Origin of the sequence: Labrenzia sp. PO1, assembly GCF_012273635.1 — a bacterium.
Classification (GTDB): domain Bacteria; phylum Pseudomonadota; class Alphaproteobacteria; order Rhizobiales; family Stappiaceae; genus Roseibium; species Roseibium algicola.
In genome coordinates, this window is record NZ_JAAXCR010000002.1 from 1,094,642 (window position 1) to 1,150,340 (window position 55,699).

Sequence of the window (55,699 nt, forward strand, 5' to 3'; positions counted from 1 at the left end):
ATCCGGGCCATAAACGCATGATATTCGACTGAATTGGTATGCGTATACAGCCACGCTCAAAGGTCGATAGGGGCGCAAGGCGCCCCTATCGGTCTGGCGACTAAGTCGAGCTTAGTTGCTGGTGGTCTTGGCGAAACGCTCAAGGAGCTTGTCGCCGTCGGCCTTGATGGTCGCGAAAGCGTCGTCGACGCTGGTCTCACCGGAGAAGACCTTGCCGAGTTCGCGGTTCATGACGTCGCGGATCTGGACGTAGAAGCCCATGCGGTAGCCCTTGGTCCACTCGCCGCCTTCCAGGGACAGCTGCTGGATGCCGACTTCAGCTGCCGGGGTGCGCTCGTAGTGACCGTCCTTCTTGGCCAGCTCATAGGCAGCTTCGGTGACCGGCACGTAACCGGTTTCCTTGTGCCACATGTACTGGACTTCCGGAGAGGTCAGGTATTCGAAGAACGATGCAACGCAGTTGTTTTCTTCAGCCGGCTTGCCGGACATTGCAAACAGAGCAGCGCCACCGATGAAGGAAGCCTTGTTGGCGCCTTCAACTGCTTCCCAGTAAGGCAGGTAGGTTGCGGAGAACGGGAAGTCGACCGTGTCGGCGATGCCGCCGAAGGACCCGGAAGAACCGATCCACAGAGCCACTTTGCCTTCGTTGAACGGGGTCTGGTTGTCACCCCAGCCGGTGCCGTAGTAGCCGAACAGACCTTCGTCGAGCCACTTCTTGGCAGCCTTGAAGTGGTTCTTGATCGGCTCGCCGAAGACCAGCTCGGTGCCTTCTGCGCCGTCGTAACCGTTGTTGTTGGTTGCGAACTGCAGGTTATGACGGGACTTGAAGTTCTCGACGAATTCCCACGGCAGGTGCGACTGAACGAGCGGCACGTAACCGGCTTCCTTCAGCTTCGGAGCGATTGCTTCGAACTCTTCGTAGGTCTTCGGAGCTTCGACACCGGCCTTCTTCATCGCATCGTCGTTGATGTAGAGGATCGGAGCGGAGGAGTTGAACGGCATGCCGATCATCTTACCGTTGCTGTCGGCATAGAAATAACGGACACCGGCGATGTAATCTTCGATGTTGAACTCGGCGCCGCTCTCGTTGAGCAGGTCTTCAACCGGAACGACAGCACCCTTGGCACCGATGATGGTGGCGGCGCCAGCGTCGAACACCTGCAGGATGTTCGGCTGTTCGCCAGCGCGGAACGCTGCGATGCCGGCGGTCAGGGTTTCTTCGTAGGTGCCCTTGAATACCGGCGTGATCTGGCAGGCATCCTGGGATCCGTTGTAGCCGTTGGAAATTTCGACAACCACTTCGCCGAGCTTGCCGCCCATGGCGTGCCACCAGGTGATGTCAGTGGCCGCATAAGAAGCGGAGGACGTGCCCAGGAGGGCGGCCGCAGCCACGAGGCTGGCGACGGTCTTGCGATAAGCCATGTTCATTTGCTCCCATCTAGCAGGGCGTCTTTGCCCCGGTCAGCAGTTGGTTCTCTCTCGGTGCCGAAATGGCTTCATCGGCACCCGAAACGATAACGCCTGCGTTTCGTATTGTTTTCATATGAACGTTATATGACGCTCATATGAACATTAAAAGACGCCTTGACCGCGTCCGCAAGAGGGAACGCAGGAAATTTGAAGAATCCCGACCCTTGATGGGATCCAGGGCTGCATTTCCGGCGGAAGCCAAGTTCTCGTCCGACAGCAAAAGCGTGCCCCCGGACACGGCTCCACCCTTGCCGCAATCCCGGCTAATGCTGGACTTTTTGCAGAATTTAGTTGGCTCATATGAAACTGTTCAGTCGTTCATATGAACTCTTGGTGACATTCACCGGCCTGTGGAAAGTGCAGATTTTTTCAATCGCCTGCAGGCCCGAAGCAGGAACTTCGGACCCGGCAAGGCACTTTGCGGGTGCTTGTCAGATACCTTTATGATGCTTTTGGCGCCTCAGGCGTCCTGTCCGAAGATCCGGCGTTTCGTGCTTTCGGAAGAATGCAGGATCTTGTTGTGGAGATAATGCTTGGCCCGCTTCTCCAGAAACCGGACGGCGTATTCCAGCTTGCCCTTGAGGCTCCGCCGGGGCTTCGGCCCTGGCGTCAGGTGTTTGTGGATCCGCCCCTCGTCGCAGAGCTGCTGGACCCACTGCTTTTCCGCATCCCAGTCGTGGGTGTGCTGTTTGCCCTGATGGGTGAAGCCGAAGAGGTGAATTTCGGCGTCCGGCAGAACATCCAGGAATTCGGCGATGATGGACGCGCCCGATGTCGGATTGCTGCGGTCGAACGGATCGAATCTCTTCAGGTGTTCCCGCGCCTTGTTCGTCGGGCCGAACCCGAGATAGCGCGGCTTGCATTCGCGCGCGAACAGCCAGTCGACTTCGCCGTTCTCCTTTATGTCGTTCACCCAGACTTCCGGCGCGCGTTCCAGGGCAAGCGGGTTGATCCGCTTCGACATATAGACCCGGGCCCGGTTGAGCATCAGAACGTCGACCCGCTGGCCCGCAACGCCGAGGGCCGGCGCACTGTTGAAGCGCAGCACCAGGTCCGCCTTGTCGATTTCCGGCGCATCGGCCTCGGAAATCGGTCCGTTGCCGACGATGGAAATCGTCCTGATCTTCCGGCCGTCCAGAAGGCTGCTGGTCATTGGTGCTTTCCTGCCTGTTGTGCCGGGCGTATAGCAACCCGGCTCGTGCCCGGCAACGGCTGTTTGGAATGGATATTGACCGTATCCGGTTCCGCAAACAGCTTCCATGAGTTAGGCTTTGCTCAACCGATTGCTACAGACGATCCTTGCATGTCCTTGAAATTCTCCTCCGTCTTTCCGTTGAAACACGCCCGCGCGCACGAAGTGTGCGGTGACAGCGTGTTGAGCTTTGCCGCGATCGCCGCCGGAATGGCCAAGGGGGCCGTCGTGTGGATTTCGGAAGACTGGCGCCCGACGGTGAACCCGGAAGGCCTTGCGGCCTACTGCGATCCGGGCCGGCTGCTTCTGACCCGCGCCGGCAACCAGCTGACTGCTCTGGCAAGTGCGGAAACCGCGCTCAGGTCCGGCGCCGCCGGGCTGGTGGTGGCTGAACTTTCCGGCACCGTCGGACTGACGGAGGGCCGCCGGCTGCAGCTGGCGGCCGAGGCCGGACGCACCACGGCCATCCTGCTGATCCCGGAAGGCGCGGGCAGCAATGCCGCCGAAACCCGCTGGCGCAGCACCTGTCTTCCGGCCCAATCCGCCCCCTCTTCCGGTCTTGCACCGGAGCCTCGTCAAAATGGTCACGACTCGACTCATTGGCGCTGGTCGCTTATAAAGAACAAAATAGGAACATTGTCGGAATGGGTAGTACGTTGGGATGCAGCGGCGCATCGTGTCATTGTGGTTTCCGAGGCTGGCGGCTGAGCGCTCCCTGCGTGCCCGGCCCGTCGACGCACCCTTTGCGCTGAGCCTCTTCGACCGCAATTCCGAACGCCTTTACGACCTGTGCCCGCGTGCTGAAAGCTTCGGCCTCAACCGCGGCATGACGCTGGTTCACGCGCGCAGCTTCTGCCCCGGTCTGCTGACCCGCCCGGCGGACCCGGCCGCCGACCAGCGTTTCCTGAGGCTCCTGGCCCGGTGGGCAACCCGTTACTGCCCATGGGTGGGCCTTGACGGGCGCAACGGCCTCTTTCTCGACATCACCGGCTCGGCTCACCTGCTTGGCGGCGAGGAGCCGCTGCTGGACGATATCCGTGCCCGGCTCGCCCGGGCGGGGCTGACCGCCCGGCTCGGCCTTGCCGATACCCCGGGAACGGCCTGGGCGCTGTCCCGGTTTGCCGAAGGCATTGCCGGGACCGGCGAAACCCTTGCCCGCATCGGCCCGCTGCCCTTGTCGGCCCTGCGGCTGTCCGACCAGACCTGCACCAGTCTGGAACGGCTCGGCATTGCCACGGTCTCGCAGCTCTACAATCTGCCGCGCGCCACGGTTGCCCGGCGGTACGAGCCCGATGTCCTGCGCCGCCTCGACCAGGCGCTGGGGGCGCTGCCCGAACAGATTTCTCCCCTTGGCGAGGAGCCGGGCTTTGCCGTGCGCATGACCCTGCCCGACCCGATCGGCCTTCTGGACGATGTCATGGCCGCCGCACGCCGGCTGACCGCGCATCTGTGCCAACGGCTCGACACCGCGCAGAAGGGCGCCCGCAGCCTGAAGCTGACCTTTCGCCGGGTCGATCAGGAAAACCAGGCGGTGGAACTGAAACTCGCCCGGCCGATGCGCGACCCGGAACGGATCCTGGCCCTTTTCGAGCGCGGGGTCAGCGCGGTCGATGCGGGCTATGGCATCGACATGATCCGCCTGGAGGCAACCGAGGTGGAACCGCTCGGCATGCGCCAGCTGGACCGCACCGAGGGCCTGGAGAAGGACGGGTTAGATGATCTCATCACCCAGCTCGGCAACCGGGTGGGCCTCGACAACATCCTGCGGTTCCAGCCGGTCGACAGCCACATTCCCGAGCGCAGCTTCAAGCTGGTGCCGGCCGCCTACAGCCGCCCGGCGCAAGCCTGGCCCGCCAACCGGCCGCGGCCGATCCGCCTGTTCGCGCCCGAGCCGATTTCCGGCACCGGCTTCGAACCGCCCCGGCGCTTCCGCTGGCGCGGCCGGGCCCTGACCGTGTTCGAGGCCGAAGGGCCGGAACGGATCACCCCTGCCTGGTGGGACCTGGACGACAGCTGGGCCAAGGGCCTGCGCGACTACTGGCGCATCGCCACCCATCAGGGCCAGCGCCTGTGGCTGTTCCACACGCCCCAGCACCCGGCCTGGTTCGTGCAAGGGGAGTTCGGCTGATGGGCTTCCGCAGTTTGCGCCTTGCCTCTATCGCCTTCCCGGTCCTGGGCTCCCCGATCCTGGGCTCGCAGATCCTGGGCTCCCCGGTCCCGGATCTCCGCTGCGTTGCGTCCGGGATGACGGCGGAGAAGAAGGTTGTTGTTCCGGCTCTCCCCGCCCCTTGCCCGGTGTCACTCCGGACGAGCATCGCGAGATCCGGGGCCTACTCGTTTGCAGAGCGGTGCCGGCAGGGGCTTCCGGTGCCTGAAGGGCAAGCGGACCGGCGGTTGCGACCGGGCTTTGCGCTTTTGCTTTGCCAGGACGGCACGCGGGGACACGGGGATCTCGCGCATCTGTCCTGCAAGGACAGCTTTGGAAAGAACAGGGAGGCTTGCCGATGAGCATGCTTCCGTCGCCTGACGATTTCCGGCCAGAGCCGGTCCGCTATGCGGAGCTGGCCGTGACGTCGAATTTTTCGTTCCTGCGGGGGGCCTCCCATCCGGAGGAGCTGGTGACCCGTGCCGCGATGCTCAATCTCGATGCGGTTGCCATTACCGACCGCAATTCGCTGGCCGGGGTTGTCCGGGCCTATTCGGCGCTGAAGGAGATCAAGCGGGCGGCGGCCGAGGAAGGCGTTCAGATCCGCTCGCATTCGCAGATCGACACCTCCTCCCGCAAGGAGACGAACACGAGCCCGCCCCTGCCTGCCCCGCAGACGCTGAAGCTGCCGCGGCTGATCGTCGGCGCGCGGCTTTGCCTGCAGGACAGCCCGCTGCACTGGGTGGCGCTGCCGACCGACCGCGCCGCCTATGAGCGGCTGAGCCAGTTGCTTACCCTCGGCAAGCGGCGTGCGGAAAAGGGCGAGTGTCACCTGAATTTCTCCGACCTGATGAACGCCTGCAAGGGCATGATCCTGATTGCCCTGCCGCAGCCGGAGATGGCGCGCGAGACAATTTGTGAGACGGCTAAGGATCACATTCGCCGCCTGCGCCAGGAAGCGCCGGGACATGTGTTTCTGGGCGCGGCACCCCGCTATGACGGCACCGACCAGGCCTGGTTCCGCACCTGCGCCCGCGCGGCGCATTCGCTTGCCGCGCCGATGGTCGCCGTCGGCGACGTGATGATGCACCATGCCGGCCGGCGCCGGCTGGCCGACGTGCTGACGTGCCTGCGCGAAGGCTGCACCATCGACGATATCGGCACACGGGCCCTGCCCAATGGCGAACGCCGGCTGAAGGCGCCGGAGGATATGGCAAGGCTGTTCCGCCACCATCCGGCGGCCCTTCGCCGGACCCTTGAGATCGCCACCCGCTGCAGCTTCGATCTGTCCGAACTCTCCTACCAATATCCGGACGAGATCACGGGCAACGAACCGCCCCAGGAGCGGCTGGAACGGCTGACCTACGAGGGGCTGGAGAGGCGGTATCCCGCAGGCGTGCCGGACCATGCGCTGGCGCTGGCGGAAAAGGAACTGAAGCTGATCCGCAAACTTGCCTTTGCCGCCTATTTCCTGACCGTGCATGACATCATCCGCTTTGCCCGCAGCAAGAACATCCTGTGCCAGGGGCGCGGCTCGGCGGCCAATTCCATCATCTGCTATGCGCTCGGCATCACCGATGTGGGGCCGGAAACCATCACCATGGTGTCGGAGCGCTTCATCTCCGAGCACCGGGGCGAGCCGCCGGACATCGATGTCGATTTCGAGCATGAGCGCCGCGAGGAGGTGATCCAGTATGTCTATGAAAAATACGGCCGCCACCGCGCCGGGCTCTGCGCCACGGTGATCCACTTCCGCACCCGCGCGGCGATCCGCGAGGTCGGCAAGGTGATGGGGTTGAATGCGGATGTCACCGCCGCACTGGCCGGGCAGATCTGGGGCAGTTCCAGCAAGGGGCCGGAAGAAACGCGGATGCGGGAGATCGGGCTCGATCTCGACAATCCGCGCGTCCGCCAGACCATTGAGCTGATCCGCGAAATCATCGGCTTTCCGCGCCATCTCAGCCAGCATGTCGGCGGTTTCGTGATCACGCAGGGGCGGCTCGACGCGCTCTGCCCGATCGAGAACGCGGCCATGGAAAACCGCACGGTGATCGAATGGGACAAGGACGATATCGACGCGCTCGGCATCCTGAAGGTGGATCTGCTGAGCCTCGGCATGCTGACCTGCATCCGCAAGTGCTTCGAGCTGATCGACACCCACCATGGCCAGGAACTGACCCTCGGCACCGTGCCCCAGGCCGACAGGAAGACCTATGACATGCTGTGCGTGGCCGATGCCATCGGCGTCTTTCAGGTGGAAAGCCGGGCGCAGATGAACTTCCTGCCGCGCATGCGCCCGCGCCAGTTCTACGACCTTGTCATCGAAGTGGCGATCGTGCGCCCCGGCCCGATCCAGGGCGGCATGGTGCACCCTTACATCAACCGCCGCCAGGGCCGGGAGAAGGTCACCTTCCCCTCAAAGGCGCTGGAGGAGGTGCTGGGCAAGACGCTTGGCGTGCCGCTGTTCCAGGAACAGGCGATGCAGATCGCCGTGGTTGCCGCCGGGTTCACACCGTCGGAAGCCGACAAGCTGCGCCGCTCCATGGCCACCTTCCGGCGCATGGGCACCATCGGGCAGCTGAAGGACAAGTTCATCTCCGGCATGCTGGAGCGCGGCTACGAGCTGGAATTCGCGCAGAACTGCTTCGGCCAGATCGAGGGGTTCGGCGAATACGGCTTTCCGGAAAGCCATGCCGCCGCCTTTGCCATGCTGGCCTATGTCTCGGCCTATCTGAAATGCCACTTCCCGGCCGAGTTCGCCTGCGCGCTGCTGAATGCCCAGCCGATGGGCTTTTATGCCCCGGCGCAGATCGTGCGCGATGCCCGCGAGCACCAGGTGGAGGTGCGCCCGGTGTGCGTCAACACCAGCCTGTGGGACAACACCCTGGAACGGCGCAGCGACGGCGCGCTGGCGCTGCGCCTGGGGTTTCGCCAGATCAAGGGCCTGCGCGAGGAGGACGCGGCCTGGATCGTCGCGGCCCGCGGCAACGGCTATCCGGACACGGAAACCCTGTGGCTGCGCACCGGCGTCATGCCGGCCACGCTGGAGCGGCTGGCCGAAGCCGATGCCTTTGCCGGCATGGGGCTCAGCCGCCGGGCCGCGCTCTGGCAGGTGAAGACCATCCGCAGCCCCAAACCGCTGCCGCTCTTCAACGACCCCATCGACGGCGAGGCGATCTTCGAGCCGGATGTCCTCCTGCCCACCATGCATCTGGGGCAGGAAGTGGTGGAGGATTACCTGTCCACCCGGCTGACCTTGCGCGCCCACCCGATGGAACTGCTGCGCCCGCATATCGCGCATCTGACCCCGCATGACCGGCTGGCGGCGCTGAGCCCGCGCGAGGCGCGCCGCGTTTCCGTCTGCGGGCTGGTGATCACCCGCCAGCGCCCGGGCACGGCCTCGGGCGTGATCTTCCTGACGCTGGAGGACGAGACCGGCGTTTCCAACGTGGTCGTCTGGCCGAAGATGTACGAAAAATTCCGGCCCGCCGTTCTCGGCGGACGGCTCCTCAAGGTCACCGGGCGGCTGGAACGCGAAGGCATGGTCGTTCACCTGATCGCCGACCACATCGAGGACCGCTCCCGCGACCTGTCGCTTCTCGGCCACCCCAACGACGACGTTCTGGGCCAGACGACCACCAAGACCGACGACGTGCCGGTGCATCTGAAATCCGACGCACAACGCACCCGCGCTATGCACCCGCGCGAACAGGCCAAACGGCTGTTCCCGAGCCGGGATTTTCATTGAGGGGCGGCGCGTGAGATGGGTGGGGAGTGGAATTTTGCTGCTGTCGGAGCGAATGACCGAAATGGGGTCAGTTACAACCCGAAGCGCCGCTTTGACAAATGTCCGTTTCAGTCTGGCAGCAAGTTGGGACCAGACAGTCTGCCACCAAGATGAAGGTTTGGCGTCCTCTCTATACAATGGGTTGTGGATTTCTGGAAAATTATGGGCGCTAAAGGAGAATCGCGTGAACTATTCTAGTTTCTGGCCCGTAATGGCTGAGCATAATTTTCACCAATTCGTTCTTAAATTTTCTCGCCAATTCCGTCATCTCTTCAAACTCAGGGGTTTGCATTCCCTCGTCGCCATCAAGATTCAGTTTGGACCTAACGGTCTCGTCATCAAGGCTACTTAAGAACTGACCATACAACTGTTTTGCGGGGGAGAATTCCTCGGACAGAATGCCTTCGAGGCGGGTAATACCTTGCTGAGAGAAAAGCTCAACAAGTCGATCTCTTTTTTCATTCGGCGGCAAATCGGAAGCTTCGGCGATAGCAACCATACCAGCAAAGCAAAGAAGCATTCTTGACATTCGCAACTTCGCCAACCGAAGCGCGCGTGGTTTTTTTCCTCCAGACGTTTTGTGCTCAAAGTCTATGCAAATTGTTCGCCAGTACCGAATAATATCATTGAGTAAGTACAGCGCCAATTTATCGTGCTCTAAGCTGTCCGCAACATATTGAGAAATCAGCTTAACACGCAGATCTTCAAAAACGCCTTGATTGAATATCCATTCACCCTCAAGGAGAAACAGCATACGCCTCGTCAGCGTTTTGTTCGTGTCGTCGTCCCCTCCGATAGGAGTGAGTAGCTTATCAGCATTTAGAGCTCCCTCAAAAACGCCACCACTTGCTGGCATCTTTAAACCCTTGAACTCTAACGCTTTACGAAACTCATATTCCTCACCAGATAAATCGACGTCCTGTGAACTTACGTCATTTACATATAAAAAAAAATGGTCGATATCTGATCCACTAGTGTATTCGCGACGAGCGACGCTTCCATTTACACCGATGATAAGGTCCTGCCGATCCCCGAATAGTTCGGCCGCAACATTGCGCATCACTTTAAGTTGAGTCTCCGCGGCTGCTGCACATTTCTCAAAAATAGTTTGAGTCATAACGTCGTAAAATTCCCCAATTATACTCCTCCCAGAAGCTCACCAAGAGAAACTGTCCAACTATTCTTTTTGTGTTTGTAGCGTAGTGTCATATCAGTCAATGAGATCAGATCCACAGATTCATCGACATAGTAACGGCGTCTTCGTGCTTGAACTTCAGCATTGAGCCACTTCGCTGGCAGTCGCGTTATCAGGCTTCCACGGTCACTAGCAGCTAAGTTAATTAGAAGAAAAAGCTCGGGATACTTCTTCCTAAGCTGTCGCTCATCCATAAAAAAGTCTAAGGTATCCAACTGGGCAAGATTTGTTCGCGCCCAAGCTTGAGCAACAGTGTCCATCACCAATCCTGTCGGCGAATTGATAAGCAAGGCATAAACGTTATGTTTAAGCTTCCAGAACTCATCGAAGTCAGCTTTTGGCAACTTGGATTGCCCGGATTGAGCCCACCTTTCAACGACGGATAAAGCTGTTCCAAATGCAGGTCGGCGACCAACAATAGCGCGACAGCGCGTAATCCCCTCAAGCGTATCTAAGTTTATTTTTCCAGAAAAAAGGTAGCCAAAAGACCCGTCGTACCTGCTATCGATCAAGTCCATAATTTCTTCAGGATCGAGCTGATGGCGTTTTAGAATATCCAGAATCTCCGTCCCAAGAATACTATTGCCTAAAACAATACTTCTTGTTGCCCGATGATGATCAATACCAAGTGCCTCTTCGAATACTGGCTCAAGCGTATGCGAAAGTGGCCCATGGCCGATATCATGCAACAGGCTGGCAGCGAGAAGCTTCAATCGGTCCATTTGAGAAATTTCGGCACTCAGTGCAAACCTCTGAGCAAGTAGCGCTACACCTACAGAATGTTCTAGCCTATTGTGTTTGCGACGATGAGGCTCTTTTCCATTACCTCTACGGAAATGATCTATTGCACCCAGAAATCCAATATGTGCTAACCGCTGCATTGATCTAGTAGATAGAAGTTCATTTGCTATCGGATCAAACAATTGATTTCGGTCGTCAGACCTCAGGGCGTAGTTAGGGGTTTCGACATTCAACAACTCGTACTGCCCACCTCCACGAAGAAACGCATCTGTATCGTGGCCGCAGTGACTTTGTGGACAATCGAACAATTCTGAACCTCAATAGAGCTTGTACCGGAGATACCCGATTCCGTTTCTTCACTAGCGTAGTTTGCAATAGATGGTTTTGCTAGTGTCTGTCCGCATACGTCTTAGCTTTATCATATTCGCTACGCGTTAAAGTTTGGCGCCAGTTTCCGACGGATTGAACACATCCTACCGACGCCTGGAAACGAGCAGTTTGACAAAAGAGCCATGTGTGAAGCTTCTATCACTCTAGACAACCCACTGTCCAACTGCGTTTGCCTACGGAAAGAACGGTGCAAAAACCTGTAGTGGAAACCTTACCACGACTCTGCCGCGCCAAACATGAATATCGCGATTGAGCTGCATGCAGGCCTTCAATGCAATAGACATGAACCGCAGCTTGAAGCCCGAACCTACCTGATGCCAAACCCTAGATTGCACCCAGGCGACCAAGTCGCTAGATGGCTAGAGATCCACCAAAAGGAACTAATATGGGATTTCGTATCTGTTATCTTGCGAGCGAGGCTTTGCCGGACGAACTAATTGACAAATTGGGTTTAACGAAGGGTGAACCGGTCGAAGAGATGCCAGATGGCAATTGGTGGACTGCAAGACTCAACAGCACCGGTTGGACCATCCTATGGTCAGAGGATGAAGGCTTTGGACGAAGCGTTCGAGATCAGGTTGCCGAACTGTCCCAGAAGCATCGGACATATATCTGCGAAGTTAACGAAACGGTTATGTGGAGTTCTTCCGAGTTATGGCAGAATGGTCGACAGATTTGGAAAGTCACTCACGCCGGAAACGGTGAAGACAGGTTCGATCTATCCGAAATCGGAGAACTTCCAGCAATCTACAACGAATTGAAGCAACGTCACGTTCTGGCTCAAGTGGATAAAGAGGAAAACATTGATTATGCCTTTGAAACCCCGCTTGACCTGCCTGCATTGGAGATTGGCTTCAGGCATGATAATTACTTAGAAGCTGAGGATGTTGAGGTGTTTAATATTATCACTCTGAAGAGCCCGAAGATAACACGAAGCTTATTGTCCAGCATTTTTGGCAAATAACCCGCAAAGACAGTTGTGTCCGCAGCGCCAGCGCCTGGTTGCTAGCTGTCTTCTCTGATGCAACGAATGGTGGCTTCAGCGGTTCGCATCGCAGCATAATTTTGGCAGGTGGATATCGGCTCCGAACCAAAAGCAGGAGCCTGCCTCGGAAGTCCTGTCCGCACCTGTCCAAGAATTCAATCCCCACTGAGCTGCCACTTCCGCCCTTTCAGCGCCCGGGACAATGGCTTAAGAAAAGAACTCTTCAGCTTTTCCAGCACGTAGAGGGGACACATGGAACAACGCAGATTGGGCGCCAACGGGCCGGAAGTGGGTGCCATCGGCTATGGGGCGATGTCCTTCTCCGACATGTACGGGCCGACGAACGAAGCGGAAAGCCATGCCATTCTGAATGCCTGCCGCGATCTGGGTGTCACGCATCTGGATACGGCCAATGTCTACGGCATGGGCAAATCGGAAAGCGCCCTCGGCAGCTATCTGAAAGCCAATCCGGGTGCGCGGGACGAATTCGTGATCGCGACCAAGGCCACGATCACCACCGATGCGAACGGCAACCGCAGCTTCGACAATTCGGCGGAGCACCTTGAAGCCGAGCTGGACAAGTCTCTGCAGCGGCTTGGCGTGGAGTGCGTGGACCTGTTCTATGCCCATCGCCGCGACCCGCGCTTTACCCCGGAAGAAACGGCGGCCAATCTCGGCCGGCTGGTTGAAAAGGGCAAGACCCGCGCCATCGGCCTGTCGGAAATCGCGCCGTCGACCCTGCGGCGTGCCATGAAGGTGTTTCCTGTCGCGGCCGTTCAATCGGAATATTCGCTCTCCACGCGCGCGCCCGACCTTGGGCTGGTGCAGGCCTGCGCCGAGCTTGGTGTTGCCATGGTGGCGTTCTCGCCCGTCGGCCGCTCGCTGCTGACGGACCATCCGATCCCGCGCGAGCGGATCGCCGAGCTACCGTTCCTCAGCACGAACCCGCGGTTCATGGAGCCGAACCTGACGGAGAACCTGCGCATCATGGAAGGCTTCCGCAAGCTTGCAGCGGAGATGGGGACGACGGCGGCGGGGCTGGCGAATGCCTGGCTGCTGACCCGCGGGCCGCATGTGATACCGATCCCCGGAACGCGCTCCGTGGAGCACCTGCGGGAATGCATCTCGGGTGCGGCCCTGAACCTGACGGCAGCGGATCTGGAGCGTATCGAGGCCGTGCTACCCGTTGGCTGGGCCCACGGCGACCGCTACTCGGACGTGCAAAGCATCGGGCCGGAGCGCTATTGCTGAGATGAGCAGGCTGTTTGAAGAACTGGACTACGCGCCGACACCGATCGGCGCGATATCCCTGCGCCGCCGGCATATCCTGGCGCTGAAGACCGACGTCTTCGAAATCCTCCTTGGCGAGGAACACCTGATGTCGAGCCTTTTTACCGCGTCGGAAATCGCGCTGGCGGACAAGGGGCTTGCGGCCCTCGACGGTGACAAGCTGGACGTGCTGGTAGGCGGACTCGGGCTTGGCTACACCGCGCAGGCCGTCCTGGCCCATGAGAGCGTTGCCGACCTCACCGTGGTCGATCTGCTGGAGCCTGTCATTCGCTGGCATGAGGAAGGCCTCGTGCCGATGAAAACCGAGCTTGCCGACAACCCGCGCTGCCGGCTGGTGCAGGGCGATTTCTTCGCCATGGCAGCCTCGGAAGAAGGCTTTGATAGAGACCAGCCCGGCCGCCAGTATGACGCTCTGCTGATTGATATCGACCACACCCCGGAACGGCTGCTGCATGGCGGCTCCAAAGGCTTTTACACGCCCGAGGGCCTGCGCTCCGTCCAGCGTTTCGTGAAACCGGGTGGGATCGTCGGGCTATGGTCGGATGAAGCCCCGGACGAGGCCATCACGGCCTTGCTTGGCCAGGCGTTTGACGCGGCCTGGGCCGAACCGGTGGTGTTCGCAAATCCCTTACAGGACGGGCGCGAGGTGACCCAGGCGGTCTATCTGGGGCGCAAGGGGTGAGTTGGCGCAATCAGGCGCGCGGGAAATAGCTTTCCCGCTCGGCATCCATGGCCTTCCGCCAGCGAGCCTTTAGAGAGCCGCGACTTTCCGGATAGCGTTGATCCAGCGCCTCGGCAAAGGTCATGCGGTCGGTGCGGAAATAGCGGAAGTCCTGGCGCAGCTCGCACCAGGCCGCAAGGATGCGGCCTTCGTCCCGGTAGCCCAGCAACACGGGCCAGACCACGCGCTTACTCTCCTTGCCATCACCGTCGCGGTAGCCCAGCGACACCTTCCTGCCTTCCAGAATGGCCCGCCGCAGCATGGCCGCATCGACCTTGTCTTCTGATGCCGGGTCGACGGGCCGCACGCTCATCGCGGCTGCCGCAATGTGGCGGCGCAAGGGCCCGGGCGTGATGGCCTCTATCTTGGCGATCAGGTTTTCCGCTGCCCTGGCAAGTTCCGGCTCGGCGCGGGTGGAAACCCACAAGGCCCCCAGAACCGCCGCATCGATTTCCTCGGCCGTCAGCATCAGGGGCGGCATGTCGAAGCCCTCTTCCAGAACATAGCCGACACCGGCTTCCCCCCGGATCGGCACGCGCTGCGCCGTCAGGGTGGCGATGTCGCGATAGACCGAGCGCTTGGAAACCTCCAGCTCGTCCGCGATCGCCTGCGCCGACACCGGCTGGCGCACCCGGCGCAGGATCTGGATGATTTCAAACAGTCTGTCCGCGCGCCGCATGGCCCGTCTCCCCGGCACGATGCTGCCAACACGGTGTCAGCAGGGGGCCTTTATAGGACCCGGACACCAGAGTTGGAAGCGTCCGGAGACCATGACCCGAAACCTGACAAAACACCTTTTGTGGATCCTCGCGATCCTTTTTCTGACCAGCGGAACCGCGCTTCATGCGCAGGAGACAGACATGACAAATTCACAAGCAGCAACCGTTCAAAGACTTGGCGTCTATGTTCTGTCCAGCGACCTGAGCCGTTCACGTGAGTTCTATGGAGCCATCTTCGGCACAGCGCCAAAAATCGAGACGGATGTCTTCATGGGTTTTGATGTGGCCGGTGGGCTGTTTGCCGTCATTTCAAGACAGACCTTCGCGCCGGACGCCAAGCTTGGCGGCAACGCAGTCCCCTATCTGAAGGTCGACGACATTCAGGCGGCCCTGCAGCATGTCGAGACAGTCGCCCCCGATGCGCTGAAGGCCCCCGGCCTGATCAGCGAAGGACCGATCAGTCTGTTCAAGGTCACCGATCCGGATGGCAACATCCTCGAGTATTATGCGCTCAACATGCCGATCGACGGGCTTTAGAACTGCTATCCGGCAGCTTCATCCGGCGTGCTCAGAGACGCTACCCCCTTGGGCGTCAGGGCGTAGATGCCTCTTTCCACCCGCTCGAACCAGCCGTAGTGATCGTCGGCCATCATGCGGGTTGCGGTGGCAACGCCTGTTGCCCTGGCGACATCCGCGCCGCGGCTGGGGCCGTTGGTGGAAAGATGTTCTGCGCAGCGGATCGCATCCTGCCGGTAGGCTGTCACGAGCGTGGTGCGCGTCGAACCGCCGGTGTTCGGGTCACCGACCCGGCGGGCAAACTCCCGCAGGAGCCGATCCTTGCGCGCCTTGGACTTGCGCGGGGTGAAAGGCGCCGGGTCCAGGTGCACCTCGACAACGCCATCCGGCAGCCTGACGGTGATCACGCCAAGGCCGAGCCTTCGGGCAAGCTGCAGGTTCTTCTTCAGGGACTGGATAAACTGCCGGCCCTTGCCCCGGGCGACCGCGACATAGACTGCGTCGGTCACCGACTGGCGCACGACCGCCTGATGAAACAGGCTCAAGGTGAACCCGGTCTTGAGTTCGACAATCACCGGATCCGCACCCTCGCGGCACGCGACGATATCGGCCGAACCGACTTCGGCCTTCACCTCATATCCCTGCTCAACAAGAAAAGCTTTGACCGGCGGATAGAGCTCGGTTTCCAGAATGCGCCCCATGGCGGCATCCTACGTGCGAAGCCATGGGCGGGCAATCTTCCGGCCGGGGCTGCCGGGCGAAATCCAAGGGTTAGATCCGCCGTAGCGCTTCAGGGACGGAGCCGGAAGCCGACACTTTCAAAAAAGACCGGACCACATTGCGTGACCCGGTCCGATCCGTCCTTGCGCGTTCCAGATGAGAACGCAGGCAGCCATGGTTACTGCGCTGTCTGAGGTTCGCCCACTGCGGGGGCATTCAGCTGCTCGGCCTCCTGCCGTGCCTTTGCAGCTTCTTCCGCCTGGCGTATCTGCAGTGACGTCAGAAACGCAGGAGCTGCATCAACCTCGTCCAGAGAGGCCTTGATCACCAGCGTCTGGTCACCCGGCTCCACCTTGCTGTGCTCGACCGCATCATAGGGAACGCCGATCAGCTTGGTGCCGAGGCCCAGAAACCCTCCTGCCTCGATCACGACACCAACGACCTTGCCTTCGCCATCGATTTCAAGCGCGGCCACCTCGCCAATCGTGTCGCCAGCCGGATTGGTGACTTCCTGCCCGATCAGGTTGCTGGAAAGCCAATGGCCGGATTCCTGTTGGGCAAGGAACGGGGTCACGCCTTCGAACGCGATCTCGGGCGCATCGCCCTCGGGCATTGTTTCCTGGATCATCGGGTCTGCTTCGCGGGGTTGAGAGGTCTCCTGCGCCAGCGCGGGACTGAGCGACAGCGCCAGGGCGGCGATTGTGGCCGGAACGATGTTGCGTTTCATGATTCACTCCCTTGTTGCCGCGCCGGCAGAGCAGACAACCCGTTCGCCCTCACCGATGCGTAGACAGACAGATAGGAAGCAAAATTGGCCTTTTCGGGCAACGGCTTGATAAAATTAGCTATTAAATATCAGCAGGTTACCCATTGACGCGTGACGGGACATACCCGCAAAACGTGTCAATTTGATGATAGATTCAATCTATACGGGCACCGTATAACCACCGCACTCCCTCGATATCGCTCGGCTGCAGACCCTCGAAGGTTTCCCGGTACTTGAAGTGCATGATCGAGCTCTTGCGAAGGTAGTGATCGAGGCCGATCGCATGACCGATTTCATGGGCAAAGGTGTACTGCAAATCGTAGGTCTTCAAATCGCCGTCGAAGCCGATCTTCCATTTGTGAACCGGATTGAGACAAACGGCAGACCGGGTGATGCGGGCAAGCTTGGCGGCCGCCGTGGCACCTGACCGTGCTTCCGGTTGCCGGCCGGGTTTTCCGAGACCCCGGTCCGAAACGTCGGTCACATTCGACTTCGGACGATCTGCAAAGTCGGACTGGAACCTGACGTTGGTGAACGCAAATCCCCTTGGAATGGACTGCACGCCCAGCAGAATATCTGCCGCGTTCACGTCCGCGATCTCTTCGAAGGTGAGCCCGCTGACATTTTGCCAAAGCTGGAAAGCGAGCGACGCCTGGCGCCGCACGTCCTCAAGGCCCAGGGAACTCAAGCGCGCAAGGCGCGCCAGACTGTCCATCGCCCCGCAATTTCGTGCTTTCTCCTGCACGATGGGCTGCTGCACGAAGGCATAGGTGACGTGAGCCGGCGTGCCGAGCTCCGTCTTTCCCCATTTCACGAGATGTCCTTCCAGCTTGAGCGGGGCAAAACCTGCAGCGTTGCCTGCCAGTGAAGGAACCAATGAACAAAAAGTCACAATTGCAGCGATGAGGAAAATGAAGCCGGTCTTCAATGTCTCACTCTTTGGTCGTTCAAGGGTCGGGTAAGACTGCTGACCGTAACGCCAAGGCCGCGTCCTGGATCAGTTTACAATGCGGCAGCTTTACCGCGCCTTGCGAAGGCCCTCAGGCCTGCATCCAAGAGCCAACATCAAGGCAACTCTCGGCTTCTTGCATCTGCGCCGAACGTTACGTCACATTGCCGGCGAAGAAAATCCGGAAAAATCCCATGCAGACGCGAAATCCCGAGAAAATTTCAAGCGATTGAAAAATTGCAACAGTCCAACCACCCGAAAGCGATGCCGTTTGCTCACGCAGGTGTGAGCACGATCGGTCGAATGAAACGTCCCGATGCCTCGGAAATGCCCGGAAACACCCTATACTTGAACATCGGACGCGCCCGGTACCCACAAGGAACCGGGCCCAAACGCCCGACAGGAGATTACTCATGACATCCGGTCTCATTACCCGCCGAAACCTGCTTGTCACCGGAACCGCCCTGCTGGTGTCGGGTGCATCCGGGTTGAGTGTTCCCGCACAGGCCAAAGGCGTGGCGCCGACAGCGTCGATGCGGGGCGGGTCCAACAACTATCGGCCCGGTGCGCCCATTGTCGACAGGATCGGCGGTGGCGGTTTCTGGATGAGCGGAACCGTGCGGCGCGCAGGTGACGGTGCCCCTCTGGCAGGCCAGCGCATCCAAATCTGGGCACATACGACCGAGGGGAACGAACGCGACCAGCGCAGCCATGGCGCGACGCTCACCGATTCCAATGGCGTCTTCCGCCTGGAAATGCCGCAGATCGTTCCGGCCTTCGGCCAGCCCCACGGGCATCTGGCCTATGACAGCGGGGAGTTCGAAACCGTCTTTCTGCGACCGGTGATGAGAAGCTCGGCCGACACCAGCCTGGAAGCACATTTCGTGCTGCAGCCTGCTTGACCCGGACTTGCCCGACGGCATGAACCGCCTTCGTGCTCTTCTGATATGGGCCATCCTGGCAACGATCCTTGTTGTGCCGATGCTCGCGGCGGCGGCAAGCCCGCTGCTGCAATGGCGCCAGCCGGTCTATATCGCGGCAAGCTTTGCCGGCATTGCAGCGATGGCGCTGCTCTTGTTGCAGCCCTTGCTGGCTGGAGGTTATCTCCCTGGTGCTGAAAGCCTGAAGGGCAGGCGCCTGCACCGCTGGACCGGTTCGTTGCTGGTGCTGGCAATCATCCTTCATGTCGGCGGGCTCTGGATCACCAGTCCACCGGATGTCATCGACGCCCTTCTCTTCAGATCACCGACACCCTTTTCCGTCTGGGGCGTGCTTGCCATGTGGGCCGTATTCGCCGCGGCATTGCTCGCCGCAGTCCGACGACGCCTGCCAATCCCTCCGCGTCGTTGGCGCCGCCTCCACACCCTGCTTGCCATGGTGATCGTCATCGGCAGCGCCGCCCATGCGCTGTTGATCGAAGGCACGATGGAGACACTGTCCAAGGCTGCGCTTTGTGCTTTGGCACTGGCCGCGACGGTGAAAGTGATTTTTGACCTGAAAGTCTGGGCAAGGCGTCCACGCCAGAAGAAGACTGGCTCCTGATCACCCTGCAGCGCTTCAGGCAGCCGCGGCACAGAACTGCCTTAAAAGGGCAGGTTTCATATCTTGCGATGTGAGCGCGGAAGAACCCATGCTATGGTTTTTTCCGATTTCTGTTCACGCCATATGGCGGCACCTCTTTTGCCTCCACTGCGGAATTTTCCAGGTTTTGACTGTTCGGGAAATCCGAACTTCTCTCGTGGTGGCAGGTGCAGCCTGGTGACATTTCGAAAGCCTGATTTGCCATGCCCTTCCGTTTTCCCGCCCGGCCCTTTTTCTTTCTTGCCACACTGCTGCTGTGCGCCCAGAGCGCCTCATCCGCTGAGTTGACGCTTGTCTCCTTCCGCTACAGCGACGATGCGCCGGTGGTGCATCTGCGGCTGGAAGGGGAAATTCGGGCGGAGGACGGCGAGCGCGTGGAGGAGGCCTTCGCGCAGCTGGCGCGCTGTTCGGGTGCGGCCTGCAACAACGATTTTGGCGGGCCGCGTGCCGTCGTCTCGCTGTCGAGCCCCGGCGGTTCCTATTCAGCCGGGGTAAAGCTGGCGGATTTCTTCAGAAACAACACCATCGCAACAGTGGTCGAAGCTGGAGACAGCTGCGTTTCGGCCTGTGCCATGGCGTTTCTGGGCGGCTCGTCCTTCTGGCCGACCGGCGGCATCGGCACCTTCATCGACCGCACCATCGAACCGGGCGCAAGGGTCGGTTTCCACTCGCCCTATTTTACCGAAGAGACTGCGGTTGCCGCCGTCCGCAGCGGTCAATTGGGTCAGTTGCTCGAGCTTACCCGGCTTGCGATTGCCGACATCGTCAAGAACCTGACGCGCTATTCGGTCAGTCAGCATGTGCTGGACCGGATCATCAGCATGGGCCCGGAAGGATTTTATGAAGTCGATACGCCCGCCGCGCTCTTTGCGATCAGGGCGCAACTGCCCAGCTTCGACCCGGCCCTACTGAACATCCCGTTCGAGAACCAGATCCTGAACGTGTGCAGCCGCCTGGCCGCGCTGCACTACGAGCAACCCCTGGGCCTGCTCGATGCGTCGCTGCTGGAAGATACCAACGACGGCCGCACACCGGAGGGCGACAGGATCAGGCTCTACGACCTTGCCGACCGGCCGCTCAACGTTGCTGGCTGCGGCGTTCCGCGTAACAAGCAGTCCGGCACCATCGATACCATGTCTCTCTACCGGCTGGTCAGCGACGGCGAAATCTTCGAGCCGCTATTGTCGTTTCACAATTCGAAAGACGGCGGCTGGTCGTCGCTTGGTTATCGGGGAGGACGGGCAACGGACGCTTTCATCAAGCTGGGGCCGCTCAACCATGTGCTGATGGCTCCGGACGAAAAGCTGGACGACCTGCCACGCGCGGTTTGGGAAGAAATAGAAGCCGCCAAAGGCCGGGTCGCCAACCCGCACCTGCCGAGCCACAGCCGCCCCTGGCCCGTGGAAACCCTGGCTGCCACACAATGGTCGCGCAGCTACCTTGGCGAAGGACTGACGATTGTCGAACAGACCGGCCCGGCAAGGCTCTTTGAAGAGCTGGCCGAGCAGGCGGAAGGAACCAGCATTCTCTATAGCCAGGACAAGCCGGACACTCTGGTACGGTCCGGCGAGGACACCGAAAACGGCACCTCCTACTACTGGCTCGCCCTTCGCTCCGGCAACCGGGCCGCCACCATTCGCGTTGAAGCGCCCGCTCTGGCAGCAGGCCTCACCAACGCCCAGAAATCCCTCATGAGCCTGGTGGCCTGCTCAAGCGATTTCGAAGGCGTTCATCTGGGGTGTTTCAAGTAAGGCGGTTCGAAAGCCGCGCGTCAGGACACGGCGCCGTGTTCGGCGAGAAAATTCAGCAGCACGCGGACACGTGCCGGCAAAGGGCCGCCCTGGCCGGTGTAGACCGCGTGGAAGGCTTCGCTGTCGTCTGCATAACACTTTTCAAGAACCGGCTTCAGACGTCCCGCGGCGATGTCAGCACGTACTGTAAAGGCAGCCAGACGCGCCAGCCCAAGGCCGTTGATCGCCAGCCGGCGGATGGCCTCGCCGTCGCTCGCCTGAACGCGCCCGGGTGGGCAGACTGCTATCGGTTCGTCGTCGCGCAGAAAGCGCCAGGTATCGACTTCCCGCGGATAGTTGAACCCGATTTTTCTGTGCCCCTCCAGATCCGCGACGCAGGCAGGTTCCCCGACACGCTGAAGATAGTCAGGCGAGGCGACGATCAGCATCGGTGTTTCGCCGAGCTTGCGTGCTACCAGGCTGGAGTCCTTGAGCGGCCCTGCCCGCACCACAACATCCGTCCGCTCCGCGAGAAGGTCGATCAAGGCGTCGGTCAGAACGATTTCGAGAGAGATGTCTGGGTACTGCTCGAGGAACACAGGCAGGACGGGCTCAAGAATGTGGGTCGCATAGGAGGCGCTGGTGTTCAGCCGAATGCGGCCGACCGGCTGCTCGCCCAACCCTGCCTGCCGTTCCGCTTCATCGATGCTTGAGAGAATTTCTCGCGCACGCTCGTAAAAGACACATCCTTCGGCCGTCAGGTCCAGGCGTCGGGTGGACCGGTTGAAAAGCCGTGCACCAAGCCGTGTCTCGAGCCGGGAAATGAGCTTGCTGACTGCAGACTGGGTCATCCCCAGGTGCCTGGCTGCGTGGGAAAACCCGCCCAGTTCAACAACCTGAACAAAGACCTCCATCTCACCGCTGCGGTTTATGCTGGCGCGCGACATATGACTTAAATTCACTTATTATATTCATTTCGGGCGTATAGTTCATGATATGAGCACTGCCTAGGTTCCGTCCATTGAAATTTCATGGACCGAATCCAAAATGCCCCTTGCTCTTTATGCACTGGCGGCCGGAGCCTTCGGCATCGGCGTCACAGAATTCGTCATCATGGGCCTTCTGCTAGAGGTCAGCCGCGATCTTGGTGTCTCGGTCGCTGCAGCAGGAATGCTCATCTCCGGCTACGCCCTCGGGGTCGTGGTCGGCGCGCCCATCCTGACCGTCTTCACCGCGACCTGGAACAGGAAGCGCGTGCTGATCGGCCTGATGGTGATCTTCATCATCGGGAACGCCGCCTGCGCGCTTGCACCCAGCTACGACCTGCTGATGGCAGCCCGTATCCTCACGGCCCTCGCTCATGGAACCTACTTCGGTGTCGGCTCGGTCTTCGCCGCCTCCATGGTCGGCAAGGGCAAGCAGGCGTCCGCAATTGCCATCATGTTTACAGGGCTGACGCTTGCCAACATCCTCGGCGTGCCGGCCGGAACCTGGCTTGGCCAGCAATTCAGCTGGCGCATGACCTTCTGGGCCGTGACGCTGATCGGCCTGGCCGCACTGGCCGTGCTCATTCTGCTCGTGCCGACGGATCGTTCGCGCGCCGCACAATCCGGCTGGCGGGCCGATCTGAAGGCCGTGTCGCGCGCTTCCGTCCTTCTCGGTTTCCTGACCACGGTCCTGGGGTTTGCAGGCGTTTTCACCCTGTTCACCTACATCGCCCCGTTGCTGACGCAGGTCAGTGGATTTGCCGACACGGCGGTATCCCCGATCCTGTTGATCTTCGGTGGGGGGCTGGTCGCCGGAAATCTCCTGGGCGGAAAACTTGCCGACATCAGACTGAAGACCGCGCTCATCGGCAGCATGGCAGCCCTTGCACTCGTGCTGGCGGTCATGTCCGCCGCCTTTGGAAACCAGACCGCGGCCGTGGTGCTGACGGGACTGCTCGGCGTGGCGGGGTTCGCAACGGTTCCTCCGCTTCAGTCCTGGGTTCTGTCGAAGGCCGTTGGCGCCGGAGAAAGCCTTGCGTCCAGCCTGAACATTGCCGCCTTCAATCTCGGCAACGCACTTGGGGCCTGGGCCGGCGGCATGGCCATCTCCCGTGGGCCCGGACTTGAAAACCTGCCTCTGGTCGCCGCGGGCTTCCCCCTCCTCGCCATCGTGGTCGCGCTTGCCTCCTTCGCGATTGAGCGGCGGCGCGTGCCCTCCCCGATCTCCACTCACCAGACTGCCAGCTAGAAAGGACATCACCGACATGGACTATCGCTATCTTGGAAACTCCGGGCTCAAGGTTCCCGCCCTCAGCTTCGGTGCCGGCACATTCGGCGGCTCCGGCCCACTCTTCAGTCATTGGGGCACAACGGACGTCGCAGAAGCGCGCCGCCTTGTCGACATCTGCCTCGAGGCCGGCGTCAACCTATTCGACACCGCGGACAACTACTCCGATGGCGCTTCGGAAGAAGTGCTCGGTGAAGCAATCAAGGGCCGCCGCGAGGAGGTCCTGCTCTCCACGAAAATGAGCCTCCCCCTGGGGGATGGATCCAATGAGGCAGGGTCTTCACGGTTCAGGCTGATCAGGGGTGTCGAGGCTGCACTCAAGCGCCTTGGAACTGACCATATCGATCTTCTGCAACTGCACGCATTCGACGCCTTCACCCCGGTGGAAGAGGTGCTGTCGACGCTCGACCAGCTCGTCCGCGACGGGAAAATCCGCTATATCGGCGTTTCCAACTTCTCCGGATGGCAGATCATGAAATCACTGGCCGTTGCGGAGAAACACGGCTGGCCGCGCTATGTCGCAAACCAGATCTATTATTCTCTCGTCGGACGGGACTACGAGTGGGACCTGATGCCTCTCGGCGCAGACCAGGGCCTGGGCGCCATGGTATGGAGCCCGCTTGGCTGGGGTCGGCTGACCGGCAAGATCCGCAGGAACAATCCGATCCCCGAGGGCAGCCGACTGCATGAGACCGCAAGTTTCGGACCTCCCGTGGAGGACGATCTGCTCTATTCGGTCGTCGACGTTCTGGATGCGATTGCAGAAGAAACCGGCAAGACAGTCCCGCAAGTGGCGATCAACTGGCTGCTTCAACGCCCCACTGTCGCGTCGGTCATCATCGGGGCGCGCAACGAAGCGCAACTTCGCGACAATCTGGGAGCAACGGGTTGGGCGCTGACGGACGAGCAGATTGCCCGACTTGATGCCTCGAGCGCGCGCACTGCTCCCTATCCGCATTTTCCCTATCAGAGGCAGGAGGCTTTCGCACAGCTCAACCCAACCCTGGTCTGACGGGCAATCCTGAACGGCGCGGCAAGTGACAACATGAACCTGTCGCGCCAATGGACCTTGGTGCTCAATACCAGAACCCTTCCCGCCGCCAGATGGTGAAATGGCCACGCACAGGTGGGGCCGGGGTGCCGCCGTCGATCGTGAATTCGCAACCGCCCTTTAGACCCTTGCCACCGGTACGGCGCAGGATCACGTATTCGTTGCATTGCGGACCACCGCTGGAGCTCTGGCACATGTCGATGCGCGCGCGTTTCTCGTCCAGAACTTCCCAGACCCAGTCGATCATCGCCACATGTCCGTTCCAGACCATGAAATCGAGTGGCTTGACCTCGTTGATGTCGTCGATGTTGGTCTTGGCAACATGATCCGGATACCGCCGGGGTGAAACACCGTAATACTTGTCCCACTCACCCGTGAATATCAGGAAATTGGCGATAAAGCCTATGCAATCCATACCGAAAAAGCGGTCTTGCACCATCTGCTGCAGTGCCGCCTGATCGGACATCTTGTCGAAGTAGAGTTTCTTGATCTTGCCGGTCTGCTCGACATCCTTGGAGCCGTCCTTGTTTGCGCGGCCGCAGACCTCAACCTTGTACTTGTCCAAAAGATCCTTGTTCTTCAGCATGAAGTTCCAGATCTTGACGAATGTCTTGTCGTTTCCCTGGCCTTTCAGCGCCAGGTCGATCTCGCGGCCGCCGACATGCTGGTTCAGCGTGATGCCGTGGGGATCCTTGATCCAACGGAAATTCTTGAAAAAACTGGTTGCGCTGTCGTTGCCGCCGTTACCACGGTCCTTGCAAAGATACTGCGTAAGCTTGACCCGGCCGGCGCTGGTCTGCAGGCCAGGATTTGTCAGAACGTCGACGTATTCGTAAGGCAGAAAAAAAGACTCGGCCACATTCACTCTCCCTTGGTTAGGCCCCCTCAATGGCCCCTGAAGCTGTATGCGTAATCGGCGTCTTTCGTAGGCTTGCCGGTGCAGCCAAATAGCCACGTCCCCGGCGAATGCGTCTGTCTTCCACGTCACATTATTTGTCATTGTTGCAATGCGCAGCATCACACCTTTTGAGGGATCTCGGCCAGCAAGATGCGATCAAGGCGATGCGCCCTGTGCGAGGCGACTGATGCCCCGACAACCCCGAGACTCCGCACATGAACTGTTTGACCGGACAACACCTGAAAAGGCGTCTTTCCCTCACGCGATTTCGCCGATGGACAAGCCGCGTCATCACCCCTATGATCAAGTCATCTGATGATTTGGTGACTTCAAATGCAATCTCTGGCAAAAACGAGCCTGGTTGACAGCGCAGCCGAGGCGATCCGGGCGGAAATCGTGGGCAATCGCTGGTCCGTGGGGGAAAAGCTGCCCAACGAGGCTCAGCTCTCGGCGCAGCTTTCCATCAGCCGTGGCACCGTGCGCGAAGCCGTGCGCGTGCTTGTTTCGCAAGGCTACCTGGAAACACGGCAGGGTTCGGGCACCTATGTGCTGTCGGTCGTCGATGCCATCGGGCCATTGACCATGGCGCGTCGCGCGACCCTGCGTGACCAGTTCGAGGCCAGGCTGGCGCTGGATGCGGAGGCCGCCAGGCTGGCCGCTCATCGCCAGACACCAGAGGTGATTTCGGAGCTGCGCCGCTTGCTCACGGAGCGCGGAAACTATGATGGTCACGACAAGGCCGGTTTCGTGGAGCGCGACCTTGCCTTTCACCGGGCTGTTGTCGCGGCCTCGCAAAACTCCGTTCTGGTCAACATGTACGAATTCTTCTCCAGTCTGATCGGCGAGACCATCGAGGCTACGCTTGGAAAAGACCTGCAGGAACCCGATATGGCGGCCCACGCGGCCATTGTCGATGCCATCGAGACAGGCGACCCGGAACTGGCCGAGGCCGCTGTCCGGCGGTTCATGGCCCCTGTCCTGAGAGACCTGGAGCGACTGCTCGGCTCATGACTCAGGCATCTGAAATCGATCCCGGCTCGATCGAACTGATCGATGCCGAAGACATTGACGTTTCCGCTGAGCAATCCCAGCCGGCGACGCAGAGCGGACTGGTGCGGTTTCTGCTGGGCGCAAGCCTGGTACTGATCGCCTTCAACCTGCGTCCGGTCTTTTCCAGCGCGTCGGCTTTGCTTCTGGAAATCCGCGAAAATTTTGGCCTCACGCCAACGGGCGCAAGCCTTCTGACGACACTGCCCGTTGTATGTCTCGGCCTGTTCTCCCCGCTGGCTCCACGCCTTGCCCGCCGCATCGGCACGGAACGCACATTGCTTGCTGTCGTGGTTTTGCTGGCCATTGGAACGGCAGCAAGAGGAACGTCCTCCGTGCCGTTGCTGTTTCTTGGAACAGCGTTGGCGGGTGCCTGTATCGCGGTTGGCAACGTACTTCTGCCGGGGCTCGTCAAGCGCGATTTCCCCGACAAGGCCGCGCTGGTGACCGGGTGGTACACCATGGCACTTTGCGCGGGCGCTGCCGCCGGCGCAGGATTGACCATTCCGTTTGAAGCGGCCCTGGGTGGTTCTATCGAGGGCGCGCTTGCGATCTGGGCCGTGCCGGCACTCGTGGTGGCCGTCCTGTGGTTTCCGCAGGTCATGGCGACGCGCAAACGTCCCAAGGGCCCGACTTATGTGGTGAAGGGCATGTGGGGTGACAGGCTGGCCTGGCACGTGACCCTGTTCATGGGTCTGCAATCCGCACTTGCCTATTGCGTCTTCGGCTGGCTGGTACCGATCCTCCGCGCCCGCGGGCTGGACGGCGTCACTGCCGGCGCAATCGTGTCGGTGTCGGTGATGGTGCAGGCTGCCGCCTGCCTGATAGCACCGCATCTTGCCGTTCGCGGCAAGGACCAGCGGCTGATCAACGTCGCACTTTGCGCCATAGCGGTTATAGCCCTGCTCGGCCTGCAATTCGCGCCACTGTCCACCGTCTGGATCTGGGCGGTGCTGCAGGGCATCGGCCAGGGCGGACTGATTGCGGTGGCGCTTACGGTCATCGTGTTGCGGACACAGGATTCCCATTCCGCTGCGCAGCTTTCGGGCATGGCCCAATGCGTCGGCTATACGCTTGCCGCCATCGGCCCACTGATCGTCGGCCTCATCCGAAGCTGGACGGGAAGCTTTGCCTGGAGTGCGGTGCTGTTCGTGGCGCTTGGCCTTGGCGCCGCCATCAACGGCTGGTTCGCCGGAAAGGCAAGTCACGTCAATGTGGAGACGGTCAAGCTGTCCGGCTGACCGCGCCAACGGGGCCTGATGTTTCCAGCCGGTATTTCAGGAAACGCGTGCCGTCATAATCGGTCTCGCCGATGAAACGTGCCCCCATCCGACGCAGTGCACCGAGGTTCCGTCGGGACGGCGGCAGCAGGAAGGTGACGAATGGAATGCGCGGGTCTTCACTGGCAAAGGCCAGCGCCTTTCTGGTGATCGGCATACCGAGGCCAAAGGCTGCCGGGTGCAGCACCAGCCCGAAATCCCACTCCTCGCCTTCTTTCTGAAAACCACCCCAGCCGACATAGCGGCCATCTGCCAGAAAGGCCCAGTGGCCAAGTCCGTCGCGTTGCCAGCAGGCTTCCTTGGCCGCGACGAACTTCGCAGCCATCTCGAGATCCCATGAGAAGGTCAGAAGCGGCATATGCGTGCCGACACGCGGGTCGGACATATGCGCGACAAACTCTTCCAGCGGGATGTCCGGCAGGCGCACAAACTCGATTATCGGCTGACTTGATCTGGGCATGGGCTGGCATCTCCTGAAACTGGCCAGCGCTTCTTGCACCCAAAATGGCCGGCCCGATCAAGACAACTCCTTTGCCCGATGATCAACACTGCGTGTTCAGGCGCTACTGCTGTTTTCCTGGCTGACGGAGACATTCAGCTTGTTACCGTCGAGATCACGCACATAAGCACCGAAATAATCCGGGTGATAGGAACGAGGGCCGGGTGCGCCTTCATCACGTCCACCACACCGCAGTGCGGCAGCATGAAACGCCCTGACGGCCTCCGCATCCGGCGCATAGAACATGACCTGCGTACCATTGCCCGATGTGGCTGCCCGCCCGTCAAACGGCAACAAGACAAATAACGATATACGACCATCGGCACCTGCATAGCCAAGCTCGCGGGGATCGGAAAAAACCCGCTTCATGCCAATAGTCGCAAGCACTTCGTCGTAAAACCGGCCGGCAGCCGAAAGATCGTTGGCGCCGATACAAACCCCTGACAACATTTTTGAAAATTAACCCGCGCTGAAGGTGTGGCCCGTCTCGGCCAGGCCGTCTGGCCCGCTCATATCACAGTTCCTCCCGCTTGCCAGAGCCGCAACGCAACAGTGCGCACACTTACCTCACCAACCGCAGCGGAGCCGCAGCGAGACGGCTCCTCGCTGGAACAGCGCGACGAGCCTGGCCATACACGTCAGTGATATGGAACCACCGTTACCGGCGGTAGGTCGCGGCGATGCGGGATATCTCTTCGTAGATGCCCGCCAGGATATTGAGGCTTTGACCTGCTTCTTTCAGGCGCTTGTCAAATTCGGGCAGACTTGAGATCTGCTCAATCAGCAGCCGTTTGCGCACAGCGCCGTAATCATCGGTGATCTTCTTGCCTTCCGGTGTCGCCTGATAGGTCACGCCCGTGCGGCCTGAGCCCTGCTTTTCAATCAGCCCCGCCGCCACGAGTTTTCGCATCGAATACTGGATGTTCGGAATGTCGTCGCGGTTGGTAAGCCGGGCCAGTTCCTTGATGCTTTTGGCCCGGTCGTTCATGCGCACGATATGCAGCAGTGCGTTTTCCGGGCCGGTCGCCCCAACGTCGCTGACAGACGCCAGGCATTCTGTCTGCCATCGCCCGAACGCCTCGAAACAGCGCATCAACGCGAATTCCAGCTCGGTGCAGACGACCTCCGCATCGTTTTCCGAAAGGTGCCAGTGATAGTTGAGCTTCTGATCGTCCGACTTGCCGGTCATCGGTCCCTCTTCGTTTTTTCAGATCGAATATAGCTGCGATTCAGTTTGACGTAAGGGCGTTCTTGCACATAGTTTTAAATAAAAAATACAATTGAAAATCTATCCTAAATGGAGGGGATCCATGCCTACCAACATGATGAAAGACAAGAACGGCTTCAAACTCGGGACGTTTTCGTCCAATTGCTCGTCCGGGATGACGGTCACCAAATCGCCGTCCAGATGGGTCAATAGCTGGGAAAACAACCTGAAACTCGGCCAGATGCTGGATGATGCCGGCATCGACTTCATGCTGCCGATCGCCCGCTGGATCGGTTACGGCGGCGAGACCGACTTTCACGGCAGCGTGCTGGAAACGGTCACCTGGGCAACTGCGCTGCTGGCCTCAACGAAAAACATCACTGTGTTCGCCACGGTGCATACAGCTGCAAACAATCCGGTGGTCGTCGCCAAGCAGATTGCCACGATGGATCAGGTGGGCAATGGCCGCGCGGGTCTGAACATTGTCGCGGGCTGGAACAAGCCGGAATACGAAGCCCTGGGCCTGACCCTGCCCGACGATCACGAAACCCGCTACGGCTACGCCCAGGAATGGTTCGATGTGGTCGAGAAGCTCTGGACCTCGAAGGAGTATTTCGACTGGGAGGGCAAATACTTCAACCTGAAGCACGTTGCTGGCGACCCCAAGCCCGTCAACGGCCGGCCACCAATCCTGAACGCGGCAGGTTCGGCAACCGGACGGACCTTTGCCACCGACAATGCCGACTACCTGTTCACGCCGGCCATCGATCTCAACCGGTCCGTCGATGAAATCAAGGAACTGAAAGCGCAGGCGGCGGAGAAGGGGCGCGATGTGGGTGTTCTGACCTTCAGCCACGTCATCTGCCGGGAAACTGAGGAAGAGGCGACCGCCCTCCGAGACCGACTGATGGGCGATCTGGCAGACTGGGAAGCGGTGGACAATCTGGTCAATCTGCAGTTCGCGCATGCGCAGTCGTTTCCGCACGACCTGCTGGCCCAGATCAAGAACCTGTTCGCCATGGGCCACGGCGGGTTCCCGCTGGTTGGAACTCCGCGGCAGGTGGCCGACGGCATCCTAAAACTGCACGAAACAGGCTTTGCCGGAACGACGCTCTCCTTTGTCGACTATGTCGAGGAGTTCCCGTATTTCCGTGACAATGTTCTGCCGCTGCTTGCGGAAGCCGGTATCCGGTGATGGACCCCGTGCCGTCCAGAGAATTCACCAACGCCATGCGGGCGTTGGTGGGCAATTGTTCCGTCATCACAGTCGGTGAGGGAGAGGACATTTCAGGCCTCCTCGTCACATCGGCAATGTCTCTCAGCGCCGATCCGCCGCTGGTGCTTGCCTGCGTCAACAAGGCTTCCTCCAGTTGGCCCTTGCTGAAGAAGTATCCGAAATTCGGCTGGTCTTCGCTTGGACCCGAGCACCGCAAGGTTGCCGAAAACTTTTCGGGGTTCGGCGGCGTCAAGGGAGCGGAACGTTATGCCGGAGCCACATGGCGCACGGCGGAAACCGGGGCTCTTCTGCTGGAAGATGCTCCGGCCGCTTTCGATTGCGAGGTCGAGGAGATGATCGACCGGGCGACCCATTCGATTGTCATCGGCAAGGTGCGTGCAATCCGGCAAAGCCAGTCATCGGGCGCGCTGGTTTACTGGAACGGAGCGTTCCAACCGTTGTAAACGGCCTTTTGCCGAGAGACGCAGCTTCTTGAGGAGCTGCGTCTCTCCATCCCGCGACTTAAATTTTCCGCAAAAAATTTGCCTGGAACACAAACCGTCCAGACAGCCCGCTTTTTCGCGATTTACAGAGTTTCTGTCCGTCCAGAAATCCGTTCCGCCGCTCCCCTCTCCGGGCTGGAGAAGGAACCATCCTGTGTGCGCTCCGTTTATTCCATGGACCCATAACCAACACAGGAGGACCAGATGGACCTTTCCATGAACGACCTCAGCCCGAAGCTTCGCAAGGAAGCCGAACAGGAGGCAGAAAAGATCAAGCGGGTCGCTGACAAGTCCAACGCCGGCGGACAGCTTGGTGGAACGTTTTTCGGACAGGAACAAGATGACGGCATGGCACCGCCGAGATCAGTTGCAGCCGGCCGGTCCTGATACCGGGTTTCACTTCAGGGCGGGCTGACACAGCCTGCCTGTGAACCGACCGGCGGCCGTGAGGCGCACGAAAACAAGAACGACCCATAAAAAACGGTCGCGCCCGGCCGCCGGGTCGGTTTCACATCCAACCATACCCCGTCAACCAGCGCGTTTTCGGCAATCAGCTTTCCAGAATGACATGCGGCACAAACCGCGACAGGTCTTGCGTCACCGGTGCCTTGTCCTCACGCAGGCAGATGCCCGATGCCTGGCCGCCAATAATCCATGAACCGATCATGACGTAGTCGTCGCCGAATTTCGGCGGTTCCGCATAGGCCTGCAGGATGTGGCCTTCCGCGCCATACCCGCCGGGTGTGCTGAGTTCTTCAGATCCGAGACCGCGCACCGTGATGTTGGCACCCTCCCGACTGAAGAACGGTTTGCGCACATGCGGGCCTTTCAGGAATGCCTCATCCGCCTCCCCCTCGAAGCAGGACGGCAGCAGGTTCGGATGGTCCGGAAACATCTGCCAGAGCAGCGGCAGGATTGCCTTGTTCGACAGCACGGCCTTCCAGGGTGGCTCAAGCAACTGTATCGGCGCATCGGGCAGATAGGGGCCGTAATCCTCGCGCAGCATGTCTTCGTAGGGATACAGCTTGAACAGGGCGTCGATCACGAAACTGTCGGCGTCGGCAAACCGGCCCTCGCCGTCGAGCCCGATCTCTTCCACAGCAACAAAATGCGGTATCAGCCCCGCCTGCCGCGCGCAATCTTCCAGATAGCGCACGGTTGCACGATCTTCGTCGTGATCCTTCGATGAGGCGAAGTGAATGTGATAGCCGGGCGCGAACATGGCGGCGAACCGCTCGATCAGGCGATCCTGAACGGAGTTGAACTGATCGCTGTCGGTCGGCAGAACGCCAGCCGCCATCTGCTGCTCCAGCCAGATCCACTGAAAGAAGCCGGTTTCGTAAAGCGCTGTCGGCGTATCGGCATTGAATTCGAGAAGCTTCGCAGGCCCGCTGCCGTCGTAGAAGAAATCGAAGCGGCCATAAAGCGAGGGCTGTTGCTGCTCCCAGGAATTGCGGATCCAGGAGCGGTACTTTTCCGGGATCGCCATCTTGTCCATGAGACTGTCGTCACGGACTGCCCGATCAACCAGATCGAGGCACATGCCGTAGAGCTCCTGCGAGGGATCCTCGAGGTCGTCCTCGATCTCGCGCAGAGTGAACTGATAGGCGTGGGTCTCGTCCCAGTACGGTGCGCCGTACATGGTGTGAAAGCCGAAGCCGAGGCGCTCGGCTTCTTCCTTCCACCCCGGTCTTTCAGGAACTGCGATCCGCTTCATGGTGCAGGCGGGGCGTCAGAGTTTCGCCAGAAGAGCCTGCACGTCGTTGCGGGCCGGATTTTCCAGGGCCTTGATCTTGGCTTCCAGATCGGCGCCGCTTTCCAGGCGAGCGTCTTCTTCAGCCGCTTCGAGCATCGCCTGCTGTTCCGCCTGGCGCTGTTCCAGGCGTGCGAGGCTGTCGACCGCACTGGCCAGCCGGCCGTCGGAAGCCGTGGTGTTGGTGGACGCCGCCTTCTGGGCCTTGATCAACGCTTCGTTGGCCTTTGCGCTTTCCATCTTGCGCTGCAGGGTCTCGATCTTGTTCATCGACTGGCGAATGGTGCTGTCCATGCGCTCTTCGGTGGACTTGTACTGATCGAACAGAGCCTGGTCGGCTTCCGCCTTGTCCCGCAGTTTCAGCACGCTCTCGATGATCTCGATGGCTAGCGGCTCGTCGCCCTGTGCCTTGGCACTGCGGGCTGCTTCCGTGCGCCGCTCGATTTCGGTCATCAGTTCGGCGACGGATTTTTCCTTCAGCTTGCGGTTGGCCGCCATGCGCGCCTTTTCGTCCTTGGCTGCACCGATCGCCTGTTTTGCTTCGCGGATTTCCTGTTCCAGGATCGTCATCAGGTTGGCGTCCTGAACGGATTCCGCGGCATTGTGGGCGTGGCCCTTGAACGCCGTAATCAATTTGCCCCAAACACTCATTTTCAAATGTCCTTCTTCAAATTGGCGGCGGGATCAGGCAGCGGCCTTGGGACCGACGTCGGCGGCCAGCTCCAGAGCGCTGTTGGCGATGGTGCGCAATTCCGTCTCGACCGAATCCAGTGTCGAGCGCACGGACATGGCGCCGAAGAGCTCGTAATATTCGCGTCCGTCGATCATATCGATGGACAGGGCGCAGAGCGGCAGCAGCTTCTTGTGATTGCGCAGCATCATCGCCTCGAAGGAGGCCGGGTCCTCCTGGGCATCGCAAGGCCACAGAACCGTGGACGTCAGGATCTGGGTTTCGCCGACAACCATGAACAGTGTGATTTCACCGGCCGAGTGAAGCTGGACTTCCAGCACGCCGGCCTGATCGGAACTCACCGTGCAGCTGATTTCACCTGCCGCGAAGGAATCCGATTGCTCCAGAGCTTCCTTCAGCTCCGCAAGTGTCCAGGGAGATTGCCGCGTACTCATCCAAAGCCCTCCATTTCAAATCCGGTGCCGGGATCCGGCCTCGAACAAGTAGAAGCCCCGTCTAGCCGTTTCAAGCGATTATTCGGAAAGCTATGCCGAATTGACAATAGGGCGGGCTCTGGTCAGAGTAGCCGGCGACCGAAACAGGGGGCAAATTTCAGCGGTGCCAATCCTGCAACTCATCATTTCTCGGCTCTACCAACACGTCCTCGAGCTCAAGCTCTGGCTGCTTGCGACGCTGATATGCGCCTATATGGTGATCTCGTGGATCCTGTTTTTCCTGGCTGGTGAAACAGGCCTGACGGGCAATCCGCTGACCTTCATCTATTTTGCCGCGACAACCGCCTCGACGGTCGGTTACGGCGACCTGTCTCCGTCGACGGAAGCAGGCCGGATGGTGGCCGCCTTCTGGTTCTTTCCGGGTGCGTTGCTGATTTTCTCGGCCGTCCTGGGCCGGTTGACGGGTGTCCTTGTGGAAGGAGTGAGGCGTATGGCTGACGGCAACGGAAACTATGAGCGCGTGCAGAACGCCACGGTGATTGTCGGCTATCACCGGGACAAGACACCCTTGATGGTGGAGAACCTGGTTGCCGGCCAGGACGGAGACGACAAGATCATTCTGCTTGCGGACTCCAAGAACGTGGAAGTGCCGGAGGGCGTGCGGCTGATCCGGGCCGAACGCATGGACGCCCTGCAGTCGCTGCGCCGTGCGGCCATTCCAGGCGCGCAGAAAGTGCTGGTCTACGCCGGCTCGGATGCAGAAACCTTCAACACCTGCCTTGCCATTCGCGAACTTAACGAGACCGTTCACATTGCGGCCTATTTCGAGGACCGTGACACCGCCCGGCGCGCAGGCAACCTTGCGCGAATCGAACCGGTGGTGTCGAACGCCTGCGAAGCACTGGTACGCGCTGCGCAGGACCCCGGCGCGGGTCAGATCCTGATGGCCCTTTCCACAGCGGGCCTCGGCGCGACCATTTATTCGGCCATCGTCCAAAGCGGTGGCGGCACCGAAACCGACAAACTGGAACAGGCCCTTTCAGGCGCTGAAGGTACGCTGATTGCGGTTTCCCAGCCGGACGATCCGGATTTCCTGTTCAGACCTTTCCCCAAGACGTTGAAGACAGGCGGCTCGATCTATTATCTCGCCAACAAACGTCTCGCGGCGGGCGAGATCACGGCCGGTCTGGGGGGAGCTGATGTTCGGATCACTGTTTAACAAGAAGGACAAAGGCTGGCAGCCGCCGGAAGTTCTCGGTCTGACCATCGGCAGAGGCATTTCCTTCGATCCGATCGCGCTTCGCCTGCTGCCTGCCGACAGTCTGATCGAACGTCCCGACACCACTCTGATGATCACCGCCCAGGGGCATTGCGACCTTGGCGAACAATCGCACATGCATCGTTTCTATCCTGACGACGACCGCTTCCTGATCCAGTTTCAGGGCGGCGACGGCAAGAACGACGAGCGGGTTGACGAGATCATGCTGTGGTACTTCTATGACGTGCAGTACCCGACCGGCGACACCGAGTGGAACCGGGTGAAATCCGCGATCCGCCAGACGAGTTTTTCACTGCCGGGCGAAGATCGCGACTACCGTTTCGAGCGGGCCTGGTTCGATACGTCGACTGCGCCGGAAGATCCGATGACTTACTGGGAGGAAGTGTGCGACGACCGCGAAGGCCGCGGAAGGCGCAAGATATTCCAGACCGCCATGCTTTTTGCCCGCCCCCTGCAGGACGGCCGGGACGAAATGCTGCTCGTCAACATGGAAGAGCCGGAAAATGCGGAACGCAGCGTTGCGTTCATGCTAGGCTTCCCGCTTGAGCGGCACAATTTTTCTGTCTGAACTGAATAGTGGAGACCAATATGGCAGACCTTCAGGCGTCCCTTTCAGGCATCGTTCCTTTTATTGCCTATTTCATTACAGCTATCATCATGCTGCTGATTTTCATGAAAATCTATACCGTCATGACCCCGCATGACGAAATGGCGTTGATCAAGGAAAACAACGTTGCCGCTTCGGTGGTCTTCAGCGCTGCCTTCCTCGGCTTTTCGCTGCCGCTGGCCAGCGCCGCGGCGAATTCCGTGAGCATCATCGACTTCATCATCTGGGGCATCATCGCCTGTGCCGCACAGCTTGTGGTCTACCAGGTCTTCCGCCGGTTCTTCCCGAAGGTCACGGACCGGATCAAGGGTGGTGAAATGGCGATCAGCACCAATCTTGCTGCCATTTCGCTGACAGTCGGCCTGCTGAACGCCGCCTGCATCACCTACTGACCGAGGCGGTACGGGCCGCCCTGCGCTGATGCCCCGAACCGTATCACGCAAAGCATTTCATCAGACCGTTTGAAGGTCGGGAGAAAATTCATGAAACGCTCCAAGTCGATCAAGCTGGTGGTCATGGCAACGACGACCGTGACCATTGCAGGCTGCTCGGACGAACCGACGCTGGATGGCCGGGTCTACAAGACCGAGGCGGAATGTGTCGCCGACAGCTACGTCCCGGACGAGGTTTGTGTCGAGGCAATTACCGCCGGCAAGTCAATCCACAAGGCCTCCGGACCACGCTATGACACCGTCAACCTGTGTAACGAGCAACACGGCAACAACGTTTGCGCCTATGACAGTGCCACCGACGGATCTTCCTACTACACGCCGTTTCCGGCAGGTTATTTCCTGGCAGGGGCACTGACTGGCGCCGTTACCAACCAACTGATCCAGAGCAACGTGCGCCCGGTCTATCCGGAACGCGGCAGCAAACGCTACTACACATCCGGCGGCTATTACGTCGGCAGTTATGGCGGCGGCAGCTGGCGTACCTATGACGATGCGGTGAAGACGCCACCCAAGCCGGCAAAAGTCCAGACAAGGACTTCCGTCGCTTCACGTGGCGGGTTCGGCAGCCGGTCGAGTTCCGGGTTCCGCGGCGGGTAACGGCCGACAGAAGGCAACCGGCATTCAGGTACTGCGGCACACACGCGGTGATCTGTTGCCAGCCCCGGCGCGTACCATTGCCAAAGCGTGAGGGTGTTGAAATGTACCGGCTTCTTTCTTTCGTCTGGTGTCTGGCGGCAACGTGCCTTTGTGCCGTTGCTCAAGCCAAGGATCTCGAGGGCCAAGGCGAAGCAGCTCAGTCGGCCCATGCCTTCACCTTCGAAATGCCCTATGGCGAACCGATTGCGCTAAAGGATTATGCCGGCAAGGCCATTCTGATCGTCAACACGGCAACGGAATGCGGCTTCAGCGGGCAACTGGCCGGCTTGCAGAAGCTGCATGAAACCTATTCGGACCGCGGCTTGCTTGTGCTCGGGGTTCCGTCCAACGATTTCGGCGGCCAGGAACCGCGTGCCGACGGCGACATCGCAAAGTTCTGCGAAGCCAAGTACGGTGCCGAATTTCCACTTGCCGCCAAGACGGTCGTGAAAGGCGAAAAGGCCCATCCTTTTTATCGATGGGCCGCAAGCGAGCTTGGCCCCACGGCACGCCCCTACTGGAACTTCCACAAGTATCTCGTCGGGCCAGACGGCAGCATCCTTGCCTGGTTCCCGACGCCTGTGCCGCCGACTTCATCGGACGTGACCGCCGCGATCGAGAAGGCCCTGCCCGGATCCTGATCCCCGGAAGCGATCTACAGCACCTTTTCAAACGAAGCGAACAACTCGCTATCAGGCGTGTACGCCCTGTTGCGGACGGCTGTCCTTCAGAAGGCGCGTCTTCCCAAGAAGAACACCCCGCTCTTTCCCCCTTCTGATTATCTCCCACTCCGCGGCGTGGCTGCTTGTCTGGCTGGCTGGCTGGCTGGCTGGAAATTGTAACTTTGACATTGCCTGGCCACGTGGATTGCGTTAGGCAGTTTTAGTAATGTAATAACATTACGAATCATTTTGATACTTTCCCTCCCCCAATCAGCAGAGGATCAGATCCATGCAATCACGGTTTGGCAGGCTGGCAGGCGCATGTGCGCTCATAGCGTCGTTTCTCGTGGCAGCTCCCATCCAGGCGCAGGAAGCCAAGGACAACTCGGCTAAACACGACCATTCGCACAAGCATTCACATGATCACTCGAGTGATGCCGAGCGGCAGATTTACAAGGGTTACTTCGAGGACAGCCAGATCCAGCCGCGTCAGCTCACCGATTGGCAAGGCGAATGGCAATCCGTCTATCCATACCTTCAGGATGGAACGCTCGATCCTGTCATGGCCCACAAGGCCGAACACGGCAGCAAGTCGGCTGAAGAGTACAAAGCCTACTACGAGACGGGCTATCGCACCGATGTCGACCGGATCGTGATCGGCGCGGACAGCGTGACCTTCCAGACCGAAGCCGGTGCCTTCGAAGGGCAGTACATTGCCGATGGCTTCGAGATCCTGAACTACGAAAAAGGCAATCGCGGCGTCCGCTTCATTTTCAGGAAAACCGCAGGTGATGATAGTGCCCCGACCTTCATCCAGTTCAGCGATCACCGGATCGCACCGTCGAAGTCCGATCACTATCATCTTTACTGGGGTGAAGACCGGCAGGAAATCCTCAAGGAACTGACCAACTGGCCGACCTATTATCCGGCGGCATTGAACGGAGACGAGATCGTCCATGAGATGACGGCTCACTGAGACTGCGCATGAGCTGAAATTTACGATGGGCGCCGTCTGGTCACCAACATCGGCTCCGCGCCCATCGCTTCGTCCCGGTTTCCGGCAGCGTTTGCTGTCTGGCTGACAAAGTCATTCTCTGCCAACCAAAGCTTGAGCCACATCAACGCCTGTATTGCGGTCCGCGCCTAGGCTGCCTGACGTGATTTCCGGCAACATGGAGATGAAGTATGGCCGTTTCCGACTGGAACGAATTCGTTGCACAAACCGATGAACGCATGGCCGCCGTGCGCAAAGGCATTCCGGAGGTCGCAAAAGGCTTCGGATCCCTGGCGAAAGCCGCGACTGCTCCCGGCGCGCTCGACGCAAAAACCAAGGAACTGATCGCGCTGGCCATCGGCATTACCGCGCGCTGCGACGGCTGCCTTGCCTACCACGCTCGTGCCGCAGCACGCCTCGGCGCGAACAGGGACGAGATCCTCGAAGTGATCGGCGTCTCGGTCTATATGGGCGGAGGTCCGTCCATGATCTACGGCGCTGAAGCGTTGGCGGCTTTTGACGGGCTGAAGGACGACGACTGAACGATGCCTGTCCTGTGCGTTCAGGACATCCGTTCATCTCGTTTTCACCTCCCCTTCCAGGAGGGCTGTTGCAAGGGCTTCACAAGCTCTGGATTCAGCCCGTTTGCTGCGTACCAGGATGATGTCCAGCGGCTCCAGTGGCGGCAGACCTCGATCCTGATCGACATGTTCCACTGTTGAGGGAACCGCCATCTGCACGACGGCGGCAACGGCAAGGCCCGCCTCGACAAGCGTGACCAGCGCTGAATGGCTGAAACTGGAATAGGCGGAGCGGTATCGCAGGCCGCTGCGGCCCAGCGCCGCCAGGGTCACTGTCCGAGCCTGGCTGCCAGGCTCGTAAAGGGCTACGGGGAGCGGGTCTCGCTCCAGCGCCTGACCATCGCGAGAGCTGATCCAGACCATCGGCTCCCGGCGGATCAGACGCCCTTCCGTGCCTCCCGTACGCGTAACGATCGCCAGGTCGATCTTGCCGTCATCGACCTGCGGCAGCAGTGCCGTCGACTGGGCACAGACGACATTCAGCTCCACACGTGGAAACAGGCTTGCGAACCGTCGCAAAACATCCGGCAGCATGGCGGCAATGTAATCGTCCGGCGCACCGATGGTGACCGAGCCTTCCATGTCGGGCCTGCGAAAGGCTTCCACCGCCTCATCATGCAGGCGCAGGATCCGTCTGGCGTAACCTTCCAGTTCCTCTCCAGCGGGCGTGAGCGCGAGGTTGCGTGTATCGCGCACAAACAACGGCTTGCCGATGCGGTCTTCCAGCCGCTGGATCTGCATGGACACGGTCGCAGGTGACTTGTGCACGCGCGTTGCCGCGCGAGAGAAGCTCATCGCGTCGACACAGGCGAGAAAGGTTCGCAGAAGAGCGTGATCGAGCTGCATTATTCTTCAATTTTTTCAACAAGTATCTTCAGATTATATCGTTTGACCAAACAATGAAAGAGGCCTCAATTTACAGACCAGCGGCGGAAATGCGTCGATGTTGTATCAGTTTGCGGTGTGCAATCGCCGCCAGTCAGGACACGTCCCATGACCAGACAGACGGAAGGCGTGATCGGCCTTATCGCGGCGCAGACCTTGCTTGGTACAATCGGACTGTGTGTTCTGGAAAGTGGTGCGGACCCCGTTACCGTCGCCTTCTATCGATGTGCGATCGGAGGCCTGGCCCTGGCTCTCTACTGCTGGTATCGGGGTGATCTTGCCCGGCTTGCCAGACTATCGCCGCGCATCCTGGCCATGGCTGTTGCCAGCGGCGTTCTGATGGCAGGCAATTGGGTGTTGTTCTTCGAAGGAATTCAGAGAACCGGTATTGCCGTTGCCACCATCACGTTCCACATCCAACCGTTTCTCGTGGTGGTTCTGGGCGCCTTCGTATTTCGGGAAAGGCTACAGGCGGCCACTCTCCTGTGGATCGGTCTCGCTCTGGTCGGCCTTGCACTGGCCACCGGGCTGAGCGGAATGGAACTGACGGCAGACCGGTCCTATTTCCTTGGCCTCGCCGCAACCCTGGCGGCCGCATTTCTTTATGCCGGCGTGACAATCATCGCCAAGGGACTGACGGGAATTTCCGCTCCACAACTTGCCATCGTTCAGTTTGCCACCGGTACCTTGATGCTGGCAGCCTTCAGCCCGGCCGGTCCACTGGCCTTGTCGGCAGACCAATGGGGATGGCTGGCGATCATCGGCCTCGTTCATACAGGCGGTGTTTATGTCGTACTCTACAAGGCCTTGCCGAAACTGACGACGCCTGTCATTGCCGTGCTGCTGTTCCTTTATCCGGCCAGTGCGGTTCTGGTGGATGCTCTTGCCTACGGCCATCTGATCAGCGCACTGCAACTTGTCGGCCTGGGGCTCATCATCCTGTCCAGCCTTGCGGTTACGCTGCGGTGGGGCGTCCGGAGACTGACCACAGCCGCCGATGCACAGCTTGTGCCGCCCACCACCCGCTAGCGCTCGCGCACCTGTCCCGTCACGGCTCGTATTTCCCATAGGCAAAGCGCCTGCTGTCCGGGGCCCAGGAGGGAACATTGAGCGTTCCCTGCCCGCCGAAGAGTGACCGCAGGATACGCGGAGTACCACCGTCGGCAGACATCAGGCGAAGTTCAACCGGCCGATTGGCCGGGTGTCCCGTCGTGCCAGCCTCATAAGCAAGATAGGCAACAAACCTGCCGTCGGGCGAAGGATGCGGAAACCAGTTGACCCGCTCGTCGCTTGTCATCTGCTGCAAATCGCTGCCGTCCGGCCTGATGCGCCAGAGCTGAACAGATCCCGATCTTTCACCGTTGAACCAGATCCACTTGCCGTCAGGCGTATAGTCCGGTCCGTCGCAATGGTCGAAGTCACGGGTGACCTGTTTTTCCGCGCCACCGTTCAGGCCAACCGTGAAAACCTGGAAGGTGTCGCCGGTTTCCGGCCTTTTGCCGACGTAGGCAAGTGTCGCTCCGTCCGGTGACCAGCCATGCCAGTAGGATGGTGTCTGCGAAGTAATCCGCCGCGGCACGCCACCCGTTACCGGTAACGTGTAGATGCAGCTTTCCCCTGTCTCTGTCCCGTCGCTGACCGCCAGCATCGTTCCATCCGGTGATAGGCCGTGGTCATTGTTGAGGGCTTTGGCAAAGCCTGTGTCGATCTCGATCAACGCCGGATTGTCGAGCGGGAAGCGGTAGAGCCGGCCACCACCGTTCACAATCAGTGCGGCCCCGTCAGGCGTCCAGTTGGGCGCTTCCAGATGGCGGTCCGTTTCGTACAAAACGGTTTCCGTCCCGGTTTCAATATCGATCGTTGCAAGAATGCTTTTCATCATCTGCTCCAGATTTCTCCGGAGCTTGGCACGGGACAGCCCTTCGGAGAAAGGCCGGATATGGCGCCCAACAGCTGACCGGCGCTGCTAATCCAATAGGCTGTTGGGCAGCAGCAGTTCAATTGGTGCACCTGAACCAGCACCTCGCTCAATCGCCGGCTGGCCCCCGGGTGGTTGCCCGCTGAACGAGATGTACGTCGCATACCCTGACCTGCTGCGGCAGGTCCGGGTTTTCCAAACGTTGCATCAGCAGATCGAGCGTCGCCTCACACAGGTCATGACGGCTCTGGGAGAAGGTGGTCAGGTCGTAAGCCTTCCACGCGGCTTGCGGAATGTCATCGTAGCCGACCACCTGAATGTCCTGCGGCACGCGCAGCCCGTGGATGTGGCGCAGGCCGTCAAGTACCCCCAGCGCCAGGTAGTCAGCTGTACAAAAGACGCCGTCGACCTCGCTGCGCACCCGGTGAACGAATTCCGCGGCCGCCAGTCCGCCGTCATAGGTCTGTGCGCCCCAGGCGATCCGTATCACCGGCACACCACCGTCATTGGCCGCCTGTTCGAATGCGAGCGCGCGGCCGTTGATGGAGAAGGACGAGCGTTCCGGCGTGACGACCGCCAGCTTTCGACAACCGCTTGCGATCAGGTGTTCATACGCTTTCCGGCCACCGTCCTCGAAGGCGGTCACGACCCGGTCGACCGGGGCTCCCGGGTCACGCTTGTTGACCACCACCAGAGGCACACCGTTTTCGAGACATTCGATGCAGATCTCTTCCGGCGGAGTATCGGACGTGACGATGACCCCGGCGACACTGTATTGCAGCAGGGACCCGATCAGGTCGGCTACATCCGTTGATTTTTCTCCCCGCAGCAGGATCGGCCTGAACCCGCATTCCAGCAGCCCCTTTGACAGAAGGTCTATCTGCTCCGAGCGGAAGGGATTGTCGAGATCGGCGGCGACGACGCCCACCAGGTCGGACTTCTGCTTGTGCAGCGAGCGGGCCAGCACGTTGACCCGATAACCGAGTTGACGCGCGGCTGCGATCACCTTGTCCCGGGTTTCCTTGGAGACGCTGGCACCGTCGGTGAAGGTTCTGGAAACAGCCGACCGTGACACGCCCGCCAGGCGAGCGACGTCGAAGGAATTGACTGTTTTCTTGTGACCAGGAGCGTCAGGCATGTTTCTTCCGTTTATAAGCTTTTACCGAGCATCCGGGCGACGAGAAAGGGCTCATTCACGTTGAAGAGATCCGGCTTCAAGGCCAGCAGGCGTTTGATCTCGGAAGGGTCGTTGCCCATGTAGGCGATCATCGCCTTGCGCCCGGTCGCCCTCACCGCGTCAAAGGCTGCCGGACCGGCATTCGTCGCATTGAATTCGACAATCCCGGAACGGAAGGTGGAGAGGCACGTGTCGAGGGACTCGAAATCCTCCGCCCGCACCATCAGTTTCGCTTGCGGAAAGGCATCGTGAATGGCTCGCAGTCTCCCGACATCATGAGCCCAGAAGAACACGTCCTCGGCCGCCATCATTCGCAGTACCTTGGACACCGTATGGTGCGGATCCGCCTGTTTCAGCTCGACATAGAGCTTGCCGCCCATTCGCAGTGCCGTTTCCAGAACCGCACACAGGGGCGGGATGCTTTCTCCTTCGAAAAACGGATCGAACTTGCGGCCGGCATCCAGCAATGCCAACTCCGCACCCGTCTTTTCCGTGATTGCACCACTGCCACTGGTGGTTCGGTCCAGCGTAGCGTCATGATGGACAACAAGCTGTCCGTCCGCCGTTTCCTGGACATCGATCTCGACATAGTCGAAGCCTGCTGCCCAGGCTGCCTTTGCCGAAGCCAGCGTGTTTTCCGGAGCCACCTTGCAGGCCCCCCGATGGCAGACGATTTCCGGGCTTGTGACAGCCGAGCGGGCGAACCTTGCGACCATTTCCGGCTGATCCGAACAGATACCGAGGATCGGCATCTTCACCAGAGCTTCGACCACATCGACACGCTCTTCATGCCAGGTCACGACCGGCAGTCCGCGCTCTCTTGCCCTGGCAAAGAACGCTTCATCCAGCAAACGGTCCGGCCGTTGCCCCGCGCGCTCCCAGCAGGGATGGACGATTTCGGCGCCGCACTGATCGGCAATCGGAAAAGGATCCTTGCCCACCCCGACCAGGATGGACACGGGATAGGGACAGCCGCCAGCGATCAGTTCGGATGCATAGTCAGGCGTGTTTGCGCCAACGATTACCCGCTCGATCCGGTGGTCCAGAAGCTCCGCGATGGCCAGCGAGGCCGCCTTGCCTTCCTTGGCATCCAGATAGATGCCCGCGCCGAGACGGGCTGCAAGCCCGGCAATCTGCGAGAACAGGGGGGCTTCTCGGCCAGACTCGGCGGTCAGAGCCTGCAGCCGGGCGGCGGTCACGTCGGCAACCTTGAGGTCAAGTCCGCAGATTGCCTTGAGGTCTTCATCGTGAAAGGCAACCGGGATCCTGTCCACGGTCAGCCGAACATCAACTTCCCACATGTCCGCCCCAAGCTCATGGGCGATTTCATATGCCCGCAACGTGTTGTCGAAGGCATAGGCGCTGGCACCTCGGTGGGCGATGGAAAGCGGAACGGATCTCGGTTCGCCGAGCCAGGCGCGGCCTGGCCTGAAAGCTTGCAATGCCGTTTCCATCAGAGCCTGCCGCCGTCCGGACCAAAGGCAAGAATGCGGTCTTCCGCAATGCCCCAGGTGACCTCGTCACCCAGCTTGTAATTGCCGCCATGCGGCTGGATCGACCGCAGCACGGCACCGTTTTCCAGGGTAACGTCGTAAAGCTCTTCCCGGCCCTGGATCTCGACGAAGCTGACCTTGCCGGTCACCTTCAGCGGGTGGTCCGGCTGAAAGAACTCCGGACGAATGCCGAGACGCATCGGTGCGCCGTGACCGGGCGCCGCAATGCCGGACGGGATCGGCAGTTTGACCTTCGAGTTTGCCAGGCGGAAACCACCATCTTCCGTTGCCCCGTCCAGAAACGCGATCGGCGGATTGCCGAGGAAGCCTGCGACGAAGTCCGACGAGGGATTGTCATACATTTCCGAGGGGCTGGACAGTTGGACGATCTCGCCCTTCTTCATGATCGCGATCCGGTCGCACATGGACATGGCTTCGACCTGATCGTGTGTGACAAGCACCGCGGTAATGCCGGTTTCCTGCTGAATGCGCCGGATCTCCGAGCGCATTTCCAGACGCAGTTTCGCATCGAGGTTTGCCAGAGGCTCGTCGAGCAACAGAATGTCAGGCTCACGGACCAGTGCCCGTGCCAGGGCCACGCGCTGCTGCTGTCCACCGGACAGCTGCACGGGGCGGCGCGCCATCAACTCTCCGATCTGGACGAGACTGGCGATCTCCTGGACCTTGCGGTCAATATCGGCCTTGTTCTCCCGGCGCACCTTCAGCGGAAACGCGATGTTCTCGTGGACGGTCATGTGCGGGTAGAGCGCATAGTTCTGGAATACGACGCCGACGTTGCGTTGCTGCGAGGGAACGGTCGTGACGTCCCTTTCGCCAAACAGAAGACGGCCACCGTCCATGCGGTGAATGCCGCACACGGCAAACAGCGTCGTGGATTTGCCGCAGCCGGAAGGCCCGAGCAGGGCCAGCATCTCGCCGCTGTCGATCGTCAGGGACATGTTGTCGATGACGGTGGTCTCACCAAATTTCTTGGTGAAGTTTTCAAGTGCGATACGCATCAGCCTTTCGTGCCTCCGCCGTAGATGTTCATGAGTTTGCGGTTGAAAACCACGTAGATGAAAATGACCGGAAGGGCGTAGAACAGCCCGATGGACTTGAAGAGGTTGAAGTCCGGCTTGCGGTCGTCCGCGATGATGTTCTGGAGATAGGTCGCCAGCACCTGCGACGCACCACTGGGGGCCAGAACCTGCGGCAGGATGAATTCCTTCCAGGCTTCCAGGAAGGAGAACAGCGCCAGAGCAGCGATGCCGGGCTGCACCTGGGGCAGAACCAGTTTCCACCACACGGTGAAGCGGCTGGCGCCGTCGGTGATGCCCGCCATTTCGATTTCCCATGGCACGGTGTCGTAAAAGCCCTTCATGATCCAGATGCCAAGCGGCAGCTCCAGAGCCGTCTTCACCAGGATCACGCCGATCAGCGTGTTGTAGAGGCCGCTCATCTGCAGCATCAGGAAGATGGCGATGATCAGGGTCACTGTCGGGAAGGCGTGCAGGGTCAGGACGCCGCCAAGGAAGAACTTGCGGAACGGCATGTTCAATCGGGACAGAGCGTAGCCTGCCGTCAGCGACACCATCACCACGATCAGGCTGGTGGAACCGGCAAACAGGAAGGTGTTGGCCGTGACCGGCCAGATGCTTGCCCGTCCGGTTTCAGGCGTTTCGAACAGGAATTTCCAGTGTTCGAGGGTGAAGCTGTCCGGCAGGAGTGAACCTGCCGTGGTGTCGGTGAATGTGTCCACCACCAGGTAGAAATACATTAGCACCAGTGGCAGCGACAGGATGCTGAGCAGCACCAGGACAGGCCAGACGCGGAAGTTGGGTCTCATGTCCGTCTCTCCCCTATTGCTCGATACGCGGCTTGGCCACGAGTTCGTTGAAATTGAAGAGGCGCAGATAGATCAACGATGCGGCAATGCCGATGACGACCAGGACCATCGCCAGCGCAGCCCCGAGACCGTATTGCAGAACGCCGCCATAGTTGTTCAGCGCGGTGTGGAAAGTGTAGAGCGCCCACACTTCGGTAGCCTTGCCCGGTCCGCCGTCCGTCGACAGGTAGATGTAGTCGAAGGACGTCAGCAACGAGAGCGTCTGATAGGCGGTGGTGAACAGGATCGGCCATCTGAGTTGCGGCAGGATGATGTAGCGGATCTGCTGGAGGCGATTGGCGCCATCCACCTCGCTTGCATGCAGCATGGTTTCGGGGATCGCCTTGATGGCGCTGGAAAACAGGATCATGCCGAGCGACGCCCCGACGAAACCGTTGATGAGGATGACAACCACCCAGGCATTGATGTCCGAATGCAGCATCCAGTTTCGCGGCGGTACGCCGAAATTGGCCAGAAAGCTGGACAGGAAACCGGTGTCCCAGGCCATCCACTTCCACATCATCACGTAGATGACGGGCGGCAGGATGCGCGGCAGGAACCAGATCGTCCGGAATGTGGTTGCGGCCGCGGCTGGCAGATAGAAGGTCGTCACAGCCAGGAAGAGACCGAATCCGATGTTGAAGGACAGCGTCAGCGATACGTAGATCAGCGTGTTGCCGGCCGCCCGGAGCGAAGACGGCAGCGAGGCGATCAGGCTGTAGTTTTCCGTCGTCCAGACCCAGCCGGTGTAGGCGGTCCTGGCAAGCTGGTCGGTTTCGCTTTCCGGAAGGCCGAGCCCCAGCTCGCCAATGCCCGTCAAGAAGGCTTCTTCCGTTTCAAAGCGCGTGTTGAGGATCGAGCGCTTGAAGAGATCGGCGGCTTTCTTCAGGTCGCGTGTCGAGCGCGGGCGTTCCTTCAGGCGCTTCAGTTCGCGCTCCAGGTCACGCCGGCCGGCAAAACTCTTGCCGGACAAACTGGCTTCGATCTCCTGCGCGAAAGCCTTGCCGTATTCGGCTTCAACGGCTGCGATACCGGCCGCGTCGATCTTGTAGGTGTCCTCGGCCAGACGATCTGCCGTGGCTTCCGGAAAGCCCTGGTCCTTGAGCATCCGGATCGTGCGTTCCGTAACCTCATAGGCACCGCCGGATGAAATGCCGGTACCGGAACTCATGCTGGTGAAGGAAAACATCATTGTCAGCGCCACCGGCGCCAGAAACAGAAACACAATGATGAAGAGCGCAGGGGCCATGAACCCCAGCCCGAGCAGGTGCGCGCGTCGCATCTTGTCCCCTTGAAATGTGAGCCGGGCGGCGGACCGCCCGGCAAGGCAGATGGAGGATGGATGGCTTAGCGGACGATCAGGTCGTCGCCGAGCACGGCCGTCATTTCCGCTTCCACTTCGGCAACTGCGTCAGCCGGAGACTTCGTGCCGGTCCAGGCTGTTTCCAGACCCTTGAACATGATCTCCGAGAACTTGCCGTAGTTCGGGTTGTTCGGCTGGGCATTGGCGTGCGGCAGCAGGCGACGGGTCGCTTCGGCTGCCCAACGGTCATTGGCGTAAAGCTCGATGTTGGACTGCTCCCGGGCGATGCCCAGGTGTGCAGACTTGATCGCGTGCAGCGTGTTGATGCGCGGTTCGGACGCGATCTTGATCAGCTGTGCGGCGATCTCGATATCGTCTTCGTCATCCTGCTTGGTGAGCAGATAGGCCAACGGATGGGTGATGGTGTTGGCCTGGCCGTTTTCATTGCCTGCCGGAATGAGCGAGAACTGGATGTTGCCGAAGAAATCGTCCAGGCCTTCCTTACCGGTGTAGCGGGCATAGTGCCAGGTGCCGCCGTGCCACAGGGCCGCCTTGCCGGATGCCACTTCCGCATACCACTGGTCCCACTCGGTGCCGATGTGGTTCTTGCGGGTCACCTTCGCTTCGACAGCGTCCACGAAGAACTGGTAGAAATCGGTCATCGCCTGTTTGTCGAGGATCAGTTTGCCGGTTTCGCTGTCCATCAGTTCGCCGCCGAAGGACTGGTAAAACTGGGCATAATCCGGACCGTTGGAAACGCGCGGATAAAAGCCGTAGCCTTCTTCGACGATTTCCATGTCGACAGCTTTCTTGGCGTCTTCCAGTACGTTCTGGAGCGTATATTCGCCGGCTTCGACCTTGGCCGGAAGCGCGTCGATCTCTTCATCCGTGTAACCGATCTTCTTCATGGTTTCGCGCCAGAAGAAGAACGGACGGCTTTCGGCATCCTGCGGCAGACCGTAGACGACGCCGTTGTAGGTCGTGATATCGAGCAGATTTTCGTAGATGTTGTTGATCGGCCAGGTGTCCATGTCGACATAATCCTCGACAGGAACGATCAGACCGGACTGGCTCCAGGGAGCGATATCCAGGTGGCTGGTCACAACAATATTCGGGGCGCTGCCGGCTTCAGCGGCCAGGGTCACGGCCTGCTTGAATTCCTCCCAACCGGCAAAGTCACGCTTCTTTTCGACAGTGATGTTCAGGTCTTCACCAGCAATCGCATATTCGCGGGACAGGATGTCAGCTGCCATCTCGATAGCATCGAGACGGTAGACGTCGCTGTCGTTGGAACCGCCTGCCCAGACGGTGATGGTGAGGTCTTTTGCCAGGGCGTCTCCGGCAAAAGCCGCGGTGGTGAGAGCCAGGACGGCAGCCGCTGTGGACTGGCGCAGTTTGGAAACGAGAATGCTCATCGTATTTCGCCTGCTGTCTGTGTTGCGACACCTCCCTCCCGGAAGTGCCATGTGGAAAGAATAAACATGTTTTGCACACGTGTGCAAAGCGGGTTCTAGCGGGCGGGTATTACGGGCATGTGACAGCGTTGCGAATTTAAGGTGCCGGACTATGCGACAACCCTGGCTTCATCTTGATCATAAAAGCCGATCACGACGGCGAGACGACAGACGGTAGGCGCTTTACTCGGCCTTGATGATTTTTGGCTATAGCAACACCCCGAACAACAATTTTCATGACCTTCCGGCTTCTGAGAAGCCGGACCAGCGGGGAGTTGAACCCATAAAGCGCCTTGTTATCGATTTGGACGGAACCCTGACCCTGGCAGACACGTCCGACTACAGGAACGTCTCACCGAACCTGCCCCTCATCAAGAAGCTGCGGGAGTACAAGGAACAGGGCTTCGAGATCGTGATCCAGACCGCACGCAACATGCGGACACATGAGAACAATGTCGGCAAGATCACGGCACACACGGTGCCGATCATCATCGAGTGGCTGCAAAAGCACGACATTCCCTACGACGAGATCTTCGTCGGCAAGCCCTGGTGCGGACATGAAGGATTTTACGTAGACGACCGCGCCATCCGGCCGGACGAGTTCGTCCGCATGTCAAAATCGGAGATCGACACCCTGCTCGACAACGCACCGAAAAACTGACGTCAAAACAGGCTTCGCAGCCGGCTGACCGCGAAGCCTGTCTATCTTTTAGCCGGCCGATTTATCGGTGTTACAGGTTCTGACCGTCCTGACCTTTCTTTCGGTAGACCGTCCAGGAAGGGCTGCTGGCAGCTTCTTCGTAGTGCTCCTGCACATAAGGCCGGTAGATTTCCCAAAGCGCTTCTCCGGACGGGTCGCCATGACCCAGGATCACGAACTCCGCATCGGAGAAGAACTCTTCTTCCGGCTGGTGGATCTCATTCGAAAAGGTTCTGCCATTGTGGAACCAGATCGGCACCCTGGCGGGTGAAGGCTTGTTGAGAAGGGCCGGAAACGGATTGGCGAAGTTGAGTGCCAGTACCGGCCCGGCATCCGGATCTGCAGCCCCGACTTCCTGCAGCAGGCTGAAACCATCCAGCATCCTGTTGTAGTCGACGGTTACTTCCTCATCAGGTTGCTCGAGCCAGCGCGGATGCAGCACGAAGCCTGCCTGCCCGGTATTGGCCAGCCGTTCGTCTGCCGGATACTGCCGGCTTTGCAGGAATTGCGCGACCATGGCACCGCCATCACGGGCCGGATAGATGAGGGCGATTGCAATGGTGAGGACCGACAGGATCTTCAGCGTCAGGGCCTTCGACTGTCTTTCGACGGAGACCGCCGCTGTTTCCCCCTTGCGGAAAAGTCCGGCCCACTGTGCGGCGATGATCGGAAGCATGGCATAGACCGGGCTTTCCGACAGCCAATGGTTCTGCATGAGAATGACGCAGGCCATGGCAGCGGCGACCAGGATCAGGACCACGGGTGTGAAGCGTTTGGGTTCAGCGCTGTTTTCGCACAGCAGGAGATAAAGCACAGCGCTGCCGATGGCCCAGACCGCAGCCTCCCCAAGCTGGGTAATCAGCTTGATGATGCGCCAGGTTTCCTTGGCAAATCCGGAGACGGTCTTGATGTCCGCAAGGTTCGCGCTGACCTGGCCCGTCACCAGCTCTGCGGCCGTAAGCGACGCCGCAAGGCCGATCAAGACCACAACAGCATGCTTGATCGAGACGTTCCGGAACACCGTTGCCGCGACCAGCAAGCCCACGAGGGCGGCACCGAATGTGACCTTGATCAGAAAGACGACGGCAATCGAAAAGCCCAGCAGAAAAGCCTCCGGCACACCCCTGCGTCCCGGAGGACAGCAAAAGGCCACGGTTACAACAGCTGCAAGGGCCGCCGCCCAACGGTTATAGGGGGCAAGCCAGCTCATGCTCGTCTGGGCAAAGATCATGTCCGGTTCGCGCGGTGTCACGACTGTCGCGACCGCGACCAGCAGAACGAGGCCAAGCGTGCCGAAACTCACCTGTCGCGTCAGAGTGAGAACCGCCAGAACGAAGGTTCCAAGCCCGAATATGGCACTTGCCAGGGGAACCGAAGTCGCATCCTGCGGGCGCAGCTCGACAGCGATCCGGAAAACCCAGTCATAGACCGGTCCGATCGGACTGAAATAATCAACGCTGGAGGCCTGACCATAGGCAGATTTGTTTGCCGTATCGAAGGCGGTCCAAAGGTCGTGCAGGTAACGCTCGTGATCAAAGAACAGGTGCGGCAGCGTCGCGCTGACGGCAATCAGCACACCCGCGGCCAACAGGCCAAGCAAGCCGATAAAGCCGGAGGCATAGTCCTTTCGCAAATACCAGACTGCGACAAGTACCGGAAACAGCAAGATGGCAAAGGCATAAGTCGAAAGGGCAATCATTTGGCAATCGTCCACTTTGCTGCGGAAGGCGGCGGTGAGGCAATGAATGCCTCCAGTTGCTCCGGCGTACCGAGCATTCCGACATCCTCGAACGCCAGCTGACTGATGGAGACAGCCGCCCCGTCCGCGATGATCTGGTTGTACATCGGCGCGATGTAGCGCTCGCCCTTCTCCTCGCCGCTGTTGCGGAAGAAGCGGGCATAGACGTCCCGGTAGCGGGCGACGCTGTCGAACCAGTAGAGGCCGACGGTCGCATGATCGGAAATGCGTTCCTTTTCGCGAAGCTCCACCACACGTCCATCCGCATCGGTGCGTGCGAAGGACCAGCCGTTACCCGGTCCGGGAAAACACGGCACATGGCCGGCACAAACCGCCGGGTCTGCCGGCTTCATCGCACCCGGCGCCACGTAAGTGTCGATGTTGAAGATGGCGAGTGGCTGGTTTTCCGAAGCCGTGGCAACCAGTTCCAGAGCTGTTGTCGCCTGGCCGTCGGTGAGTTCGTCAAGCTCGACGATGCCGTCAACCTGAATACCGAGCGCCTTGCAGCGGGCTGTCAGGAAATCCGGCGCGTTCAATCCGCTGCGCACGGCAAAGCAGAACGACCAGCCCGCCTCGCGGTAGGCCTCCATCGAGAGCATGGACCAGTCGAACAGGGGCCGGCCGAGCGCCTCGATTTCATACTTCGGACGGTCGTAGCCCGCCTTGGTGAAACGGCTGCCCATCCCGGCCATCGTAATCGCTACTACGCCGCTCATCAGCTGGCCTTTCTCTGCCGTTTCTGTCCGCTTTCAAGCTGATCGAGGATCGAGGCCGCGATCAGCGCAAAACCGACAAGTTTGTCGGGGTGGTCGGTGTGAAGCGGCAGCATCGACAGGAACAGTGACAGTTCGACCGCACGTACATGGGCGATGTCGAGGCCTTCCGCCTCCAGCCTGTCGCAGAAATGCCGCTCGGCCCAATCCGCGGGAGGCGCGATCGACCAGTCGAGTTCCAACCGCAGTTCCTTGTTCAGATAGACGCGGAACAGGCCGTTGTTGACGTAGTCATAGCAGCCCAGAATGGAGTGACTGATCTTGGCGACATCATAAAGCGGATGCATCATCGCATCATCCGCGGACAACGCTCCGCGCGGATCGATCAGCCGCATCAGCCCGATCCGCCTGTCAAACAGGACGTTGGAAAAGCACGGATCGCCGTGGGAAAACACCAGCTGATCCGTCGTGCCGACCGCCTTTCGAATGAAGGGGCGCGCCTGCTCCAGCATGTCGGGCAAACCACCGCGCGGGCCGGCTTTTTCCAGAATCTGGTTGGTCTGTCTGCCGCGCTCCGTCTCCAGGAACCCCGCAAGCCGCTTGTCCAGTTTTTCCAGGATCTGGGTTTCGGCCCGCGCCCGGTCTTTCTTTCCCGGCGTTCTTGCGTTCAGGTAGTTGAAGATCTGATCGAGCAGGACCTTGAAATCGCCTTCCGTGAACGAGTGATGCACCCATTGCAACGCCGCATCCGGGATCGCCAGATGCTCCATCTGGTAGCCGGCCGTCTTGCCGTCTTCCCAGAACCCGAACGTGGGCAGCAGGAAACGTTGCAGTTCAGGCGGTGCGGCATGGAAGAAGCCGTGCTCGGCACGCATTTTTGCAATGTCGGTGGACTGCTTGTGAAAGACGCTGTCTTCCGAACGGGCGGAATTAAAATGCCGAAGTTCCGTCGCACCGGACAGAAACAGCATCAGGTTGCGCGGCTCGCGGATATCGATGAAGCGGGCGTGGTCCGTGATGATCTCGGTACGATCGCGCAACGACAGCAGCAGGAGACGGCGGGCCTCAGGCGTTTCCGCGCATAGAAGCGACGCGGCTTCAGCGTGGAACAGAACGGCGACGGCCTCATCATCGATGACCGGGCTGGCGAGCATGGTCTTCAAGGCGTATCCGGCCTTGCGCACCAGCACCGAAAAGCCTTCCGGATCGAGCGGCGGCAGACAGAGCGGCACGCGCAGATAGATTGCGGCGTCGCCCCGGTCGCGGATGCGGTCTGCAAGCTCGACACCGCTTTCAGGCGACATCAGGTGTTCCACCGTTTCCGCACCGGCCTCCAGGGACATGGCCGTCAGTTCCTTCGCCAGTGTCTGGCGGCGGCGCATGATGTCGGAGAACCGGACTTCGCCAAGCGCGGCCCGCACGCTTTCTGCCGGCGGATCCCGGTCGTCTAGGATTACGGAAAGTGCTTTCGTCATAAGGCACCGGTCCTGTTCTGGGCACGTAGCGGTTCGTTGCGCACTCGCGGAAGGTAGATCCACATGGCGAGCGGCCAGACCAGCGCAAGGGACAGAAGACACAGGCTGCTCCAGGCGCCGATGGCGCCCTGGAAACTGGCAACTGGCCCCTCGAACACCCGCTCGGCCAGAAGCACGATCCCGCTGGTTTCGACAAAATTGGCGGAGGTGTATGCCAGCACAGTCGCCGCCAGGGCTTCCAGGCCCCAGATGACCATGGACATGACCAGCAGCACCGGTCCCTGTACGCGGAAAAGATCGGCCCCACGTGTCGTGATCTGACGCAATCCGTCCAGCTGACCCAGGTGCCGCAGGGAATTCGGGTTCCGGTGGTTCAGAACCACATAATGTTGCACGGCCCGCAGGATGCCGGGGCCAAGCACGAAGACGACAAGGCCCGCCAGCACTGCAAGGCTGGTGACGGCCAGAAGGACCATCGGCCCGGTGGCCAGCGGACCGTGGTAGGCATAAACGACGACGAGCAGGACGAGGATCATCAATCCGTCGAAAAACCGCTCCAGAAGGATGATGATCAGCGCACCGGGAAAGCTTTTGCCCAGATACCAGAGCTGGTGCAGCCTCAGGATCTCGCCAAGCTTGAACGGAATGACGAGGGCACCCGGGCTGGTCACCAGATGCAGCAGCGCGCTGGAGCGCCCGGAAATGCCGAGCAGCCGCGAGGCCATGATCGCAAGACGAACAGCCCGCACACAATGCGAGCCGAGATAGATGCCGCCTGCAACAAAGAGCGCCTGCCACGGCTTGCCCGCAAGCTCACCCAGCCCCTGCTCGGCCAGCCACCAGATCGCGAGACCGAACGGCAGGAACAGGACCGCGTAATGCAGGGCAAGGCCGGCCGGCAACCTGGCCTGCCGCAAGCGTGAGGATGTCCGCACAGACCTCACCTCAGGCAATCCGTGTCGAGGGATAGGCGGCACGCGGTGTCTGCCGGTGATCGGTCGCAAAGAAAGCGGCCGGCTTGAACAGACGGAAGCTGACAATGCGCAGAAGCTGAAAGCCCATCTTGCTCAGCTTGGCATTGGATATCTGGTCGTCTTCACGCCAGGTGAGCGGAAAGAACCCCAGCCGGAACCGGTTCCGGACAACACCCAGGATCAGGTAATAGTTGAACGTCAGGTCGTCGGCGTATTTCAGGTGAAAGCCGGACTTGAAGGCCTCTACCTTGAACAGGTTCAGTCCGGAGCCGAGGTCGAAGAGACGCTGGCCGCTGATTGCCGAAAAGATCAGGTTGAAGGTGTGGTTGGCCGCCGTGCGCAGCAAGGAATAGCCCTCCAGCTTGGAGCCTTTCATGAAGCGCGCGCCCATCAGGAAATCGAGATCCTTGTGACGGCCGGCCGCGATATGCGGCACCAGATCGGCAATCGCGCCCTGATCGTCACCATGCAGCACCACAAGATAGTCGTAGCCGTTCACCATCGCGAAATTGATCGCGACCTTGTGCGAACCGCCGAGACCGTAATTGTCGTCGTTGTGCAGCAAGGCCGTTTCGGCGTATCCGAGTTTCGCCAACCCCGCCTGTGCCGCCTCGCGCGTGCCGTCCGTCGACCGGTTGTCGACACACAGGACACCATTAACGACAGCCTGAACTTCCGGTGCCTCCAGTTGCTTCAGCACACGCGGGATCTGCGCTTCGCAATTGTAGCAGGGAATGAAAACGAGAACCCGGCCGGTCATGAAGGCCACCTCAATCTGACTTGCGGTGTTCGAGCAGAAACCGCATGAAAAAGAAATTCGCGACAAGGGTGAAAGGCGTGACCAGCATCTTGGCCGTGACCCCGCACAAGGTCACTGGCTTCAGTCCCAAACCGGTAACGAAGGCAGTGCCGTCAACTGTGACCAGCAACGACATCAAAGCCCAGCTCAACCCGGCCGTCAGAGCCGAGGCAGCGGTTACCGCGACAACCTGCCAGATCCAGTAGAGCGCCAGGAGCACTGT

General features: G+C 60.0%; 56 protein-coding genes (1 of these 56 only partly in view). 26 read left to right on the forward strand and 30 right to left on the reverse strand.

Annotated elements, in window-relative coordinates:
- Positions 1-111 precede the first annotated feature (111 nt).
- Both HCG46_RS12945 and HCG46_RS12950 read right to left on the reverse strand, forming a co-directional pair.
- A complete protein-coding gene (locus HCG46_RS12945) occupies positions 112-1,422 on the reverse strand; it encodes an extracellular solute-binding protein (protein WP_031268865.1) in 1,311 nt (436 codons plus the stop codon).
- A gap of 508 nt (positions 1,423-1,930) precedes the next feature.
- Positions 1,931-2,623, reverse strand: coding sequence for a hypothetical protein (locus tag HCG46_RS12950; protein ID WP_168686459.1), 693 nt, complete (start codon positions 2,621-2,623; stop codon positions 1,931-1,933).
- A gap of 150 nt (positions 2,624-2,773) precedes the next feature.
- On the opposite strand from HCG46_RS12950, the gene HCG46_RS12955 reads away from it, so the two are divergent.
- From HCG46_RS12955 to HCG46_RS12965, 3 genes are all read left to right on the forward strand, one after another.
- Positions 2,774-3,370, forward strand: a complete 597-nt coding sequence (locus HCG46_RS12955) for a hypothetical protein (protein ID WP_168686460.1) — start codon at positions 2,774-2,776, stop codon at positions 3,368-3,370.
- Positions 3,324-4,790: a DNA polymerase Y family protein gene (locus tag HCG46_RS12960; RefSeq protein ID WP_022999625.1), complete on the forward strand. Its 1,467-nt coding sequence runs from the start codon at positions 3,324-3,326 to the stop codon at positions 4,788-4,790. Before HCG46_RS12955 ends, HCG46_RS12960 begins: the two co-directional genes overlap by 47 nt.
- A gap of 376 nt (positions 4,791-5,166) precedes the next feature.
- Positions 5,167-8,556, forward strand: coding sequence for an error-prone DNA polymerase (locus tag HCG46_RS12965; protein WP_168686461.1), 3,390 nt, complete (start codon positions 5,167-5,169; stop codon positions 8,554-8,556).
- A 208-nt stretch (positions 8,557-8,764) separates the two neighbouring features.
- Here the strand turns inward: HCG46_RS12965 and HCG46_RS12970 are convergent, their stop codons facing one another.
- A complete protein-coding gene (locus tag HCG46_RS12970) occupies positions 8,765-9,712 on the reverse strand; it encodes a hypothetical protein (protein ID WP_075284378.1) in 948 nt (315 codons plus the stop codon).
- 20 nt (positions 9,713-9,732) lie between these two features.
- Positions 9,733-10,764, reverse strand: coding sequence for an HD domain-containing protein (locus HCG46_RS12975; RefSeq protein WP_189640267.1), 1,032 nt, complete (start codon positions 10,762-10,764; stop codon positions 9,733-9,735).
- A gap of 542 nt (positions 10,765-11,306) precedes the next feature.
- On the opposite strand from HCG46_RS12975, the gene HCG46_RS12980 reads away from it, so the two are divergent.
- The 3 genes from HCG46_RS12980 (at position 11,307) to HCG46_RS12990 (ending at position 13,878) form a co-directional block, all read left to right on the forward strand.
- On the forward strand, positions 11,307-11,885 hold the full coding sequence (locus tag HCG46_RS12980) for a hypothetical protein (RefSeq protein ID WP_139314286.1): 579 nt from the start codon (positions 11,307-11,309) through the stop codon (positions 11,883-11,885).
- Positions 11,886-12,158: 273 nt separating this feature from the next.
- Positions 12,159-13,157, forward strand: coding sequence for an aldo/keto reductase (locus HCG46_RS12985; RefSeq protein WP_168686462.1), 999 nt, complete (start codon positions 12,159-12,161; stop codon positions 13,155-13,157).
- 1 nt (position 13,158) lies between these two features.
- Positions 13,159-13,878 (forward strand): spermidine synthase, encoded by a 720-nt coding sequence (locus HCG46_RS12990; protein ID WP_168686463.1) that lies wholly within the window; start codon positions 13,159-13,161, stop codon positions 13,876-13,878.
- A gap of 10 nt (positions 13,879-13,888) precedes the next feature.
- Here HCG46_RS12990 and HCG46_RS12995 read toward each other — a convergent pair whose 3' ends face one another.
- Positions 13,889-14,596, reverse strand: coding sequence for a YafY family protein (locus HCG46_RS12995; RefSeq protein WP_168686464.1), 708 nt, complete (start codon positions 14,594-14,596; stop codon positions 13,889-13,891).
- Between the two features lie 181 nt (positions 14,597-14,777).
- On the opposite strand from HCG46_RS12995, the gene HCG46_RS13000 reads away from it, so the two are divergent.
- Entirely contained in the window at positions 14,778-15,173 is a 396-nt protein-coding gene (locus HCG46_RS13000; protein WP_168686465.1) for a VOC family protein, read from the forward strand.
- A gap of 5 nt (positions 15,174-15,178) precedes the next feature.
- Here HCG46_RS13000 and HCG46_RS13005 read toward each other — a convergent pair whose 3' ends face one another.
- From HCG46_RS13005 to HCG46_RS13015, 3 genes are all read right to left on the reverse strand, one after another.
- Entirely contained in the window at positions 15,179-15,853 is a 675-nt protein-coding gene (locus HCG46_RS13005; protein ID WP_205838483.1) for a DUF2161 family putative PD-(D/E)XK-type phosphodiesterase, read from the reverse strand.
- Between the two features lie 197 nt (positions 15,854-16,050).
- Positions 16,051-16,599, reverse strand: coding sequence for a PRC-barrel domain-containing protein (locus HCG46_RS13010; RefSeq protein WP_062490698.1), 549 nt, complete (start codon positions 16,597-16,599; stop codon positions 16,051-16,053).
- Positions 16,600-16,792: 193 nt separating this feature from the next.
- Entirely contained in the window at positions 16,793-17,452 is a 660-nt protein-coding gene (locus HCG46_RS13015) for a matrixin family metalloprotease (RefSeq protein ID WP_152508623.1), read from the reverse strand.
- A gap of 548 nt (positions 17,453-18,000) precedes the next feature.
- Here HCG46_RS13015 and HCG46_RS13020 point away from each other — a divergent pair.
- The 3 genes from HCG46_RS13020 (at position 18,001) to HCG46_RS13030 (ending at position 20,919) form a co-directional block, all read left to right on the forward strand.
- On the forward strand, positions 18,001-18,489 hold the full coding sequence (locus HCG46_RS13020; RefSeq protein WP_168686466.1) for a twin-arginine translocation pathway signal: 489 nt from the start codon (positions 18,001-18,003) through the stop codon (positions 18,487-18,489).
- A gap of 19 nt (positions 18,490-18,508) precedes the next feature.
- Positions 18,509-19,129, forward strand: coding sequence for a ferric reductase-like transmembrane domain-containing protein (locus tag HCG46_RS13025; RefSeq protein WP_168686467.1), 621 nt, complete (start codon positions 18,509-18,511; stop codon positions 19,127-19,129).
- A 242-nt stretch (positions 19,130-19,371) separates the two neighbouring features.
- A complete protein-coding gene (locus HCG46_RS13030) occupies positions 19,372-20,919 on the forward strand; it encodes a hypothetical protein (protein ID WP_168686468.1) in 1,548 nt (515 codons plus the stop codon).
- A 20-nt stretch (positions 20,920-20,939) separates the two neighbouring features.
- Here HCG46_RS13030 and HCG46_RS13035 read toward each other — a convergent pair whose 3' ends face one another.
- A complete protein-coding gene (locus HCG46_RS13035; RefSeq protein ID WP_062490706.1) occupies positions 20,940-21,845 on the reverse strand; it encodes a LysR family transcriptional regulator in 906 nt (301 codons plus the stop codon).
- A 100-nt stretch (positions 21,846-21,945) separates the two neighbouring features.
- On the opposite strand from HCG46_RS13035, the gene HCG46_RS13040 reads away from it, so the two are divergent.
- Both HCG46_RS13040 and HCG46_RS13045 read left to right on the forward strand, forming a co-directional pair.
- Positions 21,946-23,133: an MFS transporter gene (locus tag HCG46_RS13040; RefSeq protein ID WP_168686469.1), complete on the forward strand. Its 1,188-nt coding sequence runs from the start codon at positions 21,946-21,948 to the stop codon at positions 23,131-23,133.
- A 16-nt stretch (positions 23,134-23,149) separates the two neighbouring features.
- Entirely contained in the window at positions 23,150-24,184 is a 1,035-nt protein-coding gene (locus tag HCG46_RS13045; protein ID WP_168686470.1) for an aldo/keto reductase, read from the forward strand.
- Between the two features lie 64 nt (positions 24,185-24,248).
- Here the strand turns inward: HCG46_RS13045 and HCG46_RS13050 are convergent, their stop codons facing one another.
- Complete coding sequence (locus HCG46_RS13050) at positions 24,249-25,082, reverse strand: hypothetical protein (RefSeq protein ID WP_077290953.1); 834 nt, start codon at positions 25,080-25,082, stop codon at positions 24,249-24,251.
- Positions 25,083-25,454: 372 nt separating this feature from the next.
- Here HCG46_RS13050 and HCG46_RS13055 point away from each other — a divergent pair, with 372 nt between their 5' ends.
- Positions 25,455-26,132: a FadR/GntR family transcriptional regulator gene (locus HCG46_RS13055; protein ID WP_022998913.1), complete on the forward strand. Its 678-nt coding sequence runs from the start codon at positions 25,455-25,457 to the stop codon at positions 26,130-26,132.
- Positions 26,129-27,409, forward strand: coding sequence for an MFS transporter (locus HCG46_RS13060; RefSeq protein WP_168686471.1), 1,281 nt, complete (start codon positions 26,129-26,131; stop codon positions 27,407-27,409). The genes HCG46_RS13055 and HCG46_RS13060 overlap by 4 nt, the downstream gene beginning before the upstream one ends.
- Here the strand turns inward: HCG46_RS13060 and HCG46_RS13065 are convergent.
- From HCG46_RS13065 to HCG46_RS13075, 3 genes are all read right to left on the reverse strand, one after another.
- Positions 27,393-27,908, reverse strand: coding sequence for a GNAT family N-acetyltransferase (locus HCG46_RS13065; RefSeq protein WP_168686472.1), 516 nt, complete (start codon positions 27,906-27,908; stop codon positions 27,393-27,395). The two genes, HCG46_RS13060 and HCG46_RS13065, sit on opposite strands and share 17 nt — an antisense overlap.
- Positions 27,909-28,004: 96 nt before the next feature.
- Positions 28,005-28,397: a VOC family protein gene (locus HCG46_RS13070; protein WP_168686473.1), complete on the reverse strand. Its 393-nt coding sequence runs from the start codon at positions 28,395-28,397 to the stop codon at positions 28,005-28,007.
- A 208-nt stretch (positions 28,398-28,605) separates the two neighbouring features.
- Positions 28,606-29,136 carry a winged helix DNA-binding protein gene (locus HCG46_RS13075; RefSeq protein ID WP_022998917.1) on the reverse strand — a complete coding sequence of 177 codons (531 nt, stop codon included), beginning with the start codon at positions 29,134-29,136 and terminating at the stop codon, positions 28,606-28,608.
- Between the two features lie 121 nt (positions 29,137-29,257).
- On the opposite strand from HCG46_RS13075, the gene HCG46_RS13080 reads away from it, so the two are divergent.
- The 3 genes from HCG46_RS13080 (at position 29,258) to HCG46_RS13090 (ending at position 31,260) form a co-directional block, all read left to right on the forward strand.
- Positions 29,258-30,349 (forward strand): LLM class flavin-dependent oxidoreductase, encoded by a 1,092-nt coding sequence (locus HCG46_RS13080; RefSeq protein WP_022998918.1) that lies wholly within the window; start codon positions 29,258-29,260, stop codon positions 30,347-30,349.
- On the forward strand, positions 30,349-30,834 hold the full coding sequence (locus HCG46_RS13085; protein ID WP_075284360.1) for a flavin reductase family protein: 486 nt from the start codon (positions 30,349-30,351) through the stop codon (positions 30,832-30,834). Before HCG46_RS13080 ends, HCG46_RS13085 begins: the two co-directional genes overlap by 1 nt.
- Positions 30,835-31,077: 243 nt before the next feature.
- Complete coding sequence (locus HCG46_RS13090; RefSeq protein ID WP_022998920.1) at positions 31,078-31,260, forward strand: hypothetical protein; 183 nt, start codon at positions 31,078-31,080, stop codon at positions 31,258-31,260.
- Positions 31,261-31,423: 163 nt separating this feature from the next.
- Here HCG46_RS13090 and HCG46_RS13095 read toward each other — a convergent pair whose 3' ends face one another.
- From HCG46_RS13095 to HCG46_RS13105, 3 genes are read right to left on the reverse strand one after another with little or no spacing between them, the layout of a single operon-like run.
- The gene (locus tag HCG46_RS13095; RefSeq protein WP_168686474.1) at positions 31,424-32,590 is read right to left on the reverse strand and encodes a glutathionylspermidine synthase family protein; all 1,167 of its coding nucleotides are present in this window, start codon (positions 32,588-32,590) and stop codon (positions 31,424-31,426) included.
- Between the two features lie 15 nt (positions 32,591-32,605).
- Positions 32,606-33,277 carry a PspA/IM30 family protein gene (locus HCG46_RS13100; protein ID WP_022998922.1) on the reverse strand — a complete coding sequence of 224 codons (672 nt, stop codon included), beginning with the start codon at positions 33,275-33,277 and terminating at the stop codon, positions 32,606-32,608.
- A 33-nt stretch (positions 33,278-33,310) separates the two neighbouring features.
- Positions 33,311-33,751 carry a DUF2170 family protein gene (locus tag HCG46_RS13105; protein ID WP_022998923.1) on the reverse strand — a complete coding sequence of 147 codons (441 nt, stop codon included), beginning with the start codon at positions 33,749-33,751 and terminating at the stop codon, positions 33,311-33,313.
- Between the two features lie 163 nt (positions 33,752-33,914).
- On the opposite strand from HCG46_RS13105, the gene HCG46_RS13110 reads away from it, so the two are divergent.
- From HCG46_RS13110 to HCG46_RS13140, 7 genes are all read left to right on the forward strand, one after another.
- A complete protein-coding gene (locus tag HCG46_RS13110; RefSeq protein WP_022998924.1) occupies positions 33,915-34,970 on the forward strand; it encodes an ion channel in 1,056 nt (351 codons plus the stop codon).
- Complete coding sequence (locus HCG46_RS13115; protein ID WP_022998925.1) at positions 34,951-35,598, forward strand: DUF2491 family protein; 648 nt, start codon at positions 34,951-34,953, stop codon at positions 35,596-35,598. Before HCG46_RS13110 ends, HCG46_RS13115 begins: the two co-directional genes overlap by 20 nt.
- A 20-nt stretch (positions 35,599-35,618) precedes the next feature.
- Complete coding sequence (locus tag HCG46_RS13120) at positions 35,619-36,029, forward strand: DUF350 domain-containing protein (protein ID WP_168686475.1); 411 nt, start codon at positions 35,619-35,621, stop codon at positions 36,027-36,029.
- A gap of 90 nt (positions 36,030-36,119) precedes the next feature.
- Positions 36,120-36,686 (forward strand): DUF1190 domain-containing protein, encoded by a 567-nt coding sequence (locus HCG46_RS13125; RefSeq protein ID WP_022998927.1) that lies wholly within the window; start codon positions 36,120-36,122, stop codon positions 36,684-36,686.
- 101 nt (positions 36,687-36,787) lie between these two features.
- Positions 36,788-37,366 (forward strand): glutathione peroxidase, encoded by a 579-nt coding sequence (locus HCG46_RS13130; protein ID WP_168686476.1) that lies wholly within the window; start codon positions 36,788-36,790, stop codon positions 37,364-37,366.
- Positions 37,367-37,676: 310 nt separating this feature from the next.
- Positions 37,677-38,363, forward strand: a complete 687-nt coding sequence (locus tag HCG46_RS13135) for a metal-binding protein ZinT (RefSeq protein WP_168686477.1) — start codon at positions 37,677-37,679, stop codon at positions 38,361-38,363.
- A 209-nt stretch (positions 38,364-38,572) separates the two neighbouring features.
- The gene (locus HCG46_RS13140; RefSeq protein ID WP_022998930.1) at positions 38,573-38,923 is read left to right on the forward strand and encodes a carboxymuconolactone decarboxylase family protein; all 351 of its coding nucleotides are present in this window, start codon (positions 38,573-38,575) and stop codon (positions 38,921-38,923) included.
- Positions 38,924-38,956: 33 nt separating this feature from the next.
- On the opposite strand, the gene HCG46_RS13145 is transcribed toward HCG46_RS13140, so the two are convergent.
- Positions 38,957-39,808, reverse strand: a complete 852-nt coding sequence (locus HCG46_RS13145) for a LysR substrate-binding domain-containing protein (RefSeq protein ID WP_168686478.1) — start codon at positions 39,806-39,808, stop codon at positions 38,957-38,959.
- Positions 39,809-39,955: 147 nt separating this feature from the next.
- Between HCG46_RS13145 and HCG46_RS13150 the strand changes: the two genes are divergently transcribed.
- On the forward strand, positions 39,956-40,876 hold the full coding sequence (locus HCG46_RS13150) for a DMT family transporter (RefSeq protein ID WP_168686479.1): 921 nt from the start codon (positions 39,956-39,958) through the stop codon (positions 40,874-40,876).
- A gap of 19 nt (positions 40,877-40,895) precedes the next feature.
- Here the strand turns inward: HCG46_RS13150 and HCG46_RS13155 are convergent, their stop codons facing one another.
- From HCG46_RS13155 to HCG46_RS13185, 7 genes are all read right to left on the reverse strand, one after another.
- Complete coding sequence (locus tag HCG46_RS13155) at positions 40,896-41,726, reverse strand: PD40 domain-containing protein (protein WP_168686480.1); 831 nt, start codon at positions 41,724-41,726, stop codon at positions 40,896-40,898.
- A gap of 148 nt (positions 41,727-41,874) precedes the next feature.
- Positions 41,875-42,903, reverse strand: a complete 1,029-nt coding sequence (locus HCG46_RS13160) for a LacI family DNA-binding transcriptional regulator (RefSeq protein ID WP_168686481.1) — start codon at positions 42,901-42,903, stop codon at positions 41,875-41,877.
- An 11-nt stretch (positions 42,904-42,914) separates the two neighbouring features.
- Positions 42,915-44,396: a glycerophosphodiester phosphodiesterase family protein gene (locus HCG46_RS13165; RefSeq protein WP_168686482.1), complete on the reverse strand. Its 1,482-nt coding sequence runs from the start codon at positions 44,394-44,396 to the stop codon at positions 42,915-42,917.
- Positions 44,396-45,454 (reverse strand): ABC transporter ATP-binding protein, encoded by a 1,059-nt coding sequence (locus tag HCG46_RS13170; protein ID WP_055657263.1) that lies wholly within the window; start codon positions 45,452-45,454, stop codon positions 44,396-44,398. The genes HCG46_RS13165 and HCG46_RS13170 overlap by 1 nt, the downstream gene beginning before the upstream one ends.
- Positions 45,454-46,281, reverse strand: a complete 828-nt coding sequence (locus HCG46_RS13175) for a carbohydrate ABC transporter permease (protein ID WP_022998937.1) — start codon at positions 46,279-46,281, stop codon at positions 45,454-45,456. Before HCG46_RS13175 ends, HCG46_RS13170 begins: the two co-directional genes overlap by 1 nt.
- A gap of 13 nt (positions 46,282-46,294) precedes the next feature.
- Positions 46,295-47,602, reverse strand: coding sequence for a sugar ABC transporter permease (locus tag HCG46_RS13180; RefSeq protein ID WP_168686483.1), 1,308 nt, complete (start codon positions 47,600-47,602; stop codon positions 46,295-46,297).
- A gap of 65 nt (positions 47,603-47,667) precedes the next feature.
- Complete coding sequence (locus tag HCG46_RS13185) at positions 47,668-49,038, reverse strand: extracellular solute-binding protein (RefSeq protein WP_022998939.1); 1,371 nt, start codon at positions 49,036-49,038, stop codon at positions 47,668-47,670.
- A 235-nt stretch (positions 49,039-49,273) separates the two neighbouring features.
- Between HCG46_RS13185 and HCG46_RS13190 the strand changes: the two genes are divergently transcribed.
- Complete coding sequence (locus HCG46_RS13190) at positions 49,274-49,738, forward strand: HAD hydrolase family protein (RefSeq protein ID WP_205838484.1); 465 nt, start codon at positions 49,274-49,276, stop codon at positions 49,736-49,738.
- Between the two features lie 70 nt (positions 49,739-49,808).
- Here the strand turns inward: HCG46_RS13190 and HCG46_RS13195 are convergent, their stop codons facing one another.
- The 6 genes in view from HCG46_RS13195 to HCG46_RS13220 are tightly spaced (at most 10 nt apart) and all read right to left on the reverse strand, a layout consistent with a single transcriptional unit that may run on beyond the window.
- Positions 49,809-51,476 (reverse strand): hypothetical protein, encoded by a 1,668-nt coding sequence (locus HCG46_RS13195; RefSeq protein ID WP_168686484.1) that lies wholly within the window; start codon positions 51,474-51,476, stop codon positions 49,809-49,811.
- Positions 51,473-52,231 carry a glycosyltransferase family 2 protein gene (locus HCG46_RS13200; RefSeq protein ID WP_055657259.1) on the reverse strand — a complete coding sequence of 253 codons (759 nt, stop codon included), beginning with the start codon at positions 52,229-52,231 and terminating at the stop codon, positions 51,473-51,475. The genes HCG46_RS13195 and HCG46_RS13200 overlap by 4 nt, the downstream gene beginning before the upstream one ends.
- The gene (locus HCG46_RS13205; RefSeq protein ID WP_168686485.1) at positions 52,231-53,703 is read right to left on the reverse strand and encodes a hypothetical protein; all 1,473 of its coding nucleotides are present in this window, start codon (positions 53,701-53,703) and stop codon (positions 52,231-52,233) included. Before HCG46_RS13205 ends, HCG46_RS13200 begins: the two co-directional genes overlap by 1 nt.
- Positions 53,700-54,638, reverse strand: coding sequence for a lysylphosphatidylglycerol synthase domain-containing protein (locus tag HCG46_RS13210; RefSeq protein WP_168686486.1), 939 nt, complete (start codon positions 54,636-54,638; stop codon positions 53,700-53,702). Before HCG46_RS13210 ends, HCG46_RS13205 begins: the two co-directional genes overlap by 4 nt.
- A 10-nt stretch (positions 54,639-54,648) precedes the next feature.
- Positions 54,649-55,437, reverse strand: a complete 789-nt coding sequence (locus HCG46_RS13215; RefSeq protein ID WP_168686487.1) for a glycosyltransferase family 2 protein — start codon at positions 55,435-55,437, stop codon at positions 54,649-54,651.
- Between the two features lie 10 nt (positions 55,438-55,447).
- Positions 55,448-55,699, reverse strand: partial view of a GtrA family protein gene (locus HCG46_RS13220; RefSeq protein WP_152504807.1) — the 3' end only. 282 nt of this gene lie beyond the right edge of the window; 252 of the gene's 534 nt are visible here — the last part of the coding sequence; its start codon lies beyond the right edge, outside the window; it ends in the stop codon at positions 55,448-55,450.

What these genes read in the sequence shown, in the direction of transcription:
- HCG46_RS12945 (WP_031268865.1), bottom strand. Translation starts at nt 1,422, where the DNA reads ATGGCTTATCGCAAGACCGTCGCCAGCCTCGTGGCTGCGGCCGCCCTC.
- HCG46_RS12950 (WP_168686459.1), bottom strand. Translation starts at nt 2,623, where the DNA reads ATGACCAGCAGCCTTCTGGACGGCCGGAAGATCAGGACGATTTCCATC.
- HCG46_RS12955 (WP_168686460.1), top strand. Translation starts at nt 2,774, where the DNA reads ATGTCCTTGAAATTCTCCTCCGTCTTTCCGTTGAAACACGCCCGCGCG.
- HCG46_RS12960 (WP_022999625.1), top strand. Translation starts at nt 3,324, where the DNA reads ATGCAGCGGCGCATCGTGTCATTGTGGTTTCCGAGGCTGGCGGCTGAG.
- HCG46_RS12965 (WP_168686461.1), top strand. Translation starts at nt 5,167, where the DNA reads ATGAGCATGCTTCCGTCGCCTGACGATTTCCGGCCAGAGCCGGTCCGC.
- HCG46_RS12970 (WP_075284378.1), bottom strand. Translation starts at nt 9,712, where the DNA reads ATGACTCAAACTATTTTTGAGAAATGTGCAGCAGCCGCGGAGACTCAA.
- HCG46_RS12980 (WP_139314286.1), top strand. Translation starts at nt 11,307, where the DNA reads ATGGGATTTCGTATCTGTTATCTTGCGAGCGAGGCTTTGCCGGACGAA.
- HCG46_RS12985 (WP_168686462.1), top strand. Translation starts at nt 12,159, where the DNA reads ATGGAACAACGCAGATTGGGCGCCAACGGGCCGGAAGTGGGTGCCATC.
- HCG46_RS12990 (WP_168686463.1), top strand. Translation starts at nt 13,159, where the DNA reads ATGAGCAGGCTGTTTGAAGAACTGGACTACGCGCCGACACCGATCGGC.
- HCG46_RS12995 (WP_168686464.1), bottom strand. Translation starts at nt 14,596, where the DNA reads ATGCGGCGCGCGGACAGACTGTTTGAAATCATCCAGATCCTGCGCCGG.
- HCG46_RS13000 (WP_168686465.1), top strand. Translation starts at nt 14,778, where the DNA reads ATGACAAATTCACAAGCAGCAACCGTTCAAAGACTTGGCGTCTATGTT.
- HCG46_RS13005 (WP_205838483.1), bottom strand. Translation starts at nt 15,853, where the DNA reads ATGGGGCGCATTCTGGAAACCGAGCTCTATCCGCCGGTCAAAGCTTTT.
- HCG46_RS13010 (WP_062490698.1), bottom strand. Translation starts at nt 16,599, where the DNA reads ATGAAACGCAACATCGTTCCGGCCACAATCGCCGCCCTGGCGCTGTCG.
- HCG46_RS13020 (WP_168686466.1), top strand. Translation starts at nt 18,001, where the DNA reads ATGACATCCGGTCTCATTACCCGCCGAAACCTGCTTGTCACCGGAACC.
- HCG46_RS13025 (WP_168686467.1), top strand. Translation starts at nt 18,509, where the DNA reads ATGAACCGCCTTCGTGCTCTTCTGATATGGGCCATCCTGGCAACGATC.
- HCG46_RS13030 (WP_168686468.1), top strand. Translation starts at nt 19,372, where the DNA reads ATGCCCTTCCGTTTTCCCGCCCGGCCCTTTTTCTTTCTTGCCACACTG.
- HCG46_RS13035 (WP_062490706.1), bottom strand. Translation starts at nt 21,845, where the DNA reads ATGTCGCGCGCCAGCATAAACCGCAGCGGTGAGATGGAGGTCTTTGTT.
- HCG46_RS13040 (WP_168686469.1), top strand. Translation starts at nt 21,946, where the DNA reads ATGCCCCTTGCTCTTTATGCACTGGCGGCCGGAGCCTTCGGCATCGGC.
- HCG46_RS13045 (WP_168686470.1), top strand. Translation starts at nt 23,150, where the DNA reads ATGGACTATCGCTATCTTGGAAACTCCGGGCTCAAGGTTCCCGCCCTC.
- HCG46_RS13055 (WP_022998913.1), top strand. Translation starts at nt 25,455, where the DNA reads ATGCAATCTCTGGCAAAAACGAGCCTGGTTGACAGCGCAGCCGAGGCG.
- HCG46_RS13060 (WP_168686471.1), top strand. Translation starts at nt 26,129, where the DNA reads ATGACTCAGGCATCTGAAATCGATCCCGGCTCGATCGAACTGATCGAT.
- HCG46_RS13065 (WP_168686472.1), bottom strand. Translation starts at nt 27,908, where the DNA reads ATGCCCAGATCAAGTCAGCCGATAATCGAGTTTGTGCGCCTGCCGGAC.
- HCG46_RS13070 (WP_168686473.1), bottom strand. Translation starts at nt 28,397, where the DNA reads ATGTTGTCAGGGGTTTGTATCGGCGCCAACGATCTTTCGGCTGCCGGC.
- HCG46_RS13075 (WP_022998917.1), bottom strand. Translation starts at nt 29,136, where the DNA reads ATGACCGGCAAGTCGGACGATCAGAAGCTCAACTATCACTGGCACCTT.
- HCG46_RS13080 (WP_022998918.1), top strand. Translation starts at nt 29,258, where the DNA reads ATGCCTACCAACATGATGAAAGACAAGAACGGCTTCAAACTCGGGACG.
- HCG46_RS13085 (WP_075284360.1), top strand. Translation starts at nt 30,349, where the DNA reads ATGGACCCCGTGCCGTCCAGAGAATTCACCAACGCCATGCGGGCGTTG.
- HCG46_RS13090 (WP_022998920.1), top strand. Translation starts at nt 31,078, where the DNA reads ATGGACCTTTCCATGAACGACCTCAGCCCGAAGCTTCGCAAGGAAGCC.
- HCG46_RS13095 (WP_168686474.1), bottom strand. Translation starts at nt 32,590, where the DNA reads ATGAAGCGGATCGCAGTTCCTGAAAGACCGGGGTGGAAGGAAGAAGCC.
- HCG46_RS13100 (WP_022998922.1), bottom strand. Translation starts at nt 33,277, where the DNA reads ATGAGTGTTTGGGGCAAATTGATTACGGCGTTCAAGGGCCACGCCCAC.
- HCG46_RS13105 (WP_022998923.1), bottom strand. Translation starts at nt 33,751, where the DNA reads ATGAGTACGCGGCAATCTCCCTGGACACTTGCGGAGCTGAAGGAAGCT.
- HCG46_RS13115 (WP_022998925.1), top strand. Translation starts at nt 34,951, where the DNA reads ATGTTCGGATCACTGTTTAACAAGAAGGACAAAGGCTGGCAGCCGCCG.
- HCG46_RS13120 (WP_168686475.1), top strand. Translation starts at nt 35,619, where the DNA reads ATGGCAGACCTTCAGGCGTCCCTTTCAGGCATCGTTCCTTTTATTGCC.
- HCG46_RS13125 (WP_022998927.1), top strand. Translation starts at nt 36,120, where the DNA reads ATGAAACGCTCCAAGTCGATCAAGCTGGTGGTCATGGCAACGACGACC.
- HCG46_RS13130 (WP_168686476.1), top strand. Translation starts at nt 36,788, where the DNA reads ATGTACCGGCTTCTTTCTTTCGTCTGGTGTCTGGCGGCAACGTGCCTT.
- HCG46_RS13135 (WP_168686477.1), top strand. Translation starts at nt 37,677, where the DNA reads ATGCAATCACGGTTTGGCAGGCTGGCAGGCGCATGTGCGCTCATAGCG.
- HCG46_RS13140 (WP_022998930.1), top strand. Translation starts at nt 38,573, where the DNA reads ATGGCCGTTTCCGACTGGAACGAATTCGTTGCACAAACCGATGAACGC.
- HCG46_RS13145 (WP_168686478.1), bottom strand. Translation starts at nt 39,808, where the DNA reads ATGCAGCTCGATCACGCTCTTCTGCGAACCTTTCTCGCCTGTGTCGAC.
- HCG46_RS13150 (WP_168686479.1), top strand. Translation starts at nt 39,956, where the DNA reads ATGACCAGACAGACGGAAGGCGTGATCGGCCTTATCGCGGCGCAGACC.
- HCG46_RS13155 (WP_168686480.1), bottom strand. Translation starts at nt 41,726, where the DNA reads ATGAAAAGCATTCTTGCAACGATCGATATTGAAACCGGGACGGAAACC.
- HCG46_RS13160 (WP_168686481.1), bottom strand. Translation starts at nt 42,903, where the DNA reads ATGCCTGACGCTCCTGGTCACAAGAAAACAGTCAATTCCTTCGACGTC.
- HCG46_RS13165 (WP_168686482.1), bottom strand. Translation starts at nt 44,396, where the DNA reads ATGGAAACGGCATTGCAAGCTTTCAGGCCAGGCCGCGCCTGGCTCGGC.
- HCG46_RS13170 (WP_055657263.1), bottom strand. Translation starts at nt 45,454, where the DNA reads ATGCGTATCGCACTTGAAAACTTCACCAAGAAATTTGGTGAGACCACC.
- HCG46_RS13175 (WP_022998937.1), bottom strand. Translation starts at nt 46,281, where the DNA reads ATGAGACCCAACTTCCGCGTCTGGCCTGTCCTGGTGCTGCTCAGCATC.
- HCG46_RS13180 (WP_168686483.1), bottom strand. Translation starts at nt 47,602, where the DNA reads ATGCGACGCGCGCACCTGCTCGGGCTGGGGTTCATGGCCCCTGCGCTC.
- HCG46_RS13185 (WP_022998939.1), bottom strand. Translation starts at nt 49,038, where the DNA reads ATGAGCATTCTCGTTTCCAAACTGCGCCAGTCCACAGCGGCTGCCGTC.
- HCG46_RS13190 (WP_205838484.1), top strand. Translation starts at nt 49,274, where the DNA reads ATGATTTTTGGCTATAGCAACACCCCGAACAACAATTTTCATGACCTT.
- HCG46_RS13195 (WP_168686484.1), bottom strand. Translation starts at nt 51,476, where the DNA reads ATGATTGCCCTTTCGACTTATGCCTTTGCCATCTTGCTGTTTCCGGTA.
- HCG46_RS13200 (WP_055657259.1), bottom strand. Translation starts at nt 52,231, where the DNA reads ATGAGCGGCGTAGTAGCGATTACGATGGCCGGGATGGGCAGCCGTTTC.
- HCG46_RS13205 (WP_168686485.1), bottom strand. Translation starts at nt 53,703, where the DNA reads ATGACGAAAGCACTTTCCGTAATCCTAGACGACCGGGATCCGCCGGCA.
- HCG46_RS13215 (WP_168686487.1), bottom strand. Translation starts at nt 55,437, where the DNA reads ATGACCGGCCGGGTTCTCGTTTTCATTCCCTGCTACAATTGCGAAGCG.